Raw genomic sequence first — 57,671 nt, 5'->3', positions numbered from 1 at the left:
TAAAGATGTTGTTGAGCAATTAAAGCTTTCTGATGTGCGTCGTTTTGAAGCCCCATATGGTGAAATACCAGATTTAACACAACTTGATTTTGATCGTGATGTTGTTTTTACATGGAATGGGACAACTTCTGGTGTGCGTATTCCTAATGCGGATTTCATTCCAGATAAGCGGGAAGGCTTGACTATTTGTGATGCAACATCTGCAGCTTTTGCGCAATATCTTGATTTTTCAAAATTAGATGTGGTTACTTTTTCGTGGCAAAAAGTTTTGGGAGGTGAAGCGGCACATGGTATGGTGATTTTAAGTCCTCGTGCTGTTGAGAGGCTTGAGAATCATGTTCCAGCTTGGCCCATGCCGCAACTTTTCTATATGACAAAAAATGGAAAGTTGAATGAAGATATTTTTAAAGGAAAGATAATTAATACGCCTTCTATGCTTTGTGTTGAGGATTTTCTTGATGGATTGAAGTGGGCAAAATCTCTAGGAGGTGCAGCGGCATTAAGAGCACGGGTTGAGAAAAACTTTTCTGTACTGGATGCTTTTGTTCGCAAAACACCATGGTTAGAATATTTGGCAAAAGATCCTGAAGTGCGTTCTAACACATCTATTTGTTTAGATATTGTGGATCCAGTGGTTACTGCTTTGGATACAGAAAAGCGAGTATCTTTTATAAAAGCGGTTGTCAATCGTCTTGATGAGGAAGGGGTTGCTTACGACATTGGTTCGTATCGTGATGCTCCTCCTGGGCTTCGGATTTGGTCAGGTATAACAATTGAGGCCTCTGATCTTGAAATTTTAACAGAATGGCTTGAATGGGCGTTCCAAGTTGAAAAAGCTCAGCTTTAAAGAATGACGGGTGTTCATACCACGTTTTTAACAAGAAAAAGGATACGAAAGATTATGATGATCTTTCGTATTCTTGTATTAAACAAAAAGCTTCTAAATAATTTACATGAATTGTAAAACATTAAGAGGAAAAATGAATACTTTGTCAGGGGAGGAGAAGCACAAGTTAAAATCTCTAATTTTTTACTTTTTGTAGAAAAAATGACAGATTTAGAATATTTTGGTCTTTGCTTATCTCTATTATCATAAATTTAAAAATTTAATTACTTGAGGATTGAGAAAAATCTGAAATGAAGAGTCGCACTTACTCTAAGCTTTCGCTATAAGGAAATATTTGTTTTTGGATGCTGGTTTTTTGACCAAACACAACGGAGAAAGTTATGGCCAATGTAGTTGTTGTCGGTACACAATGGGGTGATGAAGGTAAAGGTAAAATTGTAGATTGGTTGTCTGAGAGAGCAGATATTGTAGTGAGATATCAGGGGGGACATAATGCTGGTCATACATTGGTTATTGATGGAGTGAGTTATAAATTATCACTTTTACCATCTGGTTTAGTTCGTGGGAAATTATCAATTATTGGTAACGGTGTCGTTGTTGATCCTCATCATTTTGTTGCAGAATTAAAAAAACTATCTGATCAGGGTGTAAATATTACACCAGAAATTTTAAGGATTGCTGAAAATGCCCCCTTAATTCTTTCTTTGCATCGTGATCTTGATGCAATTAGAGAAAGTGGTTTATCGGATTTAAAGATTGGGACAACAAAGCGTGGTATTGGACCGGCTTATGAAGACAAGGTGGGACGCCGTGCTATTCGAGTGATGGATTTAGCAGAAAAAGATACGCTCATGGCTAAGATTGAACGGCTTTTGAGACATCATAATGCTTTGCGTCGTGGGATGGGGGTTGCAGAAATTGATTCTCAGGTACTTTATGAGGAGTTGATGCAAGTTGCGGATAACATTCTACCCTTTATGGATTGTACGTGGCGTCTTTTAGATGATGGGTATCAGGAGGGAAAACACATTCTTTTTGAAGGAGCACAAGGTGCTTTACTTGATAATGATTTTGGAACTTATCCTTATGTAACATCATCGAATACAGTTGCAGGGCAGGCATGTACAGGATCGGGGATGGGACCTAGAGTCATTCATTATGTTTTGGGTATTGCAAAAGCTTATACCACACGTGTTGGAGAAGGACCATTTCCGACAGAGCAGATAAATGATATTGGTGAATTTCTTGGAATGCGTGGTCATGAGTTTGGTGTTGTAACGGGTCGAAAGCGTCGATGTGGTTGGTTTGATGCTGTTTTAGTCCGTCAGATGGTCGCAATTTGTGGTGTTCAAGGTATAGCATTGACAAAGCTTGATGTTTTAGATGGTTTGGATGAAATAAAAATTTGTATTGGTTATGAGCTTGATGGTAAAAGGATTGATTATTTACCTTCTTCCATGGGAGCTCAAGCCCGTGTGAAACCTATTTATGAAACATTAGAAGGTTGGAAGGAAAAAACAGCCCATGCATTAAGGTGGGAAGATTTACCAGTGCAGGCTGTTAAATATATACGCTATATTGAAGAACTAATTAAGACAAAAGTGGCTTTATTATCCACGAGTCCAGAACGTGAAGATACTATTCTAATTACAGATCCCTTTGCAAATTTATGATTGTTTTTAGGTTTCTATATAGATTCTTTGTTCATCTCTGTGTTTTTTAACAAAGAGCGTTTTTAAGAGTGTGTGAGAGAAAGGTTAAAATAACATTGTTTATTTTTCATTCATTTTACACTATTACGATAGTTGCACCAATATAAATGACAATCAATTTATGAGGCTAAAAGGTGTTTTGGCTTTAAGGCTGGGGTTTCTTTTCTCAGTTTAAGAGAGATTATAGAGGAATGGTAGATTTCGTTGGAATCTTAAAAAAAGCAATTGATGCACAAAATAATGTTACACCACAAATGCGTAAGCGGATTTATAAACGGGCTATCGAAACATTAGAACATCAATTTGTAACAACAGAAATACCACAAGCAATAGCAGATGAACAAAGAAAGGTTCTTCAAAATGCTATTACAACTGTTGAAGAAGAATATTTAGCCGTTGAAAAGAAACTACTTTCTTCAGCTATTGGGTGGAATTCAACAAATACAATCGAAGAGAAGAAATATACAAAAGAAGTTATAATAACAAAGAATAATGAATCTTCAGAGATAAAGACAAAAAGAGAACAGCGCGATTTTATTAAATCTTCAGAGGATAACAAGGTATTTGATAATCCTAGCGTATCAGATATGCCAGAGGCAGAGCCTGTTAATATGGAGGCTTATTTACCTTATGAGCATGTTAATCGCAGCGCGTTAAAGGGTTCTCCTTCACAAGAAGATAATCCGCATATTGTTTCGCATATTTTTTCTCAAGCTTTACGTCGGGCCAATAAATCATTGGTGCAAAGGCGTATTGTGATAAGTACTATTTCTGTTGTGAGTTTTGTTGTTTTAACTGTTGGTATTTTATTTATTGGTGAGCGTGTATTTGTATCAAATGATCATCAGTTATTAAGGGAGAATCGTCAAGCTTCTCATGAATTACCAAAAGTACTTTCGGTCAAGAGAAAATTAACACAACGTTTATTAGAGGATGGAAGTGAAGTTGATGTTGGTTTAAAGAAAGCAGCAGATTCTTCCGATGAAGAGGGAAACTCCACTGTTGTTGCCAGCAATTTGCCATCGCTTGAAAAATTAGGTGAAGCTGTTTTTTATCAAGCACGTACAAATTATGATGCAGAAAAGGTAGCGACGGGAAGTGCTCGCTGGAGGCTTATAAGGGAATCTTATGTAAAGGGGGCTCCAGAAGAAATGGCTATACAAGGTGATATAACAATTCCAGATGAAGGGCTATCATTACGATTAATTCTACGTCGTAATACCGATCGGTCATTTCCTGCTGCATATATTATGGACCTTATTTTTACTCTTTCTGATACTTTTTCAGGTAAAGCTATCAGCAATGTTCAGGCATTAACTTTTAAAGCAAGTGAACAATCCATTGGGCAGACTTTAACAAGAACTATTTCTGCAAAGATTAACGATGATTTTTTTCTTGTTGCATTGAGTGGTAATCATCCATTCCTCGATCGAAATTTACAAGTGATGCGAGAGTTAAATTGGATGCGTTTGGTGTTAACAGATAAAAATGGACGTATAAATGAATTAACCTTTGCAAAAGGACCAACAGGTGAGTCCATTTTTAATGAAGTTATTGAACTGTGGCTTGCACAACAAGATAAGTTAACAGTTCTTGGTGAGAAAAATAACATAGATGAAAAATAAGATAAAAGACTATTTCTCACCATCTATTTTTATCCATTATACCTAAACATATTCAATAATGCTCACACATCAACAACGCAAAGAATTCGAGAAGTTCATTTATATGTATAAAGCCAATAGATGCTTTTCTCATTTTCAATTTTAAAATGTGCAAACAATTGGCTTTATACCTAATTTTAGAGTTTTTTTACACTCGACTTTGAGATAAAGCAGAATCTCTAATAGAATTTTGTACTTTTTCAAATGCACGCATTTCAATTTGTCTTACTCGTTCTCGACTAATATTAAATTCACCAGAGAGTTCTTCCAAAGTTAAGGGAACATCATTTAAACGACGCGCTTTGAATATACGCTTTTCGCGTTCATTGAGATTGTTCATGGCATTGATAAGCATGGAACGACGATTTTCTAATTCACTTTTTTCAATTAAAATCTGTTCCTGATTGTTAGATTCATCCACTAACCAATCTTGCAACTCACTGTTTTCTCCTTCTTTTGTACGAAGGGGCGCATTGAGTGAAGTGTCACCACTAAGTCGGCGATTCATTGATACAACTTCATCTTCTGAGACATTCAACCGAGTCGCAATTTCTTTGACTTGTTCTACATTGAGATCACCGCTATCAAGAGCTTGAAGTTTACTTTTCAACTTACGAAGGTTGAAAAATAAGCGCTTTTGATTGGCTGTTGTCCCCATTTTTACCAAACTCCAAGACCGCAACACATATTCTTGGATTGAAGCTTTAATCCACCATATTGCATAGGTCGCAAGACGAAAGCCCCGTTCTGGTTCGAAACGTTTAACAGCCTGCATGAGTCCAACATTGCCCTCCGAGATGACTTCCCCCATGGGCAGCCCATAACCTCGATATCCCATCGCAATTTTAGCGACGAGACGCAAATGACTGGTCACCAGACTATGCGCTGCTTTTAAATCGTTATGCTCACGATAACGCTGAGCGAGCATGTATTCTTCTTTTGGTTCAAGCATTGGAAAACGACGCACTTCCTCCAAGTAGCGGTTTAATCCACCATCACCTATTGTTACTGATAACAAATTCATATGGGCCATATAGCACCCTCCTTTTGTATGAATTCCCTGATAAGGCAAATTCAATGTTTAAAGATAGTCAATATCCTTCTCACATCACTCTAGCATATTTTTTAATTTTGTTCAAAAAAAGATATTTTATTCTTGAAATCTTGAGAAGGAAAAAGGTTTCAATTCATTTTTTTTAAGTGCTGAATAAGTGTTGCCATATCTTGAGGCAGTGGTGCGGAAAACGACATAACTTTACCGGTAGAAGGATGTTCAAAAGTAAGACTTGCGGCATGGAGTGCTTGTCGATTGAATTGATCGATGGCATTTTTAAGAGTGGGATTAAGAATGTTTGATTTTGTTTTAAAAGCGTTTCCATAAACTGAATCACCTACGAGTGGATGTCCAATATGGGCCATATGAACACGGATTTGATGGGTTCGTCCGGTTTCCAGACGACATTCCAGAAGGCTCGCAAAAGACGTTGATTTTTCGTGAGTACCATATTTTTCAAGCAGAGAAAAATGTGTAACTGCATGACGCGCATAAGGTGTTTGGTTATGGACGACAGCTTGCTTTGTTCGATTATGGGGTGAACGGCCAAGTGATGCTTCAATTGTCCAGACATTGCGGTGAGGTGTTCCCCAAATCAAGGCATGATAGCGTCGATCTAATGCGCAGGTCTGCCCATGATCAGAAAATTGAGCACTGAGACTTTTGTGAGCCAGATCATTTTTTGCAACAACCATAACGCCGCTTGTATTTTTATCAAGACGATGGACAATGCCAGGGCGTTTAATACCACCGATACCTGATAAACTATTCCCACAGTGGTAAATAAGGGCATTAACCAATGTACCAGTCCAATTACCATTACCAGGATGAACAACAAGACCTGCAGGTTTGTTAATAACAATGACATAATCATCTTCAAAAAGGATGTCCAATGCAATGGCTTCAGCGCTAGGTTCTGGATCACGAAGGTCAGGCATTGTCAATTCAATTATTTGATTAGGTCTTAATTTTGTTTTTGGTTCCTTTATGAATTGACCATCAATTTTCAGACAGCCTTCACGGATGAGGGTTTGCAAACGTGAACGTGAGAACACATTATGGTATTGTTTTGCCAGCCACTGATCAAGACGTTGCCCAAGAGCACCTTCATCCGTTATTTTTTGTATGACCATACGCTTCCTATTAAGTTTTTAATAAGATTTTTACCAGTATGAAATGGCTTTGCTATCGAGAAATTCTTTAATTCCCCAATGTCCCCCTTCACGGGCACGACCAGAAAACTTCACACCTCCAAAATAACTTCCATCAGGTAATCCATGTCCGTTGACTTCTACCATACCGGATCGTACTTGTGCCGCAATACGACGACATTTGTCGCGATCTTGTGATTGAATATAGTTTGTAAGACCATACTCAGTATCATTTGCTAAAGTGACGGCCTCTTCTTCTGTACTAAAGGCAAGAATCGAGAGAACGGGACCAAAGATCTCTTCTTTGAAAATACGCATATGAGGTTTTACATCAGCAAAGACTGTGGGACGAACATAATAACCGCGTTCCATCCCTATAGGTAAACCAGTTCCACCTGCAATAAGAGTTGCTCCTTCATCAATTCCTGATTGGATAAGATCTTGAATTTTATCATATTGTTTTTTGAAACGACAGGTCCAATATGATCTCCCTCTTGGCTGTTTGCTCCTACTTTTGTTGTTTCTGCAATATCTTTCGCTATTTTATGGCCTTATCATAGATGCTCTGTTCCACGAGCATACGAGTCGGTGCATTACAGCTTTGTCCACTATTATAAAAGCAGTGTTGTGTACCGCGTTGAATAGCATCTGAGTCGGCATCAGCAAAAATAATGTTTGCTCCTTTTCCTCCAAGTTCTAAACAGACTCTTTTTAAAGTAGCACTGGCATTTTTAGAGATATCTTTTCCTGCTCTGGTTGAACCCGTAAAGCTAATCATTTCTAGATCTGGATGTGTTGAGAGGTAAGAGCCGACAGTTGCACCATCACCATTGATTAAATTAAAAACACCGGCAGGAAGTGCGGCTTCATCTAGAATTTCAGCAAAAAGCATAGCAGAAAGAGGTGCAATTTCAGAGGGTTTTAGCACCATGGTACAGCCAGCCAAGAGAGCAGGGATAACTTTAAGAGTCACTTGGTTCATGGGCCAATTCCATGGCGTAATTAATCCTACGACGCCGATAGGGTCATAGTGAAGGATTGCTTGCTCATTTCCTTTTATTAAAGTTTCTTGGAAGGAAAACTCTTTATAAGCTTCGATAAAATCGCGAATATGGGAACTTCCCGCTGCGGTTTGCGCATTAAGCGCCATATCAATCGGTGCTCCCATTTCCATTGAAATGGTTTTTGCCATGTCTTTGGATCGTTTTTCATAAATCTCTAGAATTTTTTCAACAAATCCAAGACGCTCGCTCGGTGACGTTTTTTTCCATTTTTGAAATGCTTCTTTTGCTGCGTTAATTGCTTTATCAGCATCTTTTGTACTTCCAAGGCTAATGACAGCACAAGCCTCTTCTGTTGATGGGTTAATGACGTCAAAATCGTGAGGCGTACTTGGGTTATCCCATAGACCATTGATATAAAATTGCCGTTTATTAAACATAATTTACTCCCTTTTTTTATTTGTGTTTATGTAATTACGATTGTCTTAGTCTAAGCCTTTTTAAACAAGGATAACAAGGATAATCTTATGAAAACACGAGAAATCAGATTGTACGATGATCATCAAACATAGAAGTTAAAGAGAACAATGTTTCTATAACTGTTTGTATTATTGGAACTAATCGTTGTTATGGAATAGGGGAAAAGAGGGGGGAAGACAGTTTTCTTAACGCTTTTTTATTATGAAGTTTTCTTCAAAATATAAGGGAATAGGAGCTATGTAACATTATAAACGGGACAATTTACATCGTAAATATGCAGAAGGGACATTGATTAAGTATTCTGGCATTATTTTTTTCATTAAAAAATAACCAACAGCAAAAGGTTATTAACCTTCATATGATAGTTTTTATGAATTCTTTTTGAAAAGGTCATTTTTTTCATTGCTATAAATTTGTTGGGTGCCCATGCATAACTCGAAAAAAAAATCTATTTCTACGTCTTCTTTTTCTGATGATGATACGCAAAGTGCATCAAGAGAAGATTTATCGCTTAAAATTACGGAGATATTTCCTTATCCGGAAGTATGGAAAAAGGCATTTACCCTCGGAAAAAATGTCCGTTTTACGCGAACTCCAGAAGTTGAGATTTTACGTCGTCGTATAGAAACAGATCCAATTTTTGCAAAACAATTTAAGATTTTTACCAAGCAAGATCGAAAAAGAATTACAGATCTTGTATCTTGTAACAAGAAAACAACCCATATTCCATCGACAAAAAAAGCCATTAATCCCCAATCGATAGAGAATAAAACGTCAGTTTGTCATTCAACAGTTTTAAAGCAGTTGTCGCAACAAGCTGCGAGCATACCATCAGAAAATATCCGCCTTGAGGAAGATAAACAAGAGCATGCGTTGCAAGTGGAAAATGTGCTACAAAAAATAAAGCCTGCTTTGCATCTTTCTGATGATGCATTTTTTGAGTGTGGATCTTTGATATTTGAGCATGTGGAACCTCAAACTTCAAAAGAGGATGAGACAGCGATTGATAAAACAAATGAAATTATACCGGGTGTTCCTTCTGCTTTTGATGAGTCAATAACGGCTCTTTACCGCGTTCTTGAATACCGCTTTCCGCAACTCTATGATTCTATTACATCAGAATCTCCAGCGGAAAGGATGAAAGGTGTTGAGCAAATTTCTGATTTAATGAATACGAGTAATGATACTGTGAAGGAGTCTAAAGAGTGTCATTCTAAGTTTTCTGTTGAAGATTCTGCTCATATGTTAAATGATACTGAGGCGTTAAGTGATCCTGGAGATGCTATAGAGACTGAAGAAAACAATAATACTGTCATCCATAATAGTGTTGCCCATAATAGTGTTGATTGTATAAAAAAAGATGTCACAAAGAATTCAAAAGATTTGTCTGCGATGCAAGCACAGGGTAAAACTAAAACATTGCAATCTACCTGCACAGCATTGGACAATCGCACATCATTAGGCAATTATAATCCTACTTTTATGAAAAATATTCAATCTATTGATGATGATGTTTATGAATTTCCTCCGATCAGTTTATTACAGAAACCTATTTTTCATGAAGGGACGATGATTTCTCAGGAAACATTAGAACGTGGTGCTGGACTTTTGGAAAGTGTTTTGGAAGATTTTGGCATTAAGGGTGAAGTTATCCATGTTCATCCAGGGCCAGTGGTAACAATGTATGAATTTGAGCCCGCTGCGGGTGTAAAGTCATCGCGCGTTATTAATCTTTCTGATGATATTGCACGTTCTATGTCTGCCATTTCCACACGCGTTGCTGTCATTCCTGGACGCAATGTTATTGGGATTGAGTTGCCTAATGCGGTTCGTGAAACTGTTTATTTACGAGAATTAATCCAAACGCGTTCTTTTCGTGAAAGTGAATTTAAACTTGCTCTTGCTTTGGGAAAAGGGATTAATGGGGAACCTGTTATTGCAGAATTAGCAAAAATGCCGCATCTTTTGGTTGCAGGAACAACAGGATCGGGAAAATCTGTTGCAATTAATACAATGATTTTATCGATTCTTTATCGTATGACACCACAGCAGTGTCGTTTGATCATGGTTGATCCTAAAATGTTAGAGCTTTCTGTTTATGATGGCATTCCACATCTTTTAACACCTGTTGTTACAGATCCTAAAAAAGCGGTAACCGCTTTAAAATGGGCAGTTCGAGAAATGGAAGAGCGTTATCGTAAAATGGCGAAACTAGGTGTACGTAATATTGATGGTTTTAATGCACGTGTTGCACTTGCGGCTCAAAAAAGCGAAACGATCATGTGTACTGTAAAGTCCGGTTTTGATAAAGAAACAGGCGAAATGCTTTATCATGAAGAAGCCATGGATCTCACGCAGCTTCCTTATATTGTCGTGATTGTTGATGAGATGGCTGATCTCATGATGGTAGCAGGGAAAGAAATTGAGAATGCCATTCAGCGCTTAGCACAAATGGCGCGTGCGGCAGGTATTCACCTTATTATGGCAACGCAGCGTCCTTCTGTTGATGTTATCACGGGGACAATTAAAGCAAACTTTCCTACTCGCATTTCTTTTCAGGTCACATCAAAAATTGATAGTCGTACAATCTTAGGTGAACAAGGTGCTGAAACGCTTTTAGGTCAAGGAGATATGCTTCATATGGCAGGCGGGGGACGTATTGTGCGCGTTCATGGACCTTTTGTCTCTGATGAAGAGGTTGAATCGGTTGTTGCACATCTTAAAATGCAAGGAAAACCTGATTACTTAGCAACAGTTACGGATAATGAAGACGCAAACAATGAGGATGTGGCTGCCAATTCAATAGATGAAGTTTTTGAAGAAGAAAATTTTGATGAAGAAGGTGAGAGACTTTATAATCAAGCTGTAAAGATTGTTGTGCGTGATAAAAAATGTTCAACATCTTATATTCAGCGTCGACTTTCAATCGGCTATAATAAAGCAGCTTCTCTTGTTGAGCGTATGGAAGAAAAAGGCATTGTGGGTGCTGCTAATCATGTTGGAAAACGTGAAATTCTACTCGATGAAGGAAAATAAAAAAGCACATTTAAAAATATGTGATTTTGAAAATATCTGACAATCATTATTTTAAAGAGCGAATACGTGTTTTATTTTGTCAGAGCAGATGTGACTATCTATTTATTTTTAATATGGAGCAAAAGCTAATACAAAAGGGCGGAGATATTTTTAACATTTTTCGATGATTGGGAATGTAAAGAAATAAAACAAATCTTTAATAAGAGAAAAAGTGATTTTTGTTTTTTTATTCTGATTGAAAAAGCTCCTTTGGTCAAATAATACGGTGGTATGTTTGTTTTTTTTTTCTTCTATAGCGGTTCTGATCAATGGAGTCACGATCCTTACGAAAAACAGAATACCATTATATTGTATAGTCATGCGCTTTTTTAAAAGAAATATCTGATAAGGTTCCCAAGCTCATTTTGTGACGGTGTTTATAAATGGTATAGCGGTAAAGCAGCTATTGAGCATCACAATCTTTACGCTTATGAAATAACCTTTACGCTTAATGAAATAACAAGCAGGTACCATTACACACTTTGCACGCTACCAATTGCCACAGATCTTGGCTCTTGAGATAGTTCATGAGAAGCATTTTATCTATACGCCAATCCCACTTATAACATGCAAGCGCATGATTTTGGTTGATCCAATATGAGAAGGATTGCGATGAAAAAATCTCACTCTATTCGGCGTTATAATTCAAACTGAAAAAATAGATTTGTGATTATAAATCTATTTATTGACGATAAAAGTCTTTTTGGGAGGCATTATAAGAAGAATACTCAATATACAAGTTTTGTTGCATTGGGAATTTTAAAGCGCTACGCTAAGTTCGTTACCATTTGAATTATTGATGTAAGAAGTAAGGTTCTTACGAGAAGTTTTATGGAAAAGAGCTTTTAAATTTCAGATTTTTATAATGCAACATACTGATTTCTAATGATAACTGCCGTCATTTTTGAATAAAAGTCTTAAATATCGTAAAATTTTCTTATTTCAAATATGTTTTATGTTGAAGCAATCAAAATCAGTTTTTTGTACAACATAAGGAGAGTTAGCATAGGGATAAAAACATAAAAAAGGAATAAAAATGCCTCTTATGAACGCATTTCCAATGTCAAGCATATTAATAACATTTAAGGATTGAACGAGTATAATGATGGTGCTAGTAAGTTCTTTCATGAATATAAAATGACAATGCCGAATGCTTTGATATCCTTTATGAGGATCTTGATATTCCATCATTTACGGATGCCGTCATAAAATAAGCTTTGAACAAGATGTTTTTTTAAGACAAGCGTATGAATTGCGCAAAACAAATATATTCTTCTGGGATACTACTTTATGTGAGGGGCATATTTCTATTATTGTAACAAGCTTCATTACAATAATAGCTAAAGACGCAACAATGTTGGAGGATTCTTTTTACTCTTGTTTTGTTGGCGAAACAGTCAAAATTTTGCTACAGATAATTGATAGCGAGATATCAAGCTATTTCAACTAGCAACGGGTATTTATAAGTAAGTGAGCATTATTCGTTTAAGAGTCAATCCAACACTTTTTTTATTTTAATATGTCATTAAAAGCAGATAAGCCAAATACAAATAAATTAGAATGTAAGCAAGAAGCGTTTCATTTTACACCAGAGCTTTTGCCACGACCTTTTACGTGGGAAATCGATTGCAACGGTTTATTTTGTGAAGTTTCAAAAGAGCTCGCTGAAGTTGTTGGGCCTCTCTCTTCCTCTATTTTAGGATGTAATTTTCATGAGCTTGCTTATCAATTTAATGATGAGCGATATCAGGTTCTCAGTCATTTTATTGAGGCGGCTATACCTTGGAGTAAAGAGATTGTTCAATGGCCCGTTGATGGTTGCTCACAATGGCTTGATGTTGAATTGTCGGCTTTGCCAATTTTTGATGTTAAAAAGCAATTTAAGGGATTTTGTGGCTTTGGTGTTTTAAAAATACAAGAAAAAGTTCAAGAAAAAAGAGATGAAAAGCTGGAGACGGAAATGCCGTGTCTTACGGAGATAGAACGCTTAGCTTTTCGTGAGATTGCAGAACATTTACGTGATGAATTGAATTCATCGGTTAAGGAAGAGAATTTTGTTGAAGAAACAGCGTTTCAGTTATCATATCCACAAACAATGCCGGTAAATGCTATAGAACAAGCTCTCATAAAAGAACCCGCTGCGGTTTTATCATTGTTGGAGACAGCAACAGATGGTGTTTTATGGTTAGATGAACAGGGTTTTATTCAATCGGCAAGTAGGGCCGCTTTAGCATTAATAGGGTATGAAATAAATGAACTACGAGGACAGCCATTCTCTTCATTATTTACTTTGAAAAGCCGTCTTTTGGTTGAAAAATATTTTAAATTAATTCGTATGAAGGGAAAAAATCAGGGTTTAAAGTGCAATGAAACGGCTGATTTAATGACGAAAAGTCACCAAAATATAACCGTTCTTATAACGATTGTATTTTTGGCACAGCAGGGCAATTACGCTGTTATGCTGCATGATATGACAAAAACAGTACCATCAGAAGAAAAAAAAGCAGAAGAGAATAAAATCGTTGGCATTGTACATGAAATAAGAACACCTTTGAATGCTCTTATTGGTTTTGCGGAAATTATGAGAGAGGGCCGTTTTGGTTCGATAGAAAATGAACGTTATCATGGATATTTGCGCGATATTATCTCCTCTGGAAAACATATATTATCGTTGATCAATCAATTACTCGAATGTTCGAAAGCAAATTATTCTGGTTCCAATAACCAGACTGGTTCCTCCCTTATTTCTGAAACATTTGATGTGATATCTTGTTTACGTGCGACGATAGCTTTTCTTGAAACTCAAGCCAATCATAACGGCGTTATCATGCGCATTGTTGCTCCACCTCATGTTCCATGTATTCCTGTATCACAACAAATGTTTCGCCAGATTATGTGGAATCTTCTTTCCAATGCTATTCGTTTTACTCCATTGGGTGGACAGATTATTGTTCATGTTTCTTTTAGAAAAGAACGTGTAAGAATTTCAGTGAGTGATAATGGTGTAGGGATGAGCGAAGAAGAAATTGCACAGGTCCTGCAACCTTATGGTCAAATAGAGCGCAAAGATGGTCGGTCTGGTGATAGTGCCTTTATGGGAACAGGCTTAGGCCTTCCGATGTGTAAAGCAATGGTAGAAGAAAGTGGGGGAGAATTTTTATTATTCTCAAAACCCAATCATGGAACAACTGTGGAAATGTTTTTTCCACATGTTCCATGATGTAAATTTTGTATAAAGTTATTTTTTCTTAGCCAAAAGATCTCTAATTTCTGTTAAAAGTTGTTCTTCTGAAGAGACTTTTTTGGGCGGGCTTTCTTCTTCTTCTTTTCTACGGATTTTATTCATGGCTTTAACAAAGAAAAAAAGAACCCAAGCAATAATGAGAAAATTGATCAATAAAGTGATAAAGTGTCCATAGCTAATGGTTGCTCCTGCTGCTTTAGCGGCACTCAATGTCGCTTGTTTTTCGCCAGCAAGTTGAATAAACATATTAGAAAAATCAATTCCACCTGTAATAAGCCCAATAATTGGCATAAAAATATCGTTGACAATTGAGTTGACCAAACCGCCAAAAGCGCCTCCGATAATCACACCAATAGCAAGATCAATCATATTACCTTTTAGGGCAAATTCTTTGAATTCTTTAAGCATTGCGTTTTCCCCTTTATGTAAGCGATATACGGTAATTTACTTACCGCTTTTGATGAAAAAGGAAAGAGCAGATTTTATTTTTAAGATTATAATACAAATATTAATACTATTTTCCAAGAACTTTATAAGGTTTCATAAAGAGCTCTATGGACTCTATTTTAAGTACATAGATTTCATAGAGAAAGGCTTTTTTGATAAAAACTGCATCTGTACTTTTCAACGAAAAGTCGAAAATTAAACTTAAGTTATATAATTTGCGCAACATCTTTCTGATAACATTTAAAAAGAGAGATTTTAAAGGATATCACAAGGTTAGGCATATTGAGTATTGAGCTATTAGGAAGCTTTGCGCATGAATTATTATATATTAGCATAAAAAAAGCATTGGGAATAAAAAATTATATTTTAGTTTTGGTATGAAAAATAGAAAGATGAACTTAAGAGTAAGACTTATAATTTAATCCCCTCTTAGTATGTGATAGAGTCATTAGAGGCGCGAGCTTATCTAAAAGCTTACTGTATTGCATAGGTTGAAAATGATAATAATTTTAACAGAAGACAACCCATTAATTTATTTATTATAAATCATCATTTTAACTTGAAAAATAACGCTGAATATCATGAAATTTTCTCATTACAGTTCCTTTTAAATCAAATAAAATCACGTGCTTGAATGGCATAAACGGGGCTGATGTGTTGATAAAAACACCAGAGAAAGAACTAAAAATACCTCTTATAAACTGCTTTAAATGCTAAGAGCTGTAAAAACATTGGGAATGAGAAAAGTGTGTGATAGTGCAGGCTTGTTGTTCTCTATCAGTTTTATACACTTCATGGGGGATTTATCGTTATAGCCTTCATGGGCAGTGTCACAAAATGGGCTGAAGAGCATTAAGAAATACTTCTTTAAAGAAAGCACGTGAATGAGCAGCCCAGTGGTGTTCTGTTTTATATGAAGGGATATTGCCTCTATTGAACCATATTTTCATCCATTGGAAGATTATATGAATTTATAGATCCCAGAGTGATAGGGTTCGCAAAATCATTTTGGTTTGCAAGTTACTGGTGTGATAGGTAGAGTTCAATGATCAACTGTCATCACTTAAGCTGCATATTAAACGGAGCACAGATAGATGCAAAATTGTGTGTTAACCCATCAGCAATAGCAAAGAAAAACAACAATTCTTAAAAATTTTATCAATACAATACAAACAGTTGAATATCATTCTGCTAAAATGGTGCAACAATGGCATAAATGTAGATGATTTTACAGACTATGTATTCTCAATGCTAGCAGAACAATAGTTTGATAGAGCAAGCTTTATTTCTGTTGTTAGACAAAGGAACTTTTGGAATAGAGATAATGTTCTTTCATAAAGATACGATGAGTTTTCTTGCAAAAAATATCACAAGACCACAGCTATGATGAAGATCTATAGATGTCTCAATTCATACAGGCATTTTACATTTTATAAGATTTATAAACCTATTTAACGATCTGAACAATTGTGAAAAAGAGAAACATAAAGTAATTTTTTCTATTCAAGTTTTGTAAAAATCCACGCGAATGACGATGCTGTAATGAAAATTTCTTATGGAAGGGGGAATAATATGCCCTCTTGGTGATCTTTTTGTGTTAAAAGATGTATGTGAGGTGCGATGGATCATTTTTATGTTTTGGAGAAGGATTGATGAGTTTTTTTCGTTGTATTGGCCGTTCTGCTTTATTTATGTTGGATCCAGAGCATGCACATCGTTTAGCGATTGTCGGATTGAAAAGTGGATTAAACGGTTGTCAAAAGGTTGTTGATAAACGATTATGTGTAACGATTGCAGGGCTTGAGTTTAAAAATTTTATTGGTCTTGCGGCGGGGTTTGATAAAAATGCCGAGGTTGTTGATGAAATTCTTCGTTTAGGATTTGGTTTTACTGAAATTGGGACAGTGACACCAAAGCCTCAGATTGGCAATCCTAAACCACGGCTTTTTCGTCTAAAAGAAGATGAAGCAATTATTAATAGAATGGGGTTTAATAATGACGGGCATCAAGTTGTTTACAACAGACTGCGGACATGTAAAAAAACGGGTATTGTAGGGATAAATATTGGAGCTAATAAGGATACGGTTAATAAGATTGACGATTATACTGTTGGCATTGCTCATTTTTATGATATTGCGGATTATTTTACGGTTAATATTTCTTCTCCCAATACGCCAGGTTTGCGCGATTTACAGGCTCGTGATAGTTTACGTCTTTTGTTGAATGCCATTTCAAAAGCACGAAAGGAGCAAGAGAAAAGACGTGGATTCTCGGTTCCCATTTTTTTAAAAATTGCTCCAGATTTATCAGAGAAAGAATTGGATGATATTGCTGAAGAAATAAAACTTTCTGATTTGGATGGACTTATTGTTTCCAATACGACTCTTTTACGCCAAGGTCTTAAAAATATTCATTTTAGCAATGAAGAAGGTGGGCTTTCTGGACGTCCACTTTTTGAGCGCTCTACAATTGTGCTTGCAAAAATGCGTCAAAAGCTAGGGAGGGAGATTGCAATTATCGGCGTTGGTGGTATAAAAGATGCTGAAACTGCTTTGGAAAAAGTAAAAGCTGGTGCAGATTTAATCCAATTATATAGTGGGATGATTTATGAAGGTCCAAATCTTGCCATAACGATTTTGAAAGAGATTTTACGGATGATGCAACAAGATGGTGTTGATAACATAAAAAGCTATCGTGATCATCGTCTTGAGCATTGGGCAAAATTTCCTTTGTAAAAGACATTTTTCTTCACAAAAAATTGCGAGATTTTTTTTTAGGGGCTTGCAAACTTTGTTGATCTTCCTTATGTCACGTAAGCAGAGAATAAATGTTTACAAAATCGTGAACAGTTATGATAGGTTTTCTTTTATGCGGTTGTAGCTCAGTTGGTTAGAGCGCTGGTTTGTGGCACCAGAGGTCGTAGGTTCAAATCCCACCAACCGTACCATTTTCCTTTGTACAACTATTCTCATTTTTCTTGCTTTATTTCTTCCTTTAAAAAACTGCGATTATCATTTTTTTGGGTGTACGAACGATAACAGAGTAAAGACTTTTCTCTTGTGTTTTTCTTTTTTGTACAAAAAAGCCAAAGCGTCTTAATGAGTAGAGATCTTGTCTAAAAAAGGTACTTTCTAGATTTATTGCTTTATTTTCAATGGAATAGAAAATTTCCGTCTTTAATTATGCAAAACAGCGTGCCAACTTAGAGGGCAAAATTATTACTCTTGCAAAGCAAGGCAAAAAAGCAAAATGATCAAAGTGTGGTAATGTGAACAGATCTAGCTAATTTGCGTAAGCGAAAAGAGATAAAATAAACACAAGAAACTTTAAAAAATAAAGAGAACAATTTATATGACACTTTTCATGAAAGTAAATTTGCAGAGGACACAGAAATAATAAGAAATAAATAGGATAAAAGGGATTGCGACGTACAAAAAAAATATTCATAGACATTTTCTACTAAGCGTAACGGAGAAGCGCAAAGATGAGTATAATAGCGGGTGAGCGTAAAATAGAGGGCATGAGTCAAAGCCCAGTTAATCCAGACATAGAAAAGTTAAAAGCAGCCTTTCCGCAATGTTTTGTTGAGGGAAAGCTGGATATAGATCAGTTATTAAATTTATGTGGCGAATATATTGATAATGATTTTGAGAAGTTCAAATTTGAATGGAAGGGTAAAGGCGCGAGTTTAAAGCTTGCGCAAAAGCCTTCATTTGCGACCTTGCGTCCGAAGCGCGAGGAGAGCGTGAACTTTGATCATACGCATAATCTTTATATTAAGGGCGATAATCTTGAAGTTTTAAAGCTTATTCAGCGGGCTTACTTTCAGCAAGTTAAGATGATTTACATTGATCCGCCCTATAATACGGGGAACGACTTTGTCTATGAAGATGATTTTAAGGACCCGCTAGCGCGCTATAAGGAAGTGACGCGCCAAACGACCAAATCGAACCCTGAGACAATGGGTCGTTTTCACACGGCGTGGCTCAATATGATTTATCCGCGCTTGCGTTTAGCACAGACGCTTTTGCGTGATGATGGGGTAATATTTATCTCGATTGACGACCATGAAGTACATAATTTGCGCAAAGTGTGTGATGAAGTCTTTGGCGAGGAAAATTTTGTTGCGCAATTGGTATGGGAACGCGCTTATGCGCCAAAAAATGATGCACGTTATGTGTCTAAAAGCCATGATTATATCTTGATGTATGCCAAATATATTAGCGCCTTTACTATTGGTCGCTTACCGCGCACAGCGGAGGCGAATAGTCGCTATAAAAATTCTGATAATGATCCAAGAGGAGTGTGGCAGTCAGATAATTTGACGGCTAAGCGCGTAACGGAAAAAGATATATACGAGATTATTACGCCTTCGGGTCGTAAAATCTTGCCGCCTGCTGGACGGAGCTGGGTCGTAAGCAAGGAAAAATTTAAAGAAATGCGGGCTGATAATCGTATTTGGTTTGGGCCTGATGGTAATAATACGCCACGGATTAAACGCTTTTTAAATGAACTCAAATTTGATGGCATGGCGGTGACGTCTCTCTTGTTTTATAAAGAGGTTGGTCACAGCCAAGAAGGTGTGCAAGAGGTCACTGCCCTTATGGAGCGGGCGGTATTTGATGGGCCAAAGCCTTTGCGGCTTTTGCAACGGCTGTTGACGATTGCCAATGTGCAAGAGAATGACATCATTTTCGATTTTTTCGCGGGCTCCAGTACAACAGCACATGCAGTGATGGCTTTAAATGCGCAAGATGGCGGCAATCGAAAATTCATCATGGTGCAATTGCCTGAGTTGTGTGATGGGAAGAGCGAAGCTTATAAGGCAGGTTATAAGAATATATGCGACATAGGAATTGAACGTATTCGCCGCGCTGGTGCACAAATCAAGCAAAAGCATGAAGCAGAACTCACACGCGCGCAGCCTCTAGACATCGGATTTCGCGTGCTAGAGCTCGATAGTTCCAACTTTCCCATATGGGATGATAGCCCAATTGATCCGAATGCATCTGATGTTAAAGAACAATTGCAAATCCGCTTTGATCATATTTTAAAAGGGATAAAGCCCGAACGCTCTCATCAAGATATTATCTTCGAGATCATGCTTAAATATGGTTGGCCACTGGATTTAAAAATTTATCCTTTACCAATCAATGGCAAAAATTTCTATTATATAGGCCAAAGCGAAGGGGATGTATTGGTGATTATAGCTATAGAGCCCCCCTTTGAACCCGAAGATGCGGAAGAAATGATAAAGCACTTACCTATAAAGATCATAGCGCTTGATGCGACCTTTGAAAGTGATGAATCGCTTATTAATTGCGACTTTATCTTTAAAGACAATGAAGTAAGTTTTGATAAAATTTAAGCTATAGAGAGACGATTGGGGCGACGATATGAAACTTAAGTTTAAACAACAAGAATTTCAAAATGATGCGGTTAAAAGCGTCACTGATTTATTTAAAGGCCAATCACAACAGGATTCTTCTTTTTCCTTGCGTTCAGAACAAGGACAATTAGCGTTAAATGAATTTGGTTATGGTAATCAATTATTTCTCTTGTAAAGCAAAATGATCAAAGTGTGATAATGCGAACAGATCTAGCAGACTTGCGTAAGCGAAAAGAGATAAAACAAGCACAAGAAACTTTAAAAAATAAAGAGAACAACTTATACGACACTTTGCATGAAAGTAAATTTGCAGAGGATACAGAAATAAATAGGATAAAAGGAATTGCGACGTACAAAAGAAATATTCATAGACATTTTCTACTAAGCGTAACGGAGAAGCGCAAAGATGAGTATAATAGCGGGTGAGCGTAAAATAGAGGGCATGAGTCAAAGCCCAGTTAATCCAGACATAGAAAAGTTAAAAGCAGCTTTTCCGCAATGTTTTGTTGAGGGAAAGCTGGATATAGATCAGTTATTAAATTTATGTGGCGAATATATTGATAATGATTTTGAGAAGTTCAAATTTGAATGGAAGGGTAAAGGCGCGAGTTTAAAGCTTGCGCAAAAGCCTTCATTTGCGACCTTGCGTCCGAAGCGCGAGGAGAGCGTGAACTTTGATCATACGCATAATCTTTATATTAAGGGCGATAATCTTGAAGTTTTAAAGCTTATTCAGCGGGCTTACTTTCAGCAAGTTAAGATGATTTACATTGATCCGCCCTATAATACGGGGAACGACTTTGTCTATGAAGATGATTTTAAGGACCCGCTAGCGCGCTATAAGGAAGTGACGCGCCAAACGACCAAATCGAACCCTGAGACAATGGGTCGTTTTCACACGGCGTGGCTCAATATGATTTATCCGCGCTTGCGTTTAGCACAGACGCTTTTGCGTGATGATGGGGTAATATTTATCTCGATTGACGACCATGAAGTGCATAATTTGCGCAAAGTGTGTGATGAAGTCTTTGGTGAGGAGAATTTTAGAAACGTTTTTATCCTGAAACGTTATGATAAAAATATCAATAGTCAATTCATTCAAGATGGATTGGTTAGCTTTAATACTGGTTTTGAGTATGTGCTTTGCTATGTTAAATCTAGCAAATTTAAATTTAACCCTGTGTATCGGGAAGCGAGTGAGCAACGGCAGGCTGCAGGATACTGGAAAGGTTTCTGGAATAATGCTGATCGTCCAACGATGCGTTATGATATTTTAGGCTTTACGCCAAATGAGGGGCAATGGAAATGGTCAAAAGAAAAAGCAGAGGAAGCGATTGCAAATTATGTTGATTACTTAGAAAATCATTCCTCTATTTCACTAGAAGAATACTGGAGAAAGACGGGTTTCACTAAAAAATTTATACGTAGAAACCCGTCTGGCAAGGGGAAAAATATGGGCGTTGAACATTGGATTCCGCCTACAGAAAATATTTTACGAAATACAAACTGGTTAGATCATTTTGCTTCTAAACCGTTAGAAGATTTTAAGGGGGCGTTCGATTTTCCGAAAAATCCAGAAGCGATAAAGGTTTTATTAGAAAGTAGTACAAGCGAGAACGACATAATCCTCGATTTTTTCGCGGGCTCCAGTACAACAGCACATGCAGTGATGGCTTTAAATGCGCAAGATGGTGGCAATCGAAAATTCATCATGGTGCAATTGCCTGAGTTGTGTGATGGGAAGAGCGAAGCTTATAAGGCAGGTTATAAGAATATATGCGACATAGGAATTGAACGTATTCGCCGCGCTGGTGCACAAATCAAGCAAAAGCATGAAGCAGGTTTACTCACACGCGCGCAGCCTCTAGACATCGGATTTCGCGTGCTAGAGCTCGATAGTTCCAACTTTCCCATATGGGATGATAGCCCAATTGATCCGAATGCATCTGATGTTAAAGAACAATTGCAAATCCGCTTTGATCATATTTTAAAAGGGATAAAGCCCGAACGCTCTCATCAAGATATTATCTTCGAGATCATGCTTAAATATGGTTGGCCACTGGATTTAAAAATTTATCCTTTACCAATCAATGGCAAAAATTTCTATTATATAGGCCAAAGCGAAGGGGATGTATTGGTGATTATAGTTATAGAGCCCCCCTTTGAACCCGAAGATGCGGAAGAAATGATAAAGCACTTACCTATAAAGATCATAGCGCTTGATGCGGCCTTTGAAAGTGATGAGTCGCTTATTAATTGCGACTTTATCTTTAAAGACAATGAAGTAAGTTTTGATAAAATTTAAACTATAAAGAGACAATTGGGTCGGCGATATGAAACTTAAGTTTAAACAACAAGAATTTCAAAATGATGCGGTTAAAAGCGTCACTGATTTATTTAAAGGTCACCCACAACGGGCTTCTTCTTTTTTCTTGCGTTCAGAACAAGGATAATTAGCGTTAAATGAATTTGGTTATGGTAATCAATTATTTCTCTTGTAAAGCAAAATGATCAAAGTGTGGTAATGTGAACAGATCTAGCTAATTTGCGTAAGCGAAAAGAGATAAAATAAACACAAGAAACTTTAAAAAATAAAGAGAACAATTTATATGACACTTTTCATGAAAGTAAATTTGCAGAGGACACAGAAATAATAAGAAATAAATAGGATAAAAGGGATTGCGACGTACAAAAAAAATATTCATAGACATTTTCTACTAAGCGTAACGGAGAAGCGCAAAGATGAGTATAATAGCGGGTGAGCGTAAAATAGAGGGCATGAGTCAAAGCCCAGTTAATCCAGACATAGAAAAGTTAAAAGCAGCTTTTCCGCAATGTTTTGTTGAGGGAAAGCTGGATATAGATCAGTTATTAAATTTATGTGGCGAATATATTGATAATGATTTTGAGAAGTTCAAATTTGAATGGAAGGGTAAAGGCGCGAGTTTAAAGCTTGCGCAAAAGCCTTCATTTGCGACCTTGCGTCCGAAGCGCGAGGAGAGCGTGAACTTTGATCATACGCATAATCTTTATATTAAGGGCGATAATCTTGAAGTTTTAAAGCTTATTCAGCGGGCTTACTTTCAGCAAGTTAAGATGATTTACATTGATCCGCCCTATAATACGGGGAACGACTTTGTCTATGAAGATGATTTTAAGGACCCGCTAGCGCGCTATAAGGAAGTGACGCGCCAAACGACCAAATCGAACCCTGAGACAATGGGTCGTTTTCACACGGCGTGGCTCAATATGATTTATCCGCGCTTGCGTTTGGCACAGACGCTTTTGCGTGATGATGGGGTAATATTTATCTCGATTGACGACCATGAAGTGCATAATTTGCGCAAAGTGTGCGACGAGGTGTTTGGCGAAGAGAATTTTGTTGTTCAAATTTGCCATAAGTCCCGCGCATCTATATCTAACGATAAGATAATATCGTCTAGTCACAATTTTATTTTAGTATATGCAAAAAACATAGCTACGCTTTTTTTTCAGCGACATAAGTTTGGTCTGCCTCCTATAACGGAAGGCTTTAACCAGAAAGACGCTACTGGTGAATACAAACTGATTCCTGTAGATGGGCCTGGTGGGGCTGCTAAGGGTAATCCGCATTATACGTTTGAGGGAATAACGGGTTATTGGCGTTATTCTCAAGAAACGATGCAAGAAAAATACGATCAAGGGTTAATTGTAAAAACGGCAAATGGTCTCCAACAAAAATATTATAAAGAAAAAGCATTACAATCGCGAAGAGTAGCTACGTCTTGGTGGGATGAAAAATTTTATACAGCGGAAGCAACAAAAGCTTTAAAAGCTTTATTAGGGGGAGCCTATTTTGATAGTCCGAAGCCGGTAGATTTATTAAAAAAAATGTTACTTCTTGCAATAGATCCTCAAAATAATGATATTATTCTCGACTTTTTCGCGGGCTCCAGTACAACAGCACATGCAGTGATGGCTTTAAACGCGCAAGATGGTGGCAATCGAAAATTCATCATGGTGCAATTGCCTGAGTTATGTGATGAGAAGAGTGAAGCTTATAAGGCTGGTTATAAGAATATATGCGACATAGGAATTGAACGTATTCGCCGTGCTGGTGCACAAATCAAGCAAAAACATGAAGCAGGTTTACTCACGCGCGCGCAGCCTCTAGATATCGGATTTCGCGTGCTAGAGCTCGATAGTTCCAACTTTCCCATATGGGATGATAGCCCAATTGATCCGAATGCATCTGATGTTAAAGAACAATTGCAAATGCGCTTTGATCGTATTTTAAAAGGAGTAAAGCCCGAACGCTCTCATCAAGATATTATCTTCGAGATCATTCTTAAATATGGTTGGCCACTGGATTTAAAAATTTATCCTTTATCAATCAATGACAAAAATTTCTATTATATAGGCCAAAGCGAAGGGGATGTCTTGGTGATTATAGCTATAGAGCCGCCCTTTGAACCCGAAGATGCGGAAGAAATGATAAAGTACTTACCTGTAAAGATCATAGCGCTTGATGCGGCCTTTGAAAGTGATGAGTCGCTTATTAATTGCGACTTTATCTTTAAAGACAATGAAGTAAGTTTTGATAAAATTTAAGCTATAGAGAGACGATTGGGGCGACGATATGAAACTTAAGTTTAAACAACAAGAATTTCAAAATGATGCGGTTAAAAGCGTCACTGATTTATTTAAAGGCCAATCACAACAGGATTCTTCTTTTTTCTTGCGTTCAGAACGAGGACAATTAGCGTTAAATGAATTTGGTTATGGTAATCAATTATTGATCAGTGATGAAAGCATATTAGCAAATTTACAAGAGGTACAACAGAACAATAAACTTTTGGCGAGTAAGACGCTAGAGAAAAAGCAGTTTTCTATTGAGATGGAAACAGGCACAGGCAAAACTTATGTCTATAGCAAGACGATTTTTGAGTTAAATCAACTCTATGGTTTTACCAAATTTATTATTGTCGTACCAAGTGTTGCTATTCGCGAAGGGGTATATAAATCACTGCAGGTAACGAGGGAGCATTTTCAAGCAGAGTTTGATAATTTGCCCTATCGTTATTTTATTTATAATTCAAAAGATCTTTCGCAAATTCGCCAATTTGCAAGCTCGATCAATATTGAAATTATGATCATCAATATTGATGCATTTAAAAAAGCAGAAAATATTATCAATCTTCCGCAGGATAGGCTGAATGGCGAAAGTGCTATGCGCTATATCCAAGATACAAATCCAATTGTGATTATAGATGAACCGCAATCGGTGGATAATACAGAAAAAGCCAAAGAGGCTATTGCGAGCCTTAATCCGCTTTGTATTTTCCGCTATAGTGCCACGCATAAAGATGAGATTAATCTTCTCTATCGTTTAACACCTGTTGATGCTTATCAAAAAGGGCTGGTGAAGCAAATTTGTGTCTCTTCTAACCAGATAGAGCAAGATTTTAATCGTCCCTATATTGCCTTGAAATCCGTATCACACAAACATGGCTTTAAGGCGCGTTTAGAGTTGGATATTGCGGGAAAGAATGGCACTGTTAGCCGTAAAACAGTTACAGTGAAGCAAGGTGATGATCTGTATCGCGTTACGGGGGAGCGTGAGCTTTATAAGGGCTATATTGTTTCGGGTATCAATTGCATGGCGGGGGATGAAGCCGTTGAATTTTCTGATACTGAAATCGTCAAATTTGGTCACGCACTTGGTGATGTGAATACAATAGAGCTTAAACGCGCGCAAATTTATCGCACTATAGAAACACATTTAGATAAGGAATTGCGGCTTGTACCTTTAGGGATCAAAGTTTTATCACTTTTTTTTATTGATGAGGTGGCTAAATATCGTAGCAATGATGAAGAGCCAGCGCTTTATGAGTGTATGTTTGAAGAATGTTATGAAGAGCTGTTGGCGAAAGAGAAATATGCTCCCTTGCGAACTAAGTTTGCGCAAAATGTCTCTAGCGTGCATGGCGGTTATTTCTCGCAAGACAAGAAGGGCGTGTATAAGGATACAAAGGGCGACAGCCAAGCCGATGATGACACTTATAACACGATTATGCGCGATAAGGAATGGTTGTTATCTTTTGCATGCCCTTTGCGTTTTATCTTTTCGCATTCGGCCTTGAGAGAAGGCTGGGATAATCCGAATGTATTTCAAGTGTGCATGTTGATTGAGCAAAAATCGAATTTTACTGCACGACAAAAGATTGGTCGCGGTTTGCGGCTTTGTGTAAATCAACAAGGTGAGCGGGTGGAAGATAAAGATATAAATGTGCTGCATGTCATGGTGAATGAAAGCTTTGCTGAGTTTGTGAGTACATTGCAAAAAGAATTAGAGGCGGATATTGGTTATAAACTTGGTACATTGCAGATGGAGCAATTGGTTGGCCGTTTTTATGAAGATGTAAAATATGTGGTTTCTAGGGTGGAGGCGCCGCAAGCAGAGAAGTTGGTTAAGGTGCTGGTTGAGAAAGAGCTGCTTGATGAGACGGGCATTGTAAAGGCAGATCAAGAGTCGATTAAGCGCGAACTTGAAACCATAGCAGCAGAGGAAGTTCCGCAAGAATTGCGTCAAGAAATTATGAAAAAAATTGAGACAGGTGCACCTATCAATGTTGAGACGCTGCAAGATCTGACTTATGTGACAGCTGTGACGGAAAAAAAGTTTCTGTCTTCGCAAGAGGCTGCTGATATATTGGTTGAGTTGCGTGAAAAGGCTTTGCTTACATCAGCAGGAAAAATCACAGAGACATTAAAAGCGCAATTGTCAGCTGGGACGCTGGATTTAAGTGAACATTTTAGTAAAGGGCAAGAGCGGGCTGTGATGCAGGCGCTAGAGGCGATCCAACCCATGCCGATTATTCGTAATGCTGCGCGCGAGGTGCGGGTTAAGCTTAAAAAGCAAACAGTGGCTTCGCCGGAGTTTTTGGCTTTGTGGGAGAAGATCAATAAAAAAACCACTTATCGTGCAAAGCTTGATCATACAGAATTTGTCGCCAAAGCAGTAGATGCAGTGAAAAAAATGGCGCCAGTTGCGTTCGCGCATTTGGTTTATCAGACAGCAAAGATAGAACTGGATAGTGTCGGTGTAGCCTATGAAGAGCAGTTATTAAAGCAGAGTGCGTTTGATTATGGCGCGTGTGCATTGCCGGACATTGTACATTATTTGACTTTAAAGCTGAAATTAACTGCAAAGACAATTATTGGTATTTTGATAAAGAGTGGTCGTGCGTATGAGTTTGTAAGAAATCCACAAGCTTTTTTAGAGCGCATAGAAGAAATACTCAATAAAACCCATGTTAATCTTACAATTGATGGCATTAAATATTTAAAGCTAGCTGGGCAAGAATATAGTGTTCAAGAGTTTTTTACCAGCGAAGAGCTTGTGGCGAATTTAGAGCGCACAGCTGTGGTAAGTGAGAAGAGTGTATATGACCATGTGGTTTATGAAAGCAGTGTGGAGAAAGAGTTTGCGCAAAGTTTAGATAATGACCCCGAAGTAAAATTATTTTTTAAATTACCAAGGAGCTTTAAAATTGCGACGCCCATAGGCTCTTATACGCCGGATTGGGCGGTTTTTTTAGAGCGTGATGGCGCGCAAAAGCTTTACTTTGTGCTGGAGACAAAAGGGGCGAGCAGCGAGTTTGATTTGCGTCTTAAAGAAATGCTGAAAATTAAATGCGGCAGAGCGCATTTTACTGCACTCCAAACGGGTGTGGAATTTAACATACAGCCGGTGACAAATTGGCGTGATTATAAGCGGGGGGTGGCGGTAGAGAGTGAGGACTGTGGTAGGAGTGGGCGGCACGAATGATGCTGTCTTTAGTCGCGTGTCACTAAGCCAATTTTGTGCTTTGCGAAATTCGCTAAGGATTTTGGACGCACTGTGTTTACCGCGTAATAAAACCTTATGAGTATCATGCAGAAGGTGTGCAGAAATGGGTGATTGCGTGTCTAGCTTCCCAATGTCGAGTCCTGCCACATAATGAGATAACTCTTTAACATCATCAGTCGCACTGATACTTTTTTCTTTATTTTCAAACAATAATAGGTCAGAGGGTGACGATTATGTCCTTTCTATCTGAGAAAAAAGTAGCACCGCTTGCGTACATGTACGAGTAAAAGTCAATCAACACTAGTCTTAGGTAAAAAAACGTCAATTATTTCTAATTCACCTAAAGGTTTCATGGCTTGCTCTCACGGCTTATATAAGGTCGTCTTTTCTAAAGGTGGATTGCGTGGCAAATCTATTGGGGTATAGGCTTTATGAATCTCTGAAACTAAGCTTTCTGCTATGTAGGTCATAAGGCGTGACTGCATATATGGTCGCATCTATAGCTGCGTTGTGTAGGCAGAGATCCTAAATTAGGAAAGGAGGGCTGTTTTTTTAATTACAAAGGAAGAATCCGGCGCGTAAGTGCAGCAAAATGTATTTTGAGGAGCAGTCAAAGGGGGAGGCATTTGATGACCAGCGGGTGACGGGTTAACTGGAGTATAAGTGGGCATTGTGAGGGCGGAGTTTTGGGTTAAGAATTGCGCTCCATACGCTATAAGCTTTCTGCATCTTCATAGAGGCGTTGAGATCATCGTCCAATGCAACGTAAAGAGCTGTTTTGCCTTTAGCGCTTGTTTGGCTGCTTCCATAGTGCCGCTGGCTCTATCAGCCATTATGGTGATACTTTCTTCGTCCAAAGAACAGATTAATCGATTGCGTAATAGGGTATGTGTGCTTTTTCTGACCGTGTCTTTTTTTTAAAAGCAGCTGTTATCTCGTGGCAGGGTTGGGTGTGTCTATATGATCAGCCTGCCAAAGAAATAGAAGCGTTATCGCGATAGCCACCAATAGTAGTCCAGCGATAAAGGTGGTAGCAAACTGCAATGATATAAAAGAACCAAGGACGCCGACCAAAAAGCTTCCGACCGGCATTCCAGCATAGCCTATTACCCGAAAAGCAGAATTAGCTCGCCCGAGAAGTCGCTTTGGTGTGAGACGCTGCCTGAAGGTGGTAACACCAATAAACCATAAGCTTGCTCCAATGCCAGCGATAAAGGTGACGCCCCATACGACGATAGCACTTTTTGAAAAGGCTGGAATCAGTAACAAGGCAACGGTTCCTAAACCGTCAGTGAGAACAGCTAGGCGCACCGGTGCATAGCGTATACGCGGCGCAAATAGGGCACCTGCCATTGTACCAAGCGCATAGGCTGCAAACATCACGCCATATTGGCTGCTATGGAGGCCCAGATACCGACTTTCGGTAACGAAGAAGATGAACGAGGTTAGGAATGCTCCAAATACCACCGATAGAAAGAATGTGAGTAATGTAAGGGAGGTAAGATGCCGATTTGAAAAAATGAAACGAAAGCCGGCAATGATATAACAGAAAGTGATGTTTTCTTTATTCAGTGCTAGCGATGTCGGAACAGCACGGCGAGAGGTAAAAATCAACGTGATAAAAAGCGCGATTAACAGGCCAAGAAATAGCAGTGTGCTATGCGCTAAAATGCTGCTTGTTATGATAGGGGCAAGAAAATAGGAGATCCCGAAATCTAAAAACAAGACAATTGAGTAGAAGGTCATCAATCGTTCCCCCTCCATGATAAGTGGTGGAATCGTCATGATATAAGCTTCGGCAGAAACGACGATGAACCCAGCAATGGTTGCATAGAAGAAAATTTGTTCGGCTGGAGCAATCTGTATCATAAGCAGTACGAACAGTACAATATGCAGTAGCATGAAGATGAGGAGAGCCGAGGTGGCAAGTTTTATCTTGTCGCAGCGATCAAGTAAAGTGCCTGCAAGGATGCCGAAAATTGGCCACGCTAATGAGAAGAGACCTTGCGCCCAACTGACTCCGACGACGCCATATCCAGATTGTCTTGCTAAGAGCGGGATGGCAGTGCGCAAAGCACCGCTGAGTAAGGCGAGCAGACTAACGGTTAGGCAAAAATAGCGCGTATTCTTATTGGCAAAAAGCGTGAACATTCTTTTCTCCTTAAGATGCCACACATCTTTCCACTGGTCCATCAAGTATGGCGGTTGTATTCAGCATGTTTGCGACATAGTCGTCCAACATATTCCTATCTGTCTGAGGTAGAAGGAAATACATGATGTATGATGTTGGAATACCATTGTCAACCACGCAGAGAGAGCTGGAGATCATTATCACTTTCTGCGATGAGACCAGCGCCTATGAGCTGTTGTAGGTTATTGTATATGAAAGAGGAGAGGGCGGTCCCGTCAATTCTTTCTTTTTGGGCATAGCCGTTATAAGGTCGTCGCATATACAAAGCTTTGGAGGCTTGTTGCTCCTCTGATACCCAATTGTAGTATACTTTAAGATTTTCCTTTACGTTGTATGTCGGTAATGTATTCGCTTTGACGAGGATTGGTTTGTGTGACGAGTGAGCCGCGAATCGACAGTGCTGACGCCTCGAAGCCAACTACAGAATCGTCATGATAACCATGCAAATATTGATGATAGCGGAAATAATGCGCTGAACTCGTTTGAGCTAGCGTTAGAGGAGTGTTATTGGCAATTTTGATAGAGGAATGCCCATTACACGGGGCATAGCGGCAGCTGCGTTTGGGATTAAGGATTGCTTACATTCCTATGTTTCTGACGCTTGCAGCCTGCCTTTTAACACAGCAACGTTTACTCATGTACTTGGTGGGTGTAATTTTGCATTTATCCAGCAAAGAGAACAAGCGCTTTCTGAAGTTAATTGGGGGTTAAAAGCTGATGACATCATATGCACCTCAAATTTTTACTATAGAAAAACCCCTAGCGATAGAATGATTGATGTGGTTCATCGTTTGGTAGGTTTCAGGTCAGCTCCTCTGCTTCAGTATTGGCGTGACTTTTTTGCTAATGCAGGTCTGGATCATAAAAAAAATCACGAATGAGCGTTTCGTTCTGATGATGAGAGGATCTTCGCAGATATATCATGGTAGAAAATGAGTTTACGTGCTAGCTTGAAGAAAATACGCGAAATGCATTGTATAAGCATTGCCTTACCATTCGTGAATCTCTTAACATTCAACGTGACGACCAAGGAGTTACAATACAGTTATGACGCAAAAAATAGTAGATCAAGCCATTATCATGGCAGCTAAGCACCTGCGCGAGCGCATGACTTATGCAGAGCAACCGTTTTTTATATTTGATATGGATTCGGCGTTAGCTAGGCTTGGAGAGCTGGAAGTGGCTTGCCGACAATATTTCCCGAATGCTATTATTGCTGTTTCACTAAAGTCCTGCTCGTTGGGTTTATTTCTGCGATTGGTTGCTGAACGTGGTCTGAGTGCAGAAATATGCTCAGGAGACGAACTTCAAGTGGTCTTAGACACTGGGTTTACAGGCGACAGGATTGTATTGGAGGGTCCTTATAAATCCACAAAAGATCTCGTTAGAGCTATCACAGAAAAGGTTCTGATTCATGTTGATAGCGCGCATGAACTAAAGTCTCTCATTAAGTTGGCTGTTGATACGGGGCAGCCAGTTTGTCTTGGTATACGTTTATCGCATTTTTACGAAGGTAGGCAACGCTCCCGCTTTGGAGTAACGATTGATGAATTCCAAAATGAAGTTGCTCCTTTGTTGTCTTCATGCAAAAATATTGATCTTAAAGGTTTTCAGCTTCATATTGAGTCGAATTTGGCTTCCCCAAAAAAGGTTATTGAAAATTTACGCGATTGGCTTCCGTTCCTTGTGAAAAATATGCCTAGCGGTGGGTATCTTGATGTGGGTAGCGGTTTTTCAGCAGATTCCTCCTCGTTAGATGCAAGCGCTATAACTATGAAGCCGCACGAGTTTTTTCAGGAAATTTTTAATGTTTTATCTGAGTATGATGCTTCGTTGCCCATAAAATGGAGATTGATTGTCGATCCTAGTCGATATCTTAGCGAGGACCATGGTTACCTCGTTGGAAGAGCCATGTGCATTAAAAACCGCGACCAAACTCAAATCATACAGACTAATCTTGGTATTAATGGGACTTCCTCTGTACGCAGATGGCACCATTCGCTCGTTTCGTTAGATGATACACAAACTGTTTCCGGTGAAACGGTTCAGATGCTTATGGGGGTTAATGGCTTTGAAAATGATTGTCTTTTTGCACAAGGTCGTTATGGTCTGAGAGAAGATCAATGGTTCATCATTCGCGGTTGCAGCGTCTATGATTTGCAAGCCGCAAACGAATGGACTCGTATAAAGCCACCTATATATGCTTTATATAAAGGTAACATCTTAACGGCTAGGCTCGCCGGAAATTCCTTGCCAGCAGGACGGGTTGATTTATTGCATGCCGAAAAGGTTATCAATGTAGATAAAAATATCCAACTCACGCCCGCTTGCTCCAAATATGCAGGAGAACTTTTTGAAATTCTAGAGCACAACAGGGATGAATTTAGGAAATATCTGGCATGGACAGATTATGTTACTACGGAATATGATGAGGCTGTTTTTCTTGATAAATGCCTTTTGGCACATCAGAAAAATGAGGAAAAAACTTATGTTATTCTGCATGATGGAGCCGCAGTGGGTATCCTCTCATTTAATAGTATTGATAGCGGTAACAAGACTGCTTATATCGGCTATTGGCTTGACGTAAGGGCACAGGGACAGGGAATTATTACGAAATCTATGAAAGCGTTGATACAGACATATGCAGAATCTGATAAAATAAAAAGATTTGTATTAAAATGTTCTGTGCATAACATGAGAAGTAATGCAGTAGCGCAACGATGTGGCTTTACGTTTGAAGGCAAGCTTAGAAAAGCAGAGCTTTTAAATGGTGTTTTTTATGATCAAAACATTTATAGTTTAATAGTGTAATATTTAAAAAGCATTTATTTGATATAAAATACGGTATTTTAATGCATAACATCTGCTATAAAAGTTTTTATTTATATATTAATTTGTATTAAAATTTTAAGTTACTTATTTATCAAATTGATAATTTGTAAATATATCGATGATTTTAAGCGCATGTAATTGTTCATTGCAGGCAAACCGGCACTTCTTAGTTGCTTTTAAATAAGCGAAGCGAGATTCAATTTTGAAATTGAAATGTATCACTTAGCTGTTGTCAAATATCGCTAAATTGGCATGGATTTAGAAAGGCTTTGCTTGTAGATAATATCGGGATTAGGTTCGATCTCCACGCTCTTTTATGGCTAGAGTGGGTGTAGGGAGTAAAGAGAGCGTTCGCACCAATGTCTTGTCTGCAGTACCATTTTTATTTGTACAACTATTTAAATTCTCATTTCTCTTGTTTTTTCTTTAAGAAACTTGTGCTTCTCGAACCCTTTTTGTGTATGAATGATAATAAAGCAAAGACCTTTCTCTGGTGTTTTTCTTTTTTTCTCTCAAAACAATTTCTCAAAAGAGTCCAATGATTTCAATGAGCAGAAATTTTATCTAAATAAGCCTTTGGTAAATTTATTATTTATTTTCAATAAGATAAAATTATCCCTTTTGGAGTTAGCAAACGTATTTTATGGGTAGCGCGTATATGTTGTCCAAGGGCATTTCGATAGAGATCGATTCTAATTTGTCATTAAATGACTATGCCTTAGTAACCCATAATGCTAGTCAACTAAAATTCGTTGGCTCTTTAGTGCAGGAAGAGCGAAAAATTTTTGCTGAATGCCTATATTCTGAAGTTGAACAACGCTGGGGATCACAACGAGCGCAACGAGCATATGATGAAATTTTACAGAATCCAGTAATCCAAACAGGACCTCATTATCGCTTGATGTTTGATAATGATTTTAGTTCTACAATGGCATTTTCGATTCGTGGACACGAACTTATGGGAAATGTCACCAATATAATGTTTACTTGTTCAACTGTAACTCTAGAAGAACAGGCTCGTTGTGGTCCAGCTTGGCTTCGAATAGATGATACATCCTATAGAATTTTTGAAATGCCTCGGCGACAATTGGCTAAGAAAAGTGTTAGCGAATACCAAGATGATATTGCTTTATCATCAGAAGTTCAATCTTGATTGTGTAGGCAGTTTCTGAAAGCAACGTTTCCAGAACATTTACTAAATACTAAAACAGCTATTGTAACGCACATTAATAATCTTAATGAATACGTATTCGAGCAATTTAGGCAAGGGGCATAATATTTCTACTATCACACTACGAAAACCATTTTTTGTCTTATACGCAATAGAATTATTGGAGCGGCCTAGTTTTATGCGACGTCTTATAGATGATGGACGATTAGCAAAACTGGTTGAATTGCTTAAACTAGAGTCACAAGGGCTATGGAAAAATTTCATTCCCACTGCCACAGATCTATTTTGGCTATCGGTTGAGGGACGTGTACGACCTCTCCAGTTAAAAGATGATGCTTTATATTCGGATCGTTTTGGAGTGCGTATTGATTTTGAAACTAATTCCATTGTACAAAATCTTCGAACAGGATGATTAGTCCCTAGTTTATTTTTTATATTTTAAAGTGGTTCTTTATTGCCAAGAATTCGTTTTTTAGGGGGAGCATATCAAGTCTTGTACCAAAAAGTTTTATTGAAAATACTGAAAATGGATGTGCAAGATGAACAAAGACTTGCTGAAGATATTTTACCAACGATTGTAACGGCTTGGGGGCATAGTGTTGTACAAAAAAACGCATGGCATAAAGTTGAAAAAACAATAAAAGCGCATTGCGCTTCTCTTTTAAGAGCCGGACATCTTCTCTTAAGCTTAATGCGTTCTTATGATGCATCCTTTACACAAGATTTGCGATGGAAAGACTTGACGGAAAAAATCAATACATTTTATTTAAAAGATCTAGGCTTAATATGCCCTTCAATAGGGAAGGGTATTTCACAATGTTTGTTGTGATGAAGCAATTACTCTCACTTGGCATTCCACTGGCTATTGGTTTTATATCTCAGATGATGATTTCCTTCACAGATGCGGCACTTGTGGCGCATTTAGGCGTTAAAGCCTTGAGTGGTACAATGTTGGCTCTAAGTATGTTTAGTTTTGTTATGTTGTTGGGATTAGGGATTATTACCGCGGTTGCACCAAAACTTGCGGAAAGCTTTCGCAAACAAGATAGAGATGCATTGAAGGCATGGTTTGATCAAGGAATATGGCTTTCCCTTTTGATTGGAATGATGAGTGCGATCATTTTATTCAACACTAAGAATATTTTGTGTCTTCTCGGCCAAGATGAGGCAATTGCTCATATAGCGCAGGAATATAATAGTGGCGCTGCTATAGGGGTGGTGTTTTTTTATCTTTATGTGAATAGTCGAGGATTACTTTCAGCGATTGGTCATCCAAAGCCCTTAACTTGGATTATGCTTACCGCTATCCTGATAAATTTTCTTATCTCTTGGCTGCTTATTTTTGGTATAGGTCCTGCAAACGGATTCGGTATCTTTGGTGCTGGAATTGCCAGTAGCTTGATCCGTATTTTGATTGTTATAGCAATAGCAATAATTCTGTCCCGCAATTCTACTTTTCGTTCCTTTCACTTTAATTATTTAAGACCAAAGTTAGAAATTTCACGAATCATAAAATTGCTGCTCGTAGGGCTTCCCATTGGTATCCGTATTCTTATTGCGGAGGGCTTTCCTTCTGTCATTGCCTTCATGATTACAGCTTTTGGGGTTGTAGCTTTGGCAGCGCATACGATTGGAATACGTCTTGATATGCTTATTTCTGTGGTAGCTTTGGGGATTTCCAGTGCAGCCGCGACCATAGCAGCGTGGTATCGAGCCGATGGAAATCATATGGCTCTAAAACAGTTGCGTATGAGTGTCACCGTTTTTGCTGTCGCTTATGTTTTGTTTTTATCAGGGTTTGTTTATTTCTCTTATGAATTTATTCTTACAACTATTTTTGATATTGCTGAGGAAAGCGTTATTGTTTTCTCTTGGGAGTTGTTTCCGTTTATTTTATTGTCTTTTGCTTTTGGCACTTTAGGAGCTATGCTCAATGGCGTACTTGTGGGTTTGCTTGATACGTTTTGGCCAACCATTGTTGTAACAATAAGCTATTGGGAGATAGGCTTATTTGGGGGCACAATCTTGGCACATTTTTTTGAATATGGCTTTATAGGCTATTGGCTTGGTATGATTGGTGCAAGCTTAATTGTTTCGCTCTTTAACTATATACGCGTGGGTTATTTAATAAAACACACTTCTTTATTTGGGGCGGAGTGAGTTTTATAAAAGCGCTGTAAGTACTCGCTATAAAGGCATAGAACCTCACTTTCCATAGAGTTCTGCTTACAACGAGGAGTAAGTTCGGTAAGTTTGAAGAGTTTAATTCCATAAAAAATGACGAGAAGAACATGCTTAATTTATACCCTACTGAGAAGCAATGTAAAGGGGTTATTGTTTTTATAACTAATGATAATCGCGGTGCTAAAGTTGCATGTATTTGTCAAAACAATCGCAGCTGCTGGCGGTGTTATTCTTGCAAGTCTTATTCATGGGGTTTGGAAAAATGCTCTTGATAATTTAGATGATGATGTTTTTGGGGTAAAGTTGTTGATCTTATTTCTCATGGCAATAGATCCTAAAATACGTACTACCACGTAAATATTTGCTACTACATGTATCTACACGTTCTATGCCCCCTCACTGCAATGTTAAGTTGCTTTAGCTAAAGATGATTTTGCATCTAAGGATGAAAGTTGTACATGAAGACTGCGCGGAAAATATGTATAGGCTTGTTGCAAGTATCTTGCTAATGGAATGTATAGATTTTTATACAATAAGGTAGGAGGATATGATCAAAAATGATAAGAAATACCATGATTTAGTTGTTGGTGGTACAGGAATATTGACTTCCTTCTGCTGGTCATGAGGACTGCACGACATGATTATCGCAGCGCATTTTCATGTAAGTTGATTGAGTCGCTGGCCTTATTATTGAAGTTGGTGTGTATTTTTCATGTTTTTGACTCTCATACAGATGATAAAATAACCGCTGAATATGTGCATCGTAATAAAATTGATTTTACATATGTAAAATGAAGTCATAAAAGGTGATCATATGGCTGGTGGTGGTCAACGAGAAAAGTTTTATGATCCATGTGATTTGTGAGAGCTGTATTGAGAAAGAGTTTGTGTAAAATCTCAATCATAACCCTGATGTAAGCTTATTTTTTAAATTGCGAAGGGGTTTTAATATTGCAACGATGATTAGCTCTTACATACCAGATTGGGCGGTGTTAGAGTGTGAGGGCGAACAAAAGCTTTATTTTGTGCTGGAGACAAAAGGCTCTACCAGAGAATATGATTTGCGTCTTAAAGAATTGATGAAGATCAAATGCGGCAAAGCCCATTTTGAAGCTTTAAAGACGGGCGTCGCCTATAATGAAAGCCCCGTGACCAACTGGCCCGCCTATAAGCGCAGGGTAGGGGGAGAGCTGAAGGCAGGCGTAAATGGCGCTAATGCCGCAACTATGCATGCATAAAACGCCACAATCGCCGCACAATAGGGGGAAGTTATAGAGAAGGGCTGGTGGCGGTGATGTATGCTGTTTTTAAAATAAATGTAAGCACTTAGCGGGTTGTTCTGTAAAATAAATTTCTATCTTTTTGCCGTGGCTCTCAGCCAGTACTGTTTCTACCACATTGGTAAAAGATTCACAGTTCTATTGAACGTGGTATATTTGTGATTTATAGAGAAAAAGTGAATATGGAATTTTATTTTATAAAATAGTAAATTGTGAAATAAATGTGTTGCGCTAATCTTAAAATGTTGTAGTCTATAGGTGTGGGTCGTGTATCAAACAAGGCGCGGGGAGAATTCCAGATGTATGATGCTTTTTTTTCTGAGAGAATAGCTTCTTTAAAAGCTAACGGAAACTATCGAACCTTTTATGATATTAATAGGCTTTGCGGGAGCTATCCAGATGCTAGGACCTCTAATGGTTTTGATAAAACGGTGAAGGTTTGGTGTAGTAATGATTATCTGGGTATGTCTCAGAATCAAGCTGTTTTGCAAAGTATGCATGATGCGATTAATCAATATGGTGCAGGAGCTGGCGGTTCGCGGAATATAGGTGGAAATTACGCTGTTTTGTGTGAGTTGGAGGCTAGTCTTGCACAGTGGCACGAAAAAACTGCGGCTCTAGTTTTTCCGACAGGCTATACATCGAATGATGCTACATTGCATGCTATTTTACAGTTATTGCCCGACTGTATCGTGTTTTCTGATGAGAAAAATCATGCTTCCTTAATTAATGGGATAAAGCGCTCTGGTGTAGAGAAAATGGTTTTTAAGCATAATGATGTTTTAGAACTTGAAAAAGCGCTAAAAAGAGTGCCTCTAGAGCGGCCAAAAGTTATAGTGTTTGAGTCTATATACTCTATGGATGGAGATGTAGGGCCTATCGTAGATATTGTTGAGTTGGCAAAAAAATATAATTGCTTGACGTTTTTGGATGAAGTGCATGCTGTCGGCATGTATGGTCCTAACGGTGCTGGTATGGCAGCAAAATTAGGTATCGCCGATCAGATCGATATCATTCAGTCGACTCTAGCCAAAGCTATCGGTGTTTTAGGTGGTTATATAGCTGGATCAACGGAAGCTGTTGATGCGGTGCGTTCATTTGCTCCAGGGTTTATTTTTACAACAGCGATGCCACCGTGTATTGCGGCAGGTTGTTTAACAAGTGTTGAGCATTTAAAAAAATCGCAAAGCGAAAGAAGGCAATTACATGAAAAAACGCAGCTGCTGAGGCAACAGTTGAAAATACGGAAAATTCCAGTGTTACAGGCAAGTCAAACACATATACTCCCTGTGATAATTGGTTCAGCAAAAAAATGTACTTTAGCTGCGCAAGAGTTATGCGATAAGTTTAATATTTATTTGCAGCCGATAAACGCTCCATCTGTTCCTGTGGGAACAGAGCGTTTTCGGGTTAATGTTACTCCTAACCATACGAGCGCTGATATAGAATATTTGGCAGAATCTCTAGAGCAGATATTTTATACCTATGATATAGCTTTTGCGGAGTGATGTATATGGCAGAGGAAGACTCTTTTTATATTAAGGCGGCTGAGCCTGCGCATATTGAGCGGTTGGTCGAGTTACGCTCTCTCTTATTAGATGTCGGGCAGGGGCTTTACGTGTCACAGTCTGCGGAGGAAGCAAAAATATGGAAAGACAGCTATCGTCACTGGTTACAGCAATATTTTCACAGTCGGGGTAGCCTTAAAAATTTAGTTGTGGCTCTTGGTTGTGGCTCTGCTGTGATAGGCTGCGTCACTGCAATTATTGATGACCGACCGCCGAGTATTGGGTGTCTAAACGGTAAAACAGGGTGGATTCAGTCGGTCGTTGTTGAGCCAAGTTGGCGAAAAAAAGGTGTGGCCTTTAAAATGCTGCAAGCGCAATTGGCTTGGTTAGCTGCTGCAGGCGTTCAAAGCGTGTTTTTGTCTTCTACAATATCTGCTCAGGATTTTTATAAAAAAAGTGGATGGAGTGATACTGGAGAACCCTTACTCTATAAAAGGCTAGGAGAATGATCGGATGAAGGTTTTGATAGTTGGAATGGGTTATGCGGGAAGACGCTATCTCCGTGCGTGGAAAAATGTAGCACAAAAGAAACAAATCCCTTTAGAAGTGGCCTACCATTCTAGATGTAATAAGAACAATGGTGTTAAGTATTATGATTGTTTAACCGATGCTTTAGCTGATTTTTGCCCAGATGTTTTGGTTGTCGCTGTTACTGATGGTCGGCATTATGAGATTATAGAACAGTTAACCGACTATAAAGGGTTTGTTATTTGTGAAAAACCTTTTGTTGGTCATGAGGATTCTCTCGTAGACGCTAGCGCTAAACTCGTACAGTGTTCAGGTTTTTGTTTAGATATGGTAGAGAGATATTCTGCCGTGAGCAGTCTTTTAAGAAACTATATCAGTGAGTATAATCTGGAGCCTATGCGCTGTACTTTTCATTGGGGCAATGATCGATTATGGGATGGTCGGCCTACAAGTGGTGTTTCCAGTGAAATAATTCACCCTATAGATCTTGTCCAATGGATTTGTAAACGGCGCTTGGTTCTCAATAAGGTAATAGCCGTAGAATCTGATTTTGCTGTTGGATCTACGCTTAAATTAGATAGTGCATTCATACTTGCTCAATTAGGCACGGAAGCAGTTTGCACGGGTTACAGCAGTTTTGTAAATGTAATTACAAAAAGAACATTAAGTTTTATATTTAGGGGCGGAGCAGGTGGTATCGTCTTCGCTCGTGTTATATATGATGATCCCGATTGGGATCACGATTATCTCAAAATTTGGGAAAAGGATAAGGAATACGCGCCATTATTAGAGGAGCGTATTGTTGGTTCGGCCGCAGGATCATCAGATCACCAGATTATGAAGCTTATGAGGCAAGTAGAAGATGTGATGGATTTTGTTCATAGTGGCAGAAAACCAGCTGTGGAGTTTGCTGATCTTACTGCCGCGATTGATTTGCAAATAATGTTAAATGATATGAATAGTCAACCAAGTTGTTGCACGTCTCCTACTTTTTTAGTGAACGGGCATAAAAGGGTTATTGATTATCATAATTCTTAAGCTAGAAGGTTCTCATGCTTAAAATTCTTTTTATTTCGCTGGCTATGTTTGCATTGGGTTTAGATGCTTATGTCGTTGCTGGTCTTCTTCCTCAAATTGCCGTCAGCTTTGATTTGAGTGAAGCGGCGGCCGGGCAAGCTGTCACGATTTTTACACTTTGTTATGCGCTTTCTGCTCCTTTTTTTACTTTGCTTTTTGCCATTAAAGAGGCAAGGAAAACTCTGCTTTATGCACTGCTTGTTTTTCTTGTCGCTAATGGTGTAAGCGCGTGTGCAACCAACTATACAATACTACTTTTTTCTCGTGCTATTGCTGGTTTAGGGGCTGGTTTGTTTTCGCCTATAGCTATGGTGGCCGCTACGCAGCTCGTCGCTGTTGAGAAAAAGGGACGCGCTTTAGGTTTGACTCTAGGGGGCATGAGTTGTGGAACGGTATTGGGCGTGCCACTTGGTTTATTGATTAGCGATTATTTTAGCTGGCATGCTAGTTTTGGGTTGGTGGTTTTGGTTTCAATGATAGCTTTTGCTGGGCTATGGTGGGGTGTGCCACGCCTCGTAATTGCTGCCCCAGCGTCTGTAAAAGAAAGAATAGCGGTCTTATCGGATAAAAGAATTTTTATTACAGTTCTTATTACTTTTCTGACAGCAATTGCGAGTTTAGGCGCCTACACTTACCTGAGTCCTATTATTACTAGCTCCGTATCCAATGTTGACATGGTTATTGCTTTTTGGGTTTGGGGCGTAGGTGGCGTCTTTGGGAGTTTTTCTATAGGTTATTTAATTGATAAAACAAAAGGTACGCCTTTACTATTATTAGCGCTTCTCTCACTCATGGCCATAGCGATTTTTTCTTTGTATTTTATGCAATATTTGCATAGTATTTTATTTTTACCATTGTTTATTTGGGGAATGACCGGATGGGCGTCTTTGGCGCCGCAACAGCATAGTTTGTTAGCGTATCAACCACAACATAGTAATGCTGCGTTAGCGCTTAATAGCTCCTGTAATTATCTTGGTAGTGCGGTGGGTGCCTTATTAGGTGGGCTGATTGGATCGTTTTTATCGTACAGCTACATACCTTTGTTCGCTACCTTTATTCTTATCGTAGCGCTTTTATTAAAGATTATGTTAATAAGGCGCCTAGAGACATGAGTTGTGGTGCTGTCAAGCGTGGCTTGTTGCTTAGTTGTATAGCTGATTAATCTAAGCGGCACTTGTGGGTGAGAAATAAGGCTCCGTACTTTTAATACCAAGGGATAGCCTAGCGATGCCGTAATTAGGTAAGGATATATTATACAGCGAGCCTCTTACGTTAATTTGAGCTGTGTTGGGGTAAAAGTCTTCTTTAGACAAAAGTGCGTTGCCCTTGCACATATTATTTATTCGGCGGGGCTTGGGAGGCCTTTAAAGTTAGCATTGATCTCAGCGCAGTTCACAGAAATTACGAAAAACATTAACACCTTTCTAAGTATTTGGCGCGATTTTTTCTTAAAATGTAGAACGTTCGAACCGATGTATCGCTTGCAGTACCATTTATCTTGTTACAACTCTCCTAATTCTTATTTAGTGCGATTTTTGCTGTGAACTTCAATGCTGTCTTCACCAGCTTGTTGAGTGAAAATAAGAAATTTAGCAGTGCTATTGCGGATAATTAATTTTTTAGGGAGCTGTTGATACTTTCTTAAAATGCGTCTTTTGCTGCTGAATGTTACGAGTTTTCTTTTGGCTGTCAAACCATATTGGCAAGAGGCTAGGAGAGATGATCACGCTCGTTTTCGCTGTTGTATATAAGAAGAAGGTTAGAACCAATATCTCGAGTGCAGTACCGCTTTTCCATTATGTTTGGTATAATCAGCAGCCTAAATGATGACAAGGTCAATTTTACCTTGATAGAAGTTATAGATTCTATAAAAATTAAGTTGATTAAGATTTTTTGTGTGACATTTATGCATGGGGTGGTACCATGAATTGCGAGGCTTGATTGTTTTTTTAGTTGGTGTGTTATGGCTGTAAAAAATGGTAAACAAATAAAAAACAAGGGATCTAAGCCTGTCGCTCGTTTCCTTAAAAATTTAAGGGGTGTGAGCAATTGGGAACAAGTTTTACAGTGGCTTGCTTTCCGTAAGGTAGAGGATATTGAATGTATTACGCCTGATCAAGCGGGAGTACCACGGGGTAAGATGATGCTTTCTAAAAAATTTACATCGGAAACGTCATTAGCACTGCCTTCAGCAGTTTTTATGGCAACAATTTCAGGAGATTATCCGGAAGATGGTCATGGCTTTGAATATCCAAAAACTGATGGCGATTTGCGTCTTGAGCCTGATTTATCGACGTTAAGCATTGTGCCATGGGAAGATGCTCCGACAGCACAGGTGATTTGTGATCTTGTATATCAAAATGGACAGATCGTCGATTATACTCCACGAAATGTTTTGCGAAAGGTCGTCAGCTTTTATACGCAAATGGATCTAAAGCCGGTTGTTTCACCAGAAATTGAGTTTTATTTAGTAGAGAAGAATCCTGATCCTGATTATCCTTTAGTTCCTCCCGTGGGGCGTTCTGGACGTTCAATTGGTGGAGGACAGGGCTATTCGATTGCCGGTGTGAATGAGTTTGATGAGTTCATTGATGATATTTATCATTTTTCGGACGCGCAAGGATTGGAGATTGATACGCTTATTCACGAGGAAGGGGCAGGCCAGTTTGAAATCAATTTACGTCATGGTGACCCAATTGAATTAGCAGATCAAGTTTTTATGTTCAAACGCACAATTCGTGAAGCAGCACTGAAACATAATATGTATGCAACTTTTATGGCTAAGCCCATTCAAGGGCAGCCAGGTTCTGCGATGCATATTCACCAATCAGTTGTTGATAAGAAGACAGGTATGAATATTTTTACGCAGGGCAATGGTGAAGAAAGCGCCTGTTTTCGCCATTTTATTGGTGGGTTGCAAAAACATATGCCAGGGGTTCTTGTGATGCTTGCGCCCTATGTCAATTCTTATCGACGTCTTATGCCGGATGTTTCAGCACCTGTTAATTTGCGATGGGGATATGATAACCGTACCACAGCATTTCGTGTTCCTCGCTCTGCTCCTCAAGCGCGACGTGTCGAGAATAGGCTTCCTTCGTCAGATGCTAATCCTTATTTAGCTCTTGCAGCTTCTCTAGCGTGTGGTCTTATCGGTTTACAGCAAAAAATTGAACCAGATGAGCCAACGACTAATAATGTGAATGCTGATAATATTGAATTACCACGTGGGCTTATCGAAGCTGTCAACTTATTTGAACGAGATACAGAAATACGTGCTATTCTAGGTGATGTGTTTGTCAGTACATATGCTGCAATCAAACGACAAGAGTTTGAAACTTTTATGGAAGTCATTAGTCCGTGGGAGCGCGAATATCTCTTGCTTAATGTTTAAATTTGATGACGATGATTGCTAATAATCCAATTTCTCCAGGTGTTTCTTGGTATGAAGATACTTTAGAAGAACGCCCCTCTTATCCTCCTTTTTGTGAAGATAGACAGACTGATGTGGTCATTATTGGAGGTGGATTGACAGGGCTTTCAGCTGCTTATCATTTAGCAAACGCTGGCGTGAGTGTTGTTTTATTTGAAGCATCACGTTTTGGAGATGGTGCTTCAGGGCGCAATGGTGGGCAATTGGGGACAGGACAACGGCAATGGGTCGAAACGTTAGAGAAAAAATATGGTTTTGAGCGCAGCAAAGCACTATTTGATTTAGCTGAAGAGGCTAAAAAAGATATTTTATCTTTATGCACGAGGACTGATTTTCAATGCGATTTTATGGCAGGACAACTTTCTGTAACCCATAAAAGGCGTGAGCTTCTCTCTTATCAACGGCATATTGAGGCGATGCAGCGTTATGGCTATCATGCGCTTACTTTTATGGATAGGGCTGAAACAGTAAGGCGCCTTGGATCGTCTTTTTATTGCGGAGGTATTTATGATGCGGATACCGGCCATATAAATCCCTTAAAATTGATTGTTGGGTTAGCAAAAAAAGCTCAAAATTCTGGCGCTAAGCTTTATGAGAAGACGCAAGTAACAAGCGTGAAGAGTAAGGGAGTTCATTGGAAAGTAATAACAGAAAAAGGCAGTATAACAGCAGAGCATGTTTTATTGGCAACAAACGGGTATAAACTTGGTTTAGAGCGTTTTGTTGAAAAAAACATTGTTTCTATTCGTTCTTATATTGGAGCAACGGAACCATTACCAAAGAACAGTTCAATTCTCAAAGGGGGTGAATCGGTTGATGATTCTCGTTTTATGGTTCGCTATTTTCGCAAAAGCATTGATAATCGTCTCTTATTTGGTGGTGTAGAAAGTTACAATAATAAGAATCCTATAAATTTGGATGAACGCATAAAACGGCAAATTGCTGAAATTTATCCTCAATTAAGTTCTATCAGTCTTAGTCATCGTTGGGGGGCAACGGTTGCCATTACAGTTGAGCGCATGCCCTATGTTCGACAACTTTTCTCAAGGATGACTTATTGTGGTGGTTATTCAGGGCATGGTGTTATGTTGGCTCCTTTCATGGGAAAATTATATGCAGAATGGTTAACTGGGCAACATGAACGTTTTGCTCGTTTTCAAGACTTAAAGATTTCATCTTTTCCCAGCGGAAGCATTTTACGTTATCCGCTTGTATTTTTAGCAATGCGTTGGTTTTCTTTATTGGATCGTTTTTAAAAGAAACATTGATTGAAATATAGAAAATTAATGGCTTATTTAGGTTCTGTCTTCTTTAATGATGGAAGCTTTTATAAATAGATTGCATATTGCATAATCTAATAGAAAAATAAATAAGTTCATGGTGCGTAAAACTACTCCAGTTTCTCCTTTTGATTGTATTGTTTTGGGTGGCAATGGTGATTTGGCCGCACGCAAACTTTTACCGGCTCTCTATCATTGTCAGTGTGTTGGGCAATTTAGTGAGCCAACACGTATTATTGGCGTTTCACGCACTTCCTTAAGTCGTGAAGAATATCAAAATTTTGTTCGTGCGTCTTTAGAAAAACATGTTCATCCAAAAGACCTCAATTCAACTGAACTCGATCATTTTCTTGCACGTTTAACTTACATTTCTGTTGATATTTCCTCAAACCGAGGGTGGAAGGATTTAGCACGGCTTTTGTCACAAGATTCAGCAGATATTCGCGCTTTTTATTTGGCTGTTGGTTCATCACTTTTTGCTGATATTGCGGTGAAATTGGGGAAAAGCAATTTGGTAACACCGCAAACACGGATAATCATTGAAAAACCTATTGGTTGTGATGCAAAAACAGCTGTTGCACTTAATGATGCATTTGCAAGTGTTTTTAATGAAGAGCAAATCTTTCGCATTGATCATTATCTTGGGAAGGAAACGGTTCAAAATTTAATGGCATTGCGATTTGTGAATACACTTTATGAACCGCTATGGAACTCCAACTATATTGATCATGTTCAGATAACGGTTGCTGAATCTTTAGGGTTAGAGGGGCGTACAGAATATTATGAAAATACCGGTGCTCTACGGGATATGGTTCAAAACCATATGTTACAATTGCTTTGTTTGGTTGCGATGGAAATACCATTTACCAACAGCGCTAATGCTGTACGTGATGAAAAACTGAAAGTTTTGCATTCTTTAACACCTCTTGATGTGCATAATGTAGGGTACCATACTGTGCGTGGGCAGTATGGTGCTGGTCTATCAAAAGGTATATCTGTAAAATCTTATCTTGATGATTTGGGAAAAAGTACCAGTGAGAGCGAAACATTTGTTGCGCTTAAGGTTAAGATTGATAACTGGCGTTGGGCTGATACACCTTTTTATTTACGAACAGGTAAGCGTATGTTTACCCGAATGTCTGAAATTGTTGTTGTTTTTAAACCTATTCCTCATAATATTTTTAATGTAGATTTAGATGAGATTTTTTCTAATCGGCTTGTTATTCGTCTCCAGCCGGATGAAGGTGTCAAACAATGGTTAATGATTAAGGATCCAAGTTATGGCGGTATGCGGTTTCGTCATATTCCATTAGACATGAGTTTTGCCTCTGCATTTTCTCAGCGTAATCCTGATGCTTATGAACGTTTATTGATGGATGTTATTCGTGGAGATCAAACACTCTTTATGCGTCGTGACGAAGTTGAAGCAGCTTGGCGTTGGATTGATCCAATTATTGAGGGGTGGGAAGCAATAAAACAGCCGGTTCACGGTTATAATGCTGGTTCATGGGGTCCCACAGCTTCGACGGTTTTAATGGAACGTGATGGACGTACCTGGAACAATTTAGTTTAGAGCAATAAGTTATGTATAAAATGAATATTGATCGTTTAAATTTTGAAACCCCTCAGATTTTAGCTTTGGCATTAGCAGATCGCGTAGCCGCAGAGCTTAGTGTGTCTGTTCTTGAGCGCAACAGAGCCATTTTAGCGGTATCTGGTGGCAAAACACCAGAATTGTTTTTTCATTATTTATCAAAAGCAGATATTGATTGGCAAAATATCATTATCACTTTAGTTGATGAACGTTTTGTCCCTCCCCACGATGAACGTTCAAATGAACATATGGTACGAAGTCATTTGTTACAAAATTTTGCTGCAAAAGCGCGTTTTGTAGGACTTTATCATAAAGCAATTACTGCTGAACTTGCTGCTTTTTCAGCCGCGAGCCGTATTAATACTTTGCCTAAACCCTTTGATGTTGTTGTTTTAGGCATGGGGGGTGATGGACATACGGCTTCTTTTTTTCCTGATGCTGATCGTTTAAAGCAAGCACTTGATCTTCGAACACAAGCCCTTGTTTTACCCCTTCATGCTAAGAGCGCTGTTGAACCAAGACTCTCACTAACTTTGCCTGTTATTATGCAATCTCGTTGTATTATTCTTCATTTCGAAGGTTGTGAAAAACGCGATTGTTTTGAAGAAGCTTGTCAAGAGGGATCTGAAATGGAAATGCCTATTCGAGCGATTTTGCGCAATTCTCCTCATCTTGTGCAGGTTTATTGGTCGCCTGCAGAAAATGAAATAAGTGAATCAGAATATGAGAAACAAGCTGAATAGAAACGCAATCTCTCTTTAATGAATGAGGGAAAACATTAATGAAAGGGGGGAAGTGAATATGGCACTTTCTAAGACAATTGCTACGGTTACACGAAGGATTTATGAACGCTCTCTACCAACACGAGAAATTTATTTAGATCGTATTGCAAAAGCACAAGCTCATCGCCCCAAACGGAGTTGTTTGGGATGTGCTAATCAGGCGCATGATTTTGCTGCTTGTGGTACAATAGATAAAGAGCGATTGAAGGGAAATATCGTTGGAAATATTGGCATTATTACCGCCTATAACGATATACTTTCAGCGCATCAACCTTTTGAAAAATTTCCGCATTTAATTAAAGAGACGGCGCGTATGGTTGGTGGTGTCGCACAGGTTGCAGGGGGTGTTCCTGCGATGTGCGATGGCGTTACGCAGGGAAATGCAGGGATGGAGCTTTCCCTTTTTTCGCGTGAAGTGATTGCAATGGCGACAGCGATAAGCTTATCACATGATGTCTTTGATGCTGCATTGTATCTTGGGGTGTGTGATAAAATCGTACCAGGTTTATTAATTGGTGCACTAATATTTGGTCACTTACCAGGGATTTTTATACCCGCAGGTCCTATGACAACGGGTCAAGGTAATGATGAAAAGGCAAAAATACGTCAACTTTATGCAGAAAATAAAATAGATCGCCAAACATTGCTGGAATCAGAATCCCGTTCTTATCATGGACCAGGGACATGTACGTTTTATGGAACTGCTAATTCAAATCAGATCATCCTAGAGATGATGGGGCTTCATATGCCAGGAAGCTCTTTCATTAATGCCAATACACCATTGCGTGATTCTTTAACCAAGGAAGCCACAAAGCGTGTACTTGAAATGACAGCTCTTGGTGATCATTATAAGCCGCTTGGTATGATCATTGATGAGCGTTCTTTTGTGAATGCCATTGTAGGATTAAATGCAACAGGAGGTTCTACCAATCATACGATTCATTTGATTGCTATAGCAGCAGCTTGTGGTATTCAATTAACATGGCATGATATTGCGGAAATTTCATGCCATGTACCTCTTTTAGCGCGAATTTATCCGAACGGTTTGGCTGATATCAATCATTTTCACGCAGCAGGGGGGATAGGATTTATTATTCGTGAGCTTATTGAGGCTGGGTTACTCCATGAAGATGTTTCTACAGTTTTTGGTAAAGATCTCAATGCTTATGCCATTGAAGCAAAGCTTTCTGCTGATGGCAGTGTGGTTCGTGAAGCGGCTCTTAAGGAAAGTGGTGATCATAAGGTGTTAGCAGGGTGGAGAAAACCATTTCAGCCTGATGGAGGTCTTCGTGTTTTAGTGGGAGATTTAGGAACAGCTATTATAAAAGTTTCATCTGTTAAACCAGAATATTGGCAGATTAAAGCACCAGTTCTTGTTTTTAATGATCAAGAGGAACTACAAAAATCTTTTAAATCTGGAGCGTTACATGATAAAGATTTTATCGCTGTTATTCGCTACCAAGGACCAAAAGCCAATGGGATGCCAGAGCTTCATAAGTTAACGACCATTTTAGGTGTTTTACAAGATCGCGGTCAAAGGATAGCGCTGATAACGGATGGTCGTATGTCAGGCGCATCAGGAAAAATCCCTGCAGCAATCCATGTGACACCAGAGGCTATGGATAATGGTCCCATTGCGCGTTTGCGGGATGGTGATATTGTTTTCCTTGATGCGCGTGAGGGTCAATTAACGCTCTTGGAAGATTTAGAAAAATTTAATGCACGCACAATCACGCCACCGGATCTTTCAAAAAATGAACAGGGTATTGGACGCGAACTCTTTCGTGTTTTTCGCCAATCCGTTAATCGTGCAGATCAAGGAGCATCCGTTTTCATGACATGAGGAATGTAAAAAAAATAAGCAGACTCATGTATAATCTCTGAAACCGGCAGACAGCTTAATTTAGGGAGACTATGAAGTTTTAAGGGTAGAAATCATTTCCTATCTTTACCATTATTCTTAAGTTCAGTTTTATGATTTTCAAAAGTCTCTCAAGCAATATCTTTTAAATAATGAAGATTGCTTTACGCTTTTGTTTATTGTGTGTCTAATGGGATCACGCCCTTCACGAAGAATAGAATGCCACCCAGTTGTCAATTCACGCGCTTGTTTTAAAGAAACATCTCTTAAAGCATCCAAGCTCATTTCGCGACGGTGTCCTTGGATAGTATAAAGATAAAGAATGGTATAACGATAAATCCATTGAGCACTGCCATCTTTACGTTTGTGAAGAAGAAAACCAGTAGCATCACACTATTTGCCGGCGCCCAATGTTGCGGACCAACCCTTGGGCTTGTAAGACGGTTCATAAGAACCATTTTTAGTCTTTTCTTATACAGTTTTTACCTACACACCAACCCTGCTTTTGATGCGTAAGCAAGCGATTTTGATTGATGCAACATGAGAGAGATTTGAAATGAGAGAATCTTACATTATTCGAGTTTTTAGTTTAATATGAATAACGATAAATTATCTTTATAAATCAATGTGCTGTATGTGCAATGAAACTATATACAATGAATTGTTACAATTCCTAGAATTGCGGTATAGGCAGATTGTGTGATCGTGCGGCGGCCTTGAGTGTATTAACCATCAGCATGGCAATTGTCATGGGGCCAACGCCTCCTGGAACCGGGGTGATTGCCGCAGCTTTTTCTTTGACGTTTTCAAAATCAACATCTCCAACAAGGCGTGTTTTTCCTACACCTTTTTCTGGTGCAGCAACGCGGTTAATACCAACATCAATAACAATTGCACCATTTTTTACCCAGTCTTTTTTTATCATTTGAGGACGGCCTACAGCAGCGATGAGAATATCAGCGCTGCGACACACATCATCAAGATCGCGAGTCCGACTATGGGCAATTGTCACGGTGGCATTCGCTGCTGTTAAAAGGGCAGCCATAGGTTTTCCAACAATATTAGAGCGTCCAACAACGACAGCATCAAGCCCAGATAAATCTCGTCCACAGTGTTGTTCAATCATCATCATAGCACCTGCTGGTGTACAGGGAATAATAGCATCTTCAAGTGCATTTGCTGCAAGTTTTCCTATATTGATATAATGAAAACCATCAACATCTTTTTGGAAAGCGACGGCTTGTGTTACGCGGTTTGCATTAATATGGGATGGGAGAGGGAGCTGTACCAAAATACCATGAATTTTAGGATCAGAATTTAATGTTGTAATAAGTTGAAGGAGGTCTTTTTCTTGCGTTTGTTTGGAAATAACATGTTTGATGGAAAGAAATCCACATTCTTCGGCTTTTTTATTTTTTGAGGCGACATAGACTTGACTTGCTGGATCATCCCCAACAATAATAACAGCAATACCAGGTTGTATATTATAGTTATTACGGAGTTTTGCTGTTTCAGCCTTGACTTTCACAATAATCTCTTCAGCAAGTTTTTTTCCGTCGATAATATTATTCATGAGAGAGATCCTTTCGGTAAGGCTGTTTGTTTTTTTGTAAAGCATTTTCTAATCATAGGATAGAGTTTAATAGCAATATTCATGTGAGAATAGTAAGAATGGCTTGATAATGTTGTGGATTTATAGTTTTAGAAGACTTTTAAATAATTGCTTTATAAAGAAGCGGCAATATTGCTGTTTGAATAAACTTTGGATAAAGAACAAAAATAATTAAGATATAAAATTGGATATAGTGAATTATAAGGTTATCACAAAACTTTTAATGATCATTTAAGTTTATCTTTAATCGGTTATAGGGGGGATAAGTATAGAGGAATATTGTGCGCATCAGAATAATAAAATTTTTGAGCGGAATTTTTATTACAATTCTTTTTTTATTTGGAGTGGGGATTTTCGTTTTACCTTATCTTGTTTCTACGGATGCGATTCGTATTCGTTTAGCGCAAGAGCTGAGTGCATGGACAGGTTATAATGTGCAATTGCGTGATCCACCACGGTTAAATCTTTTCCCTTATCCTAAAGCATTTCTCTCTGGCGTTACTTTAATATCAAAAATAGGTGATGTTGCGCCATTAATGGAAGCTGAATCAATAGAAGTTGATCTTTCTGTTGTTGATCTTCTTTTGGGGCATATTTCTTTTTCAGAGACGCGGATTGTGCGTCCTCAATTTGTTATGGAAAAGCCCATTAAAACAATGGCAGATTTTTTTGATCGTTTTTCTCGCTCACAAGGTTCCTTAGGATTAGCCATACGCAAGACGCGTGAAATATTAAAACATAATCCTGAACATCCAGAGATAGAGCACCTTTTAAAACAACCTTTTGGGCGGGTTATTATTGAAAATGGCGCGCTTGTGTATCACGACAGTTTTTCGGGAGTAGCAGAAAAAATAACAGGATTAAATGCAACTTTAGATTGGCCAGAATCGACAAAGGAAGTGCGATTGCGCGCAGATGCTCGTTGGCGTGGAGAATTTACAAAATTATCAATTGATGCTTCTCAAGCATTGCTGCTCCTTGCAGGAGGCAAAAGCCAGATTAGAGCAAGTCTTAATTCTATACGTGGGGGAATAACTTTTACGGGGCAGGCTCGGTTATCTGAATATTATATTTTTGATGGCAAAGTATCAATGCGTTCTCCAGGATGGAATCAGACACTCTCTTGGATTGGTGGAAGTCCGTTTTGGGGACATAAATTAAAAATACCCATCGTATGGGAATCTCATTTTCTAGCGCAACCAATGCATATCCAAATGAGCAATGTTACATTTACGATGGGGAAAGCCAATGCACGAGGCGCTTTAAAACTTGATTTTCAAGATTATGTACCAAATGTTATGGGTTCTTTAGCCTTTGATAACCTAGATCTTAGCTCTTGGAGTTCAATGTTTTTTTCGGTTAAAAAGAAAAATTCATTCTTTGATATAGCGCTTTTTGATCGTATCGGGGTCGATATACGACTTTCTGCACCACAAGGCAAAATAGGAAGTATTTTACTCACAAATTTAGCTGCTGCAGTACAAATAAAAGATGGGCATGGTATTTTTGATCTTGGACATGCGAATATTTTTGGTGGATCCGTTCAAAGTAATATTGAAGTTACGTCAGCTGGACAGAAAGTACGTATAGGAGGAAATATTTCCGGAGCTTCTATCAATACGCAGGAAGCTTTAGAAACCTTAGGATTTATTCCATTTGTACAAAGCCAAACGAATTTTACCGCAACAATACAAACACTTGCGGGTTCTTGGATGGAAGTTTTTACAAACATGCAAGGTGAACTAACACTGAAGATGCTTTCTGGTCGGCTCTTAGGATATGATTTGAATGAATTACAAACAGAACTTTCAAACAAAAACCAATTTCTTTTAGCGAATAATGATTCTCTTTCCACAAGGTTTGATCACTGGGATATTCAGACAAGCTTTTCAGAAGGTACGATAAAGGTAACAGAGTCATTAATGCGTACAGCGGACTTGAGTTTATCCATTCAGGGAACTGTTGAAACTGCTATTTCTCAAGGGGCGCAGAATGAATTGATATTACAGGCACAATTACGCAAAAATCATCGATCAGAAACTTTATGTAAAGATGTCCAATGTCTCGTTAACAGCCTTGCATGGCCTTTTACATTCTCTCTAAGCTCTAAAGGACAAAGTCGTGGTCATTTTTTGATTACAAAAGATATTGATGAAGATTAAGCTTTTTTCCCATCTGTATAACATGGTGTCTGATAATGATAATTCATTTCTTTGCGATTTAAAATTGTTTTTGAATTTTAAATTTAAATTAGAGATCCAATATTGCAAGATTCTCTCATTTTAAATCCGTTCGTGATGAAACCAAAAACTTTCCTCTCCGTCATAAGTACAGTTGTTATATAGATAAACAATTGAAGAGAAGAATAAAGCCGCCTCTCTCGGAAATTTTTCAAGTACAAGAGATTTATAATATGGGCGCAAATCTTATAAAAGTTTTCTAAAAAGCATTTTATTGCACTAAATTTTCAAAGGCATATCGGTCGATGCTTATTGAATCTGAGAAGAAATACCATAGCCATCTTCGGTAACTGTATGCTTTCCATCAGCTCCAACAGAACCAATTCCCACCGTAATCAAAATAAAGGCTAAGAGAGTTGTAATCGTAATAATGGTAGCTTTTTTAGCAGACATATCTTTCCTCCACTGATGCATCAATGACTGAATACAAAGATGAATGGTGTATTATTTAAACTTTTTATGAAAGCAGAATCACTTAAACGATCTATTAGTTCCTATTATTATCTCATAAAGTTAAAAAAACTCTATAATTCTTTAATATATTATAGTGCTATAGATATAATTTTTTCTTTTTGTTATATATTTTTCTTTATTTCTTGATGGTGAAGTGAGCATTGGCAAGATTTTATGCGCATAAATTATAAACTTAAAAGGTTATTTATTCGGCAGACATTGGCTTTGAATGAAGAAATAAAGATAGAGGGGCCCCAAGCTTCTTATCTTGTGCATGTTTTGCGGATGAAAGAAGGAGCGGAAATTTTACTTTTTAATGGACAGGATGGTGAGTGGCTTGCTAAACTTATCATGGTTAAGAAAAAATTTGTTTTGGTTCAGCTTATTCATCAAGAAAGATTACAACCAACGCATTCCAATCTGATTTATTGTTTTGCTCCACTCAAAAACGCGCGGTTGGATTATATGGTGCAGAAAGCTGTTGAAATGGGGGTATCGATTTTGCAGCCTGTTATAACGCATCATACGCAGGTTACGCGTATCAATATGGCGCGTATAGAAGCCAATATTATTGAAGCTTCTGAACAATGTGGCATTTTATCTCTCCCTGAATGCGTATCGGCTCTATCATTAGCTAAGCTTTTAGCATGTTGGGATGAGACACAGCCTTTATTCTTTTGTGATGAAGAGCATCAATCGCATAATCCATTAGCTTCTTTTAAAAAGCATGACGTTATAACGCCTGGTGTTCTTATTGGACCGGAAGGGGGATTTAGTGAAGAAGAGCGGAATCTTTTAAAAAAACATTCTTTTGTTGTTCCAATATCATTAGGTCCACGTATTTTACGCGCTGATACTGCTGCTGTTGCGGCTTTGGCTCTTCTTAATGCTACTGTGGGGGATTGGGCAATGGATTGAGAAATCTGTAAAATCATTCTAAACAATTCATTTAAGATGATGATACCAATGATAGGATACGATAAGTTATGGCGCTTGATATAACAGATGAAAGTGAAGTTTATAACTTAGATTCCTTGGTTAGCTATTTCCAAGGGGGGTATAAGGCAGAAGATGATTGGCGTATTGGTACAGAACATGAAAAATTTCCGTTTTATAAAAAAGGTTTTCTTCCTGTTCCTTATGAAGGTGAGAGGGGAATCCGAGCACTTTTAGAGGGGATGAAAAGTGCTTTAGGATGGAAGGCTATTTTAGATGAAGAGAATATTATTGGGCTCGTAGGATCCGTTGATCAGGGAGCTATTTCTTTGGAACCAGGCGGACAGTTTGAATTATCTGGTGCTCCCCTAAAATCAGTAGGCCATACCTATCAGGAGTTGATGAAGCATTTATCTCTTCTCAAGAAAATTGCAGAACCATTGGGTATTGGTTTTTTGGGGCTGGGGGCTAACCCAAAGTGGACGTTAGCTGAAACACCGAAAATGCCTAAATCACGCTATCAGATTATGACGGATTATATGCCGAAAGTCGGACATAATGGTCTTAATATGATGTATCGCACATCAACAGTTCAGGTTAATCTTGATTTTTCATCTGAAAGTGATATGCGGCGAAAAATGCAAGTATCCATGAAATTACAGTCCATTGCGACTGCATTATTTGCAAGTTCACCTTTTACAGAAGGACGTCCAAATGGCTTTTTATCATGGCGTTCCGAAATTTGGCGTGATACGGATAATCAGAGGACAGGCGTTCTTCCCTTTATATTTTCTGAACATTTTGGTTTTGCTGATTACGTCGAATGGGCGCTTGATGTTCCCATGTATTTTGTTTTACGCGATGGCCGCTATTATGATTGTACACATATAACATTTCGTCAGTTTATGAATGGAGCATTAAAAGGACAAGTTGCAAATTCAATTCCAAACATGGGAGATTGGATTAATCACTTATCAACGTTATTTCCTGAAGTCCGCTTAAAAAGATTTTTAGAAATGAGAGGCGCTGATTGTGGGTCTTGGAAGCGTATCTGTGCATTGTCGGCTTTTTGGGTTGGGCTTCTTTATGATAGAGAAGCGCTGAACGAGGCTGAGGCTTTGACAAAAGATTGGTGTTTTGAAGAAGTTTTAGAAATGCGCCAACGCGTTCCTAAAGAAGGGTTAAGAACGCCTTTTCGTCAAACCACTATTCTAGAGTTAGCACGTCAAGCTCTTGCTATTGCGCGCAAGGGCTTAAAAAATCGCAAACAATATGATGCGAATGGTTTTGATGAAACAAAATTTCTTAATCCTTTAGAAGAGGTTGTTACAACGGGGAAAACCGATGCTGAAAAGTTATTGTCCCATTACCATTCTATTTGGAATGAGTCTGTAGAACCTGTATTTGTAGAATGTGCTTATTAAATTTGAGGCAAAGACACTTTTGAAAATGTATATTACTATGGTGGCTTATTCATCAACTTGTCTTAAAGAGCATATTCATCTTTGCTGCCAACAGTTCTGATAAAGGATAAAATACAAAGATTTTTTGAGGTCACTGTTATCTTTATGTTCAGATCAGTACGATCATGATATTTATATTATCTTTATGTTATATATTTGTGCTAAAGATGATTTGATCTATTGAGCTTTTTATCAAGAAATTTTGATTGGCTTGGTTTATTCATTCTTATGAATAGTGCAGAAAATAATTTTATTTACTGTTAAAATAGTAAATTATTATAAATCAATATGCTATGATTACATAAAAGAGCATTTTATTATACAAAATTATGATATCAATCTTTCAGTAAGCTAAAAAGATAATAGAAAAAATACCAATAGATCTATATGTGTGTAACTCAAATTCATTTTTTAGTGAATGCGGATAAAGTAAATGTTTTCAATAATGTAAAAAAAGCTATCGCATAAATTTCTAAAGGATTCGATATAGAGTAATAAAAAGATCATTTTTAGAGAGGCAGGCGAAATTGTCATCTCTTCATAGAGAGAAGAAATAATGATTTTTTTGCAAAGGGCTAGTGTGAGATTTACATTAAAATACGATTATTCTTGATAAAAATGCAAGAGATAAGGAGGTTGAATTTGCAAAGAATGGGTGTTTGGATATGCATAAAAATTCAAAAAAGCACAACATATCTATAGTAATAGAATCTTTATCAGTACGAGTGCGACTTATGATCTGTGATCAATGATTTCCATATATTGTAAATTGATTATAAAACCGTTTTTAATGCTTTAAACTGTATTTTTCATAAAAGTTATAAAAATTCTTTCATTTTCATCATATATCATCAGTGTTTTCCATTTTCTTCATTACCTAGAAATTTGTAACAGCCTATAGAAAGAACTATGACTATTTTTGCAATAAAAGCAAAGTTAGAAGCAAAAAAATAATGGCGGTTGCTCAATCATTAAAGATTTTAAGATATCCAACATATACGATATTCAGATAAAAAGTAAATTGCATTTCTATGCACGAGAAAAATAGCACTGAATCTCCGCAAAAATAAAGGATAAAAAACCGATTATTGCTATAATAAAAGATACTATCCTTATTCCTGTAAAGATTATAGTTATTACTAATTCAAAAATATATAGACATATATTTATAATTTTTTACTTTTTTTGAGATCTTTTTCTTTGTATCAATTATTTTCTAATACTTTGTTATTATTTTCAAAATTTTCATAATAGAATTGATCATAAGAAGCTCTTTATTTGAGGATTTTTAAGGGTTTCATAAGCTTCATATATTTCTTTAAATTTTTTTTCTGCGTCTCTATTTCCTAAATTG

39 protein-coding genes, 1 tRNA gene and 3 pseudogenes (1 of these 43 running past the window's edge) are annotated in these 57,671 nt (G+C 38.2%); 33 read left to right on the top strand and 10 right to left on the bottom strand.

Annotated elements, in window-relative coordinates:
• From FNZ60_RS00625 to FNZ60_RS00615, 3 genes are all read left to right on the top strand, one after another.
• On the top strand, nucleotides 1-847 hold the 3' portion of the coding sequence (locus tag FNZ60_RS00625) for a phosphoserine transaminase (RefSeq protein WP_142415842.1). It extends 317 nt beyond the left edge of the window; 847 of the gene's 1,164 nt are visible here — the last part of the coding sequence; the start codon falls outside the window, past its left edge; it ends in the stop codon at nucleotides 845-847.
• A 380-nt stretch (nucleotides 848-1,227) separates the two neighbouring features.
• A complete protein-coding gene (locus FNZ60_RS00620; RefSeq protein WP_142415841.1) occupies nucleotides 1,228-2,520 on the top strand; it encodes an adenylosuccinate synthase in 1,293 nt (430 codons plus the stop codon).
• Nucleotides 2,521-2,750: 230 nt separating this feature from the next.
• Nucleotides 2,751-4,184 (top strand): hypothetical protein, encoded by a 1,434-nt coding sequence (locus FNZ60_RS00615; RefSeq protein ID WP_142415840.1) that lies wholly within the window; start codon nucleotides 2,751-2,753, stop codon nucleotides 4,182-4,184.
• Nucleotides 4,185-4,371: 187 nt separating this feature from the next.
• On the opposite strand, the gene rpoH is transcribed toward FNZ60_RS00615, so the two are convergent.
• From rpoH to FNZ60_RS00600, 3 genes and pseudogenes are all read right to left on the bottom strand, one after another.
• Nucleotides 4,372-5,256, bottom strand: coding sequence for an RNA polymerase sigma factor RpoH (gene rpoH / locus FNZ60_RS00610; protein ID WP_142415839.1), 885 nt, complete (start codon nucleotides 5,254-5,256; stop codon nucleotides 4,372-4,374).
• 149 nt (nucleotides 5,257-5,405) lie between these two features.
• Nucleotides 5,406-6,410 carry an RluA family pseudouridine synthase gene (locus FNZ60_RS00605; RefSeq protein ID WP_142415838.1) on the bottom strand — a complete coding sequence of 335 codons (1,005 nt, stop codon included), beginning with the start codon at nucleotides 6,408-6,410 and terminating at the stop codon, nucleotides 5,406-5,408.
• 30 nt (nucleotides 6,411-6,440) lie between these two features.
• Nucleotides 6,441-7,869, bottom strand: a pseudogene (locus FNZ60_RS00600) (aldehyde dehydrogenase family protein).
• Nucleotides 7,870-8,335: 466 nt separating this feature from the next.
• Here FNZ60_RS00600 and FNZ60_RS00595 point away from each other — a divergent pair.
• Nucleotides 8,336-10,945, top strand: coding sequence for a DNA translocase FtsK (locus tag FNZ60_RS00595; protein WP_142415837.1), 2,610 nt, complete (start codon nucleotides 8,336-8,338; stop codon nucleotides 10,943-10,945).
• Between the two features lie 1,558 nt (nucleotides 10,946-12,503).
• Nucleotides 12,504-14,204 carry a PAS domain-containing sensor histidine kinase gene (locus FNZ60_RS00590; protein ID WP_142415836.1) on the top strand — a complete coding sequence of 567 codons (1,701 nt, stop codon included), beginning with the start codon at nucleotides 12,504-12,506 and terminating at the stop codon, nucleotides 14,202-14,204.
• Nucleotides 14,205-14,222: 18 nt separating this feature from the next.
• On the opposite strand, the gene mscL is transcribed toward FNZ60_RS00590, so the two are convergent.
• Nucleotides 14,223-14,636, bottom strand: a complete 414-nt coding sequence (gene mscL, locus FNZ60_RS00585) for a large conductance mechanosensitive channel protein MscL (protein ID WP_142415835.1) — start codon at nucleotides 14,634-14,636, stop codon at nucleotides 14,223-14,225.
• Between the two features lie 1,691 nt (nucleotides 14,637-16,327).
• Here mscL and FNZ60_RS00580 point away from each other — a divergent pair.
• The 8 genes from FNZ60_RS00580 (at nucleotide 16,328) to FNZ60_RS00545 (ending at nucleotide 27,874) form a co-directional block, all read left to right on the top strand.
• Complete coding sequence (locus FNZ60_RS00580; protein ID WP_142415834.1) at nucleotides 16,328-17,410, top strand: quinone-dependent dihydroorotate dehydrogenase; 1,083 nt, start codon at nucleotides 16,328-16,330, stop codon at nucleotides 17,408-17,410.
• Between the two features lie 135 nt (nucleotides 17,411-17,545).
• Nucleotides 17,546-17,622 (top strand) — tRNA-His (locus FNZ60_RS00575).
• A 537-nt stretch (nucleotides 17,623-18,159) separates the two neighbouring features.
• Entirely contained in the window at nucleotides 18,160-20,043 is a 1,884-nt protein-coding gene (locus tag FNZ60_RS00565; RefSeq protein WP_210243975.1) for a site-specific DNA-methyltransferase, read from the top strand.
• A 28-nt stretch (nucleotides 20,044-20,071) separates the two neighbouring features.
• Nucleotides 20,072-20,239: a hypothetical protein gene (locus tag FNZ60_RS09560; RefSeq protein ID WP_185913394.1), complete on the top strand. Its 168-nt coding sequence runs from the start codon at nucleotides 20,072-20,074 to the stop codon at nucleotides 20,237-20,239.
• A gap of 23 nt (nucleotides 20,240-20,262) precedes the next feature.
• Nucleotides 20,263-20,490 (top strand): hypothetical protein, encoded by a 228-nt coding sequence (locus FNZ60_RS09555; RefSeq protein ID WP_185913384.1) that lies wholly within the window; start codon nucleotides 20,263-20,265, stop codon nucleotides 20,488-20,490.
• The gene (locus FNZ60_RS00555; protein ID WP_142415833.1) at nucleotides 20,471-22,369 is read left to right on the top strand and encodes a site-specific DNA-methyltransferase; all 1,899 of its coding nucleotides are present in this window, start codon (nucleotides 20,471-20,473) and stop codon (nucleotides 22,367-22,369) included. Before FNZ60_RS09555 ends, FNZ60_RS00555 begins: the two co-directional genes overlap by 20 nt.
• 437 nt (nucleotides 22,370-22,806) lie before the next feature.
• The gene (locus FNZ60_RS00550; protein ID WP_142415832.1) at nucleotides 22,807-24,654 is read left to right on the top strand and encodes a site-specific DNA-methyltransferase; all 1,848 of its coding nucleotides are present in this window, start codon (nucleotides 22,807-22,809) and stop codon (nucleotides 24,652-24,654) included.
• 28 nt (nucleotides 24,655-24,682) lie between these two features.
• Nucleotides 24,683-27,874: a restriction endonuclease gene (locus FNZ60_RS00545; protein ID WP_142415831.1), complete on the top strand. Its 3,192-nt coding sequence runs from the start codon at nucleotides 24,683-24,685 to the stop codon at nucleotides 27,872-27,874.
• Nucleotides 27,875-28,257: 383 nt separating this feature from the next.
• Here the strand turns inward: FNZ60_RS00545 and FNZ60_RS10360 are convergent, their stop codons facing one another.
• Complete coding sequence (locus FNZ60_RS10360; protein WP_281280226.1) at nucleotides 28,258-28,392, bottom strand: hypothetical protein; 135 nt, start codon at nucleotides 28,390-28,392, stop codon at nucleotides 28,258-28,260.
• A gap of 433 nt (nucleotides 28,393-28,825) precedes the next feature.
• The gene (locus FNZ60_RS00540; protein ID WP_142415830.1) at nucleotides 28,826-30,046 is read right to left on the bottom strand and encodes an MFS transporter; all 1,221 of its coding nucleotides are present in this window, start codon (nucleotides 30,044-30,046) and stop codon (nucleotides 28,826-28,828) included.
• Nucleotides 30,047-30,613: 567 nt separating this feature from the next.
• Here FNZ60_RS00540 and FNZ60_RS00530 point away from each other — a divergent pair.
• The 17 genes and pseudogenes from FNZ60_RS00530 to edd all read left to right on the top strand — a co-directional run bounded on the left by FNZ60_RS00530 (nucleotide 30,614) and on the right by edd (nucleotide 49,595).
• A complete protein-coding gene (locus tag FNZ60_RS00530) occupies nucleotides 30,614-30,967 on the top strand; it encodes a hypothetical protein (RefSeq protein WP_142415829.1) in 354 nt (117 codons plus the stop codon).
• Nucleotides 30,968-31,133: 166 nt separating this feature from the next.
• On the top strand, nucleotides 31,134-32,897 hold the full coding sequence (locus FNZ60_RS00525; RefSeq protein ID WP_142415828.1) for a GNAT family N-acetyltransferase: 1,764 nt from the start codon (nucleotides 31,134-31,136) through the stop codon (nucleotides 32,895-32,897).
• Between the two features lie 679 nt (nucleotides 32,898-33,576).
• Nucleotides 33,577-34,071 carry a hypothetical protein gene (locus FNZ60_RS00520; RefSeq protein ID WP_142415827.1) on the top strand — a complete coding sequence of 165 codons (495 nt, stop codon included), beginning with the start codon at nucleotides 33,577-33,579 and terminating at the stop codon, nucleotides 34,069-34,071.
• Between the two features lie 196 nt (nucleotides 34,072-34,267).
• Nucleotides 34,268-34,501 carry a hypothetical protein gene (locus FNZ60_RS00515; protein WP_142415826.1) on the top strand — a complete coding sequence of 78 codons (234 nt, stop codon included), beginning with the start codon at nucleotides 34,268-34,270 and terminating at the stop codon, nucleotides 34,499-34,501.
• A gap of 81 nt (nucleotides 34,502-34,582) precedes the next feature.
• Nucleotides 34,583-34,918, top strand: coding sequence for a hypothetical protein (locus FNZ60_RS00510; RefSeq protein WP_142415825.1), 336 nt, complete (start codon nucleotides 34,583-34,585; stop codon nucleotides 34,916-34,918).
• On the top strand, nucleotides 34,906-36,249 hold the full coding sequence (locus tag FNZ60_RS00505; RefSeq protein ID WP_142415824.1) for an MATE family efflux transporter: 1,344 nt from the start codon (nucleotides 34,906-34,908) through the stop codon (nucleotides 36,247-36,249). The genes FNZ60_RS00510 and FNZ60_RS00505 overlap by 13 nt, the downstream gene beginning before the upstream one ends.
• A gap of 210 nt (nucleotides 36,250-36,459) precedes the next feature.
• Nucleotides 36,460-36,630: a hypothetical protein gene (locus FNZ60_RS09550; protein WP_185913382.1), complete on the top strand. Its 171-nt coding sequence runs from the start codon at nucleotides 36,460-36,462 to the stop codon at nucleotides 36,628-36,630.
• 551 nt (nucleotides 36,631-37,181) lie between these two features.
• A pseudogene (locus tag FNZ60_RS00500) lies at nucleotides 37,182-37,511 on the top strand (restriction endonuclease); the annotation flags it as partial.
• 341 nt (nucleotides 37,512-37,852) lie between these two features.
• The gene (gene hemA / locus FNZ60_RS00495) at nucleotides 37,853-39,061 is read left to right on the top strand and encodes a 5-aminolevulinate synthase (protein ID WP_142415822.1); all 1,209 of its coding nucleotides are present in this window, start codon (nucleotides 37,853-37,855) and stop codon (nucleotides 39,059-39,061) included.
• A 5-nt stretch (nucleotides 39,062-39,066) separates the two neighbouring features.
• Entirely contained in the window at nucleotides 39,067-39,570 is a 504-nt protein-coding gene (locus FNZ60_RS00490) for a GNAT family N-acetyltransferase (RefSeq protein ID WP_185913380.1), read from the top strand.
• A 4-nt stretch (nucleotides 39,571-39,574) separates the two neighbouring features.
• A complete protein-coding gene (locus FNZ60_RS00485; RefSeq protein WP_142415820.1) occupies nucleotides 39,575-40,627 on the top strand; it encodes a Gfo/Idh/MocA family oxidoreductase in 1,053 nt (350 codons plus the stop codon).
• 14 nt (nucleotides 40,628-40,641) lie between these two features.
• Entirely contained in the window at nucleotides 40,642-41,778 is a 1,137-nt protein-coding gene (locus tag FNZ60_RS00480) for an MFS transporter (protein ID WP_142415819.1), read from the top strand.
• A gap of 851 nt (nucleotides 41,779-42,629) precedes the next feature.
• Nucleotides 42,630-44,057: a glutamine synthetase family protein gene (locus FNZ60_RS00475; protein WP_142415818.1), complete on the top strand. Its 1,428-nt coding sequence runs from the start codon at nucleotides 42,630-42,632 to the stop codon at nucleotides 44,055-44,057.
• Between the two features lie 11 nt (nucleotides 44,058-44,068).
• Nucleotides 44,069-45,352: an NAD(P)/FAD-dependent oxidoreductase gene (locus tag FNZ60_RS00470; RefSeq protein WP_142415942.1), complete on the top strand. Its 1,284-nt coding sequence runs from the start codon at nucleotides 44,069-44,071 to the stop codon at nucleotides 45,350-45,352.
• Nucleotides 45,353-45,473: 121 nt separating this feature from the next.
• On the top strand, nucleotides 45,474-46,949 hold the full coding sequence (gene zwf / locus FNZ60_RS00465) for a glucose-6-phosphate dehydrogenase (RefSeq protein WP_142415817.1): 1,476 nt from the start codon (nucleotides 45,474-45,476) through the stop codon (nucleotides 46,947-46,949).
• 11 nt (nucleotides 46,950-46,960) lie between these two features.
• Nucleotides 46,961-47,713 carry a 6-phosphogluconolactonase gene (gene pgl, locus FNZ60_RS00460; protein ID WP_142415816.1) on the top strand — a complete coding sequence of 251 codons (753 nt, stop codon included), beginning with the start codon at nucleotides 46,961-46,963 and terminating at the stop codon, nucleotides 47,711-47,713.
• A gap of 58 nt (nucleotides 47,714-47,771) precedes the next feature.
• Complete coding sequence (gene edd / locus FNZ60_RS00455) at nucleotides 47,772-49,595, top strand: phosphogluconate dehydratase (RefSeq protein ID WP_142415815.1); 1,824 nt, start codon at nucleotides 47,772-47,774, stop codon at nucleotides 49,593-49,595.
• Nucleotides 49,596-49,733: 138 nt separating this feature from the next.
• Here edd and FNZ60_RS10560 read toward each other — a convergent pair whose 3' ends face one another.
• Both FNZ60_RS10560 and folD read right to left on the bottom strand, forming a co-directional pair.
• Nucleotides 49,734-49,952: an integrase arm-type DNA-binding domain-containing protein gene (locus FNZ60_RS10560; protein ID WP_425456820.1), complete on the bottom strand. Its 219-nt coding sequence runs from the start codon at nucleotides 49,950-49,952 to the stop codon at nucleotides 49,734-49,736.
• Nucleotides 49,953-50,286: 334 nt separating this feature from the next.
• On the bottom strand, nucleotides 50,287-51,186 hold the full coding sequence (folD, locus tag FNZ60_RS00445) for a bifunctional methylenetetrahydrofolate dehydrogenase/methenyltetrahydrofolate cyclohydrolase FolD (RefSeq protein WP_142415814.1): 900 nt from the start codon (nucleotides 51,184-51,186) through the stop codon (nucleotides 50,287-50,289).
• Nucleotides 51,187-51,506: 320 nt separating this feature from the next.
• Between folD and FNZ60_RS00440 the strand changes: the two genes are divergently transcribed.
• Nucleotides 51,507-53,387, top strand: coding sequence for an AsmA family protein (locus FNZ60_RS00440; protein ID WP_142415813.1), 1,881 nt, complete (start codon nucleotides 51,507-51,509; stop codon nucleotides 53,385-53,387).
• Nucleotides 53,388-53,714: 327 nt separating this feature from the next.
• Here FNZ60_RS00440 and FNZ60_RS09545 read toward each other — a convergent pair whose 3' ends face one another.
• Entirely contained in the window at nucleotides 53,715-53,858 is a 144-nt protein-coding gene (locus tag FNZ60_RS09545; protein ID WP_185913378.1) for a hypothetical protein, read from the bottom strand.
• A gap of 234 nt (nucleotides 53,859-54,092) precedes the next feature.
• Here FNZ60_RS09545 and FNZ60_RS00435 point away from each other — a divergent pair, with 234 nt between their 5' ends.
• Both FNZ60_RS00435 and FNZ60_RS00430 read left to right on the top strand, forming a co-directional pair.
• The gene (locus FNZ60_RS00435) at nucleotides 54,093-54,836 is read left to right on the top strand and encodes a 16S rRNA (uracil(1498)-N(3))-methyltransferase (protein ID WP_142415812.1); all 744 of its coding nucleotides are present in this window, start codon (nucleotides 54,093-54,095) and stop codon (nucleotides 54,834-54,836) included.
• Nucleotides 54,837-54,904: 68 nt separating this feature from the next.
• The gene (locus tag FNZ60_RS00430; protein WP_142415811.1) at nucleotides 54,905-56,278 is read left to right on the top strand and encodes a glutamate--cysteine ligase; all 1,374 of its coding nucleotides are present in this window, start codon (nucleotides 54,905-54,907) and stop codon (nucleotides 56,276-56,278) included.
• 1,274 nt (nucleotides 56,279-57,552) lie between these two features.
• Here FNZ60_RS00430 and FNZ60_RS10555 read toward each other — a convergent pair.
• Nucleotides 57,553-57,671 (bottom strand): annotated as a pseudogene (locus tag FNZ60_RS10555) (DnaJ domain-containing protein); the annotation flags it as partial.

The sequence above is a fragment of the Bartonella massiliensis genome (assembly GCF_902150025.1).
Lineage (GTDB): Bacteria > Pseudomonadota > Alphaproteobacteria > Rhizobiales > Rhizobiaceae > Bartonella > Bartonella massiliensis.
This window is presented reverse-complemented; position numbering and strand designations above follow the sequence as displayed.

Excerpts from the sequence above, each read along its gene's own strand:
- FNZ60_RS00620 (WP_142415841.1), top strand. The coding sequence starts at position 1,228 with ATGGCCAATGTAGTTGTTGTCGGTACACAATGGGGTGATGAAGGTAAA.
- FNZ60_RS00615 (WP_142415840.1), top strand. The coding sequence starts at position 2,751 with ATGGTAGATTTCGTTGGAATCTTAAAAAAAGCAATTGATGCACAAAAT.
- rpoH (WP_142415839.1), bottom strand. The coding sequence starts at position 5,256 with ATGGCCCATATGAATTTGTTATCAGTAACAATAGGTGATGGTGGATTA.
- FNZ60_RS00605 (WP_142415838.1), bottom strand. The coding sequence starts at position 6,410 with ATGGTCATACAAAAAATAACGGATGAAGGTGCTCTTGGGCAACGTCTT.
- FNZ60_RS00595 (WP_142415837.1), top strand. The coding sequence starts at position 8,336 with ATGCATAACTCGAAAAAAAAATCTATTTCTACGTCTTCTTTTTCTGAT.
- FNZ60_RS00590 (WP_142415836.1), top strand. The coding sequence starts at position 12,504 with ATGTCATTAAAAGCAGATAAGCCAAATACAAATAAATTAGAATGTAAG.
- mscL (WP_142415835.1), bottom strand. The coding sequence starts at position 14,636 with ATGCTTAAAGAATTCAAAGAATTTGCCCTAAAAGGTAATATGATTGAT.
- FNZ60_RS00580 (WP_142415834.1), top strand. The coding sequence starts at position 16,328 with ATGAGTTTTTTTCGTTGTATTGGCCGTTCTGCTTTATTTATGTTGGAT.
- FNZ60_RS00565 (WP_210243975.1), top strand. The coding sequence starts at position 18,160 with ATGAGTATAATAGCGGGTGAGCGTAAAATAGAGGGCATGAGTCAAAGC.
- FNZ60_RS09560 (WP_185913394.1), top strand. The coding sequence starts at position 20,072 with ATGAAACTTAAGTTTAAACAACAAGAATTTCAAAATGATGCGGTTAAA.
- FNZ60_RS09555 (WP_185913384.1), top strand. The coding sequence starts at position 20,263 with ATGCGAACAGATCTAGCAGACTTGCGTAAGCGAAAAGAGATAAAACAA.
- FNZ60_RS00555 (WP_142415833.1), top strand. The coding sequence starts at position 20,471 with ATGAGTATAATAGCGGGTGAGCGTAAAATAGAGGGCATGAGTCAAAGC.
- FNZ60_RS00550 (WP_142415832.1), top strand. The coding sequence starts at position 22,807 with ATGAGTATAATAGCGGGTGAGCGTAAAATAGAGGGCATGAGTCAAAGC.
- FNZ60_RS00545 (WP_142415831.1), top strand. The coding sequence starts at position 24,683 with ATGAAACTTAAGTTTAAACAACAAGAATTTCAAAATGATGCGGTTAAA.
- FNZ60_RS10360 (WP_281280226.1), bottom strand. The coding sequence starts at position 28,392 with ATGCGACCATATATGCAGTCACGCCTTATGACCTACATAGCAGAAAGC.
- FNZ60_RS00540 (WP_142415830.1), bottom strand. The coding sequence starts at position 30,046 with ATGTTCACGCTTTTTGCCAATAAGAATACGCGCTATTTTTGCCTAACC.
- FNZ60_RS00530 (WP_142415829.1), top strand. The coding sequence starts at position 30,614 with ATGCCCATTACACGGGGCATAGCGGCAGCTGCGTTTGGGATTAAGGAT.
- FNZ60_RS00525 (WP_142415828.1), top strand. The coding sequence starts at position 31,134 with ATGACGCAAAAAATAGTAGATCAAGCCATTATCATGGCAGCTAAGCAC.
- FNZ60_RS00520 (WP_142415827.1), top strand. The coding sequence starts at position 33,577 with ATGTTGTCCAAGGGCATTTCGATAGAGATCGATTCTAATTTGTCATTA.
- FNZ60_RS00515 (WP_142415826.1), top strand. The coding sequence starts at position 34,268 with ATGCGACGTCTTATAGATGATGGACGATTAGCAAAACTGGTTGAATTG.
- FNZ60_RS00505 (WP_142415824.1), top strand. The coding sequence starts at position 34,906 with ATGTTTGTTGTGATGAAGCAATTACTCTCACTTGGCATTCCACTGGCT.
- hemA (WP_142415822.1), top strand. The coding sequence starts at position 37,853 with ATGTATGATGCTTTTTTTTCTGAGAGAATAGCTTCTTTAAAAGCTAAC.
- FNZ60_RS00490 (WP_185913380.1), top strand. The coding sequence starts at position 39,067 with ATGGCAGAGGAAGACTCTTTTTATATTAAGGCGGCTGAGCCTGCGCAT.
- FNZ60_RS00485 (WP_142415820.1), top strand. The coding sequence starts at position 39,575 with ATGAAGGTTTTGATAGTTGGAATGGGTTATGCGGGAAGACGCTATCTC.
- FNZ60_RS00480 (WP_142415819.1), top strand. The coding sequence starts at position 40,642 with ATGCTTAAAATTCTTTTTATTTCGCTGGCTATGTTTGCATTGGGTTTA.
- FNZ60_RS00475 (WP_142415818.1), top strand. The coding sequence starts at position 42,630 with ATGGCTGTAAAAAATGGTAAACAAATAAAAAACAAGGGATCTAAGCCT.
- FNZ60_RS00470 (WP_142415942.1), top strand. The coding sequence starts at position 44,069 with ATGATTGCTAATAATCCAATTTCTCCAGGTGTTTCTTGGTATGAAGAT.
- zwf (WP_142415817.1), top strand. The coding sequence starts at position 45,474 with ATGGTGCGTAAAACTACTCCAGTTTCTCCTTTTGATTGTATTGTTTTG.
- pgl (WP_142415816.1), top strand. The coding sequence starts at position 46,961 with ATGTATAAAATGAATATTGATCGTTTAAATTTTGAAACCCCTCAGATT.
- edd (WP_142415815.1), top strand. The coding sequence starts at position 47,772 with ATGGCACTTTCTAAGACAATTGCTACGGTTACACGAAGGATTTATGAA.
- folD (WP_142415814.1), bottom strand. The coding sequence starts at position 51,186 with ATGAATAATATTATCGACGGAAAAAAACTTGCTGAAGAGATTATTGTG.
- FNZ60_RS09545 (WP_185913378.1), bottom strand. The coding sequence starts at position 53,858 with ATGTCTGCTAAAAAAGCTACCATTATTACGATTACAACTCTCTTAGCC.
- FNZ60_RS00435 (WP_142415812.1), top strand. The coding sequence starts at position 54,093 with ATGCGCATAAATTATAAACTTAAAAGGTTATTTATTCGGCAGACATTG.
- FNZ60_RS00430 (WP_142415811.1), top strand. The coding sequence starts at position 54,905 with ATGGCGCTTGATATAACAGATGAAAGTGAAGTTTATAACTTAGATTCC.